We start from the raw sequence: 55,582 nt of genomic DNA, 5'->3' as shown, positions 1-55,582 counted from the left end.
GGATAATACCGGTGATGTTCATAGTGAACACCATGAAGAACATCGTGGTCAGAATCGGCAGGAATCGCTTCCCGTCAACCTTGCCGAGGAGGTCCTCGGCCATGTTGACCCGAACGAAGTCGAGAGCCATCTCGATGAGGTTCTGGAACTTGCCGGGAACGACCTTCATGTTCCGGGTCCCGAGCCAGAAGACGACCACCAGCGCGATAACGGCAAGAAAACGGATCAGCATGATCCGGTTGATGTCGAATCCGGTGCCCTCGAAGAGGATCACATCGGGGAAGAATTCAAGAATCGACGGACCGTGGAACGACGTGTCGTCGGTTGAGGTCTGAACCATGAGGTTCACAGCGTTAGCTAACAGCGCGCTCTCCTGTTTCGGGCGGAGCAAAGCTCTCGCGACGACGAACAATGGGGGATGCAGAACAGCCACGGACAGCGTGGGATGCCCAAGCGGGAATACCTTCTAACACTATCAAACGATAAGCACCCGGACGAACTGTGGGCCAAGATAGGCCACTTTAGTTGTTCCCTTTTTCCTCGCCGGGAAGGATCACGTCGCTGGCATACAGCATGCGCGACCGGGAAACAATAACAACGTCGATCACCAGGGTGACGAGAACACCGGCGATGATGCTGAGGAACAACACAACAGGGTTGATCCATGGCTGGTCTTTGAGCAGCACGGCGAGGACAAGGAAGAGGACAAACTTAAGAATCCATCCGCCAAGCACCACAGCGAAGAAGATGGGGACGTAGAGGTCACTGCCGAAGAATCGGTTCACGTAGAGAATGCTGCCGGCCGTGATGCTGAGGAAGACCAGCGCAAGTGCCGTGCCGATCAGTGCACTACCCAAACCGATTGTGCCGTCGACAAGATAGCCGATGCCGCCGCCTACCACCGCGATAACGAGAGAGGCAATGGCGCCCCACTTGAGGCTCTGCCGGAAAATGGGAGTCGATTTCATCAGGAGTCTTTCTTGGATTCGGAGTCAGTGTCTACTGCGAGTGCTTTGTTCGCCACCGCGTCGGAGATGGGCTCGTCTCGGTGGCGTTCTTCAGCGGCTTCATCGAGTGGGTCATAGCTCGCCAGGTCCTCGGCGACGGCTGATCCTTCTTCGGCCGTCTGCGCCGTGATTTCAACGGCCTTCCGCTTGCCCAGAGGAGCGAGCGTGAAGACCGTGCAGACAATGACGCCGACAACGAGGAAGACGAGGGCGAACCAGTAGGGCTGGAAGACGAAGAACATCAGGCAGGACAGGGCAATGACAGCGGTCCAGGCGTAGAACAACAGGACCGCGTGCAGGTGGGAATGCCCCATGTCGAGCAGTCGATGGTGGAGGTGCAGCCGGTCAGCACTGAACGGCGACTTCCCCGCTCGCAGCCGCCGCACGACGGCAAGTGCAAAGTCAAGAAGGGGCACGATGAGAATCGCGAACGGCAGGATGATCGGGATGAACGCGCCGAGGAGCTGGCTCCGACCCACAACGCCGGCGTCCGCCGGGTTGGCGCTGAGAGCGGACGGGTCGATCTGGCCGGTAATTGCAACTGCCGACGTTGCCATGAGGAGGCCAACGAGCAGTGCGCCGGCATCCCCCATAAACATTTTCGCCGGGTGCCAATTGAGCGGAAGGAAGCCAGCGCACGCACCGACGAGAACCGCGGAGATCAGCAGCGAGAGGTTGAAGTAGCTGGACTGGCCCATCTCCCGAACAAGAAGGTAGCCATACACCAGGAAGACACCGTTCGCGATGAGGCCGACGCCCGCAACGAGGCCGTCGAGACCGTCAATGAAGTTCACGGCATTCATGACGAGCACTATTGCGAAGACCGTGAGCGCGGCGCTCATCCACGACGACCCGACGGTGAGTCCCCCAATGGGAAGGGAGTAGATCTGGACACCCAGCCAGGCGATGAGCCCTGCGGCCAGGAACTGCCCGGCCAGCTTGATCATCCAGTCCAAGTCCCAGATGTCATCCGCGACACCGATGAGCACGATGAGCAGCGCGGCGCCAAGGATAGCGAGGATAGGTCCGGGAGTGGAGAAAGTGTCCTTGAAAAACGGGTTTTGCGAGGCGATCCCGAAGGTCGCCACGACGCCGACAAACATCGCCACTCCCCCGAGCCGCGGCGTCGGACGCGTGTGCACGTCGCGATCCCGGATCGACGGGTAGAGCTTGAACCGTAACGCGACCTTATATACGACGATCGACATGAGGAATGTGATCAGCGCCGTGACCGCCGCGATGATCGCGTAGAGGGTCATGCGCCCGGAGCGCCGTTCGCCGGGGGCTCGTCCTCGAGGAGGTCGCCGAGTATCTCGCGAAGCTGTTCGCGCGTGATTGCACCCTCCCGAAGAATGCTGATCCTGCCGCCAGGGGCGATGAGACGCGTGGCGTCAACGATTGTGGACGACACGGACGTCGACTCTCCGCCGTCAAGGTAAACCTCTACCGAGTCGCCGAGCATCTCCTGAGCGGCCGTCGCCGTGGTTGCGGCTGGTTGCCCGGTGAGGTTGGCGCTCGACACAGCGAGCGGACCGGTCTCGGACAACAATTCAAGGGCGATCCGATTGTCTGGCATGCGCACAGCGACGGTTCCGTCGGTGTCGCCCAGGTCCCACGCGAGAGACGGTTGAGCGGGCAGGACGATGGTCAGCCCACCGGGCCAGAACGCATCAACGAGCTGTCGTACGGCGTCAGGGATGACGGCCGCGAGTGCCTCCAGGGTGGCAACGCTCGGCACGAGGACGGGCGGCGGGGACTGCCGGGTACGACCCTTCGCGTCGAGGAGGCGCTGGACAGCTGCGGGCGAGAAGGCATCCGCCGCGATTCCGTACACCGTGTCCGTGGGGATGACAACGAGCTCGCCGCGACGAAGTGCCGCTCGAGCCAGCCGCATTCCTGTGAGGAGGTCGGATTCCACGGAGGAGTCAAAGAGACGGGACATTCCGCCGATTCTATCGGAGCCTCGGTGGGAAGAACGTGGGAAGCCGGCGTGCCATGAGCAACGTCGGGTTGCAAGGTTCCGCTCAGGCGCGAAGCGCCGTCGTCGTCCGGTCTCGCAGGGTGAGGTCACGGAAGGTAGCGGCCGCCTGCCAGCCGTCTGCCGTGAGGATGTTGCGAATTGCCTCGCCCTGTAGTTCGCCGTGCTCCAGGATGAGGGTTCCTCCCGATCGCAGCAGTCGGGCGGCAGTTTTCGAGAGCTGGCGCACCACGTCGAGTCCGTCCTCTCCCCCGTACAGTGCAGCCGGCGGGTCATACAGCCGCACCTCGGGGTCCCTGGGGATCGCGGCGTCAGGAACGTACGGCGGGTTGGAGATGACAACGGATGCCTGTCCGTCCAGTTCGGCAAGCGCCTCGGCCAGATCGGTGAAAACGAGTGTCGCGTTCGGTGCACCGATTCGCGCAAAATTCTCGTGGGCCCAAATGAAGGCATCGACGGAGTTTTCCACCGCGAAGATCCGGGCGTGCGGCACCTCGATGGCCATGGCGAGGGCGATTGCCCCTGACCCGGTGCCGAGGTCGATGCCGATCGGTTCAGGATCAGGAACCGCGCCGAGGGCGTCAATCGCGAACTGTGCGACATGTTCGGTTTCAGGCCGGGGCACGAAAACACCGGGTCCGACGGCCAGCTCCAGGGTGCGGAACGGTGCGACGCCCAGGATGTGTTGCAGCGGTTCCCGTGTTGCCCGGCGCTCGGTGAGCTCGACGATCTTGGCCACCTGCTCGCCGGGAATCTCGCGGCCCATGACAATCACGGCCTGCAGTTCACCTCGGCCGAGTTGCAGCACATGACCGATCAACAGCTCGGCGTCCACATCGGCCGATGGCACGCCAGCCTTCTCGAGAGCGGCAATGGTGAGGTTCCTGACCTCGCCGACGGACGTCGTTCGAATGGAAGTCATGCGCTCTTTCCGAAATCCCCCTGCGACCGGGCCGCCGCAGGCAGGTCGAGCTTACCCGCCTCGCCGGTTGCGAGGGAATGTGACCCGTCGTCACCCGGTTGCACCCAGCAATAAGCTGTATTCCGAACGCGCATCGTCGCGCACCCATTACCCAAGGAGCATATTCGTGGCCGGAAAGATCTACGCCAACATCACCGAGGCGTTTGGCAACACCCCGCTTGTGCAGCTGAACCGCGTGACCGACAACGCGGGCGCCACCGTGCTTGCGAAGCTCGAGTATTACAACCCGGGTTCGAGCGTGAAGGACCGCCTCGGCGTCGCCATCGTCGATGCTGCCGAAGCGTCAGGGGCGCTGAAGCCCGGCGGAACGATCGTCGAGGGAACCAGCGGAAACACCGGTATCGCACTCGCTTTGGTCGGTGCCGCCCGTGGTTACAAGGTCATCCTCACCATGCCCGCCTCGATGAGCACCGAGCGTCGTGTGCTGCTGCGTGCGTTCGGCGCTGAGCTGGTTCTGACTGAGCCCGCTCTCGGCATGAAGGGCGCTGTCGCGAAAGCCGAGGAGATTGTCGCATCGACTGAGGGCGCGATCCTCGCCAAGCAGTTCGCGAACGCCGCCAACGTGGAGATTCACAAGAAGACCACGGCCGAGGAGATCTGGCGCGACACCGACGGCGACATCGACATCTTCATCGCTGGCGTCGGTACTGGCGGAACCATCACGGGCGTTGGACAGGTGCTCAAGCAGCGCAAGCCCGACATCCAGGTCGTCGCGGTTGAGCCGATCGACTCTCCCATCCTCAACGGCGGTGCACCGGGCCCGCACAAGATCCAGGGCATCGGCGCGAACTTCGTTCCGGAGATCCTCGACACCACCATTTACGACGAGGTCATCGACGTGAGCTTCGAAGACTCCGTCCGGGTGTCGAAGCGACTCGCCGCCGAGGAGGGCATCCTGGCCGGTATCTCGTCGGGTGCGATCATCTGGGCGGCGACCCAGTTGGCCCAGCGTCCCGAGAACGCCGGCAAGCGAATCGTTGCGATCGTCTGCGACACCGGCGAGCGTTACATCTCGACCCCGCTCTGGTCAGACCTTCTCGACTAGTTGTTCATGAGCATTATCACCCGCATCCGGGAAGACATCACCGCCGCCCGCGTTCACGACCCTGCCGCGCGAGGCAGCGTCGAGATTATCCTGACCTACTCGGGACTGCATGCGGTGTGGGCGTACCGGTTGTCGACCCGGATGTGGGCGCGCGGAGCGAAAATGCCCGCGCGCATCGTGTCGCAGCTGGCGAGGTTCTTCACGGGGATCGAGATCCACCCCGGTGCGGTGATCGGTCGACGTTTCTTCATCGACCATGGCATGGGCGTCGTCATCGGTGAGACCGCCGAGGTCGGCGATGACGTGATGCTCTACCACGGCGTGACTCTCGGCGGGAAGAGCAGGGGACGTGAGAAGCGGCACCCGACGCTCGAGGACGGAGTCCATGTCGGGGCCGGAGCGAAGATCATCGGTCCGATCACGGTCGGCACCGGCAGCATCATCGGTGCGAACGCCGTCGTGACCAAGGACGCTCCCCCGCACTCACTGCTCGTCGGGGTGCCCGCGAAAGCCCGCCCCCGTGAACCGGGTCGCACCTACGGACTGACTGAAGAGCCGGAATACCACATATAGGTTTACCGAACCGACACTACTGAGATGAACGGATGCCATGGCATCCGCTCATAACACAGGCCGGCCATGTCACAATGGCCGGCCTGTGTGCTGTCGAAGCGGGTTAGCTCTGGTCGCCGATGTCGGCGAGGCGCGCTTCTTCGTCGGCCTGGATGGCCGATTCAATGAGTGGGTCGAGCGCACCGTTGATGACGGCGTCAAGGTTGTATGCCTTGTAGCCGGTGCGGTGGTCGGCGATGCGGTTCTCAGGGAAGTTGTAGGTGCGGATGCGCTCGGAGCGGTCCATGGTGCGAATCTGCGTCTTGCGCTTGGCGCTGTCGAGCTCGGCCTGTTCCTCCTGCTGACGCGCGAGGATGCGGGCGCGGAGGACGCGCATTCCGGCCTCACGGTTCTGCAACTGGCTCTTCTCGTTCTGCATGGCAACAACGATCCCGGTCGGGAGGTGCGTGATGCGCACTGCGGAGTCGGTGGTGTTGACCGACTGGCCGCCGGGGCCGCTGGAGCGGTAAACGTCGATCTTGAGGTCGTTCTGGCTGATCTCGACCTCTTCGGGCGCGTCGACCTCGGGGAAGACGAGCACACCGGTGGTCGAGGTGTGGATACGCCCCTGCGACTCGGTCGCCGGCACGCGCTGGACGCGGTGCACACCACCCTCGTATTTGAGGTGAGCCCAGACGCCCTGCGACGGGTCGGTCGCGTTCGACTTGATGGCGACCTGGACGTCCTTGTAGCCGCCGAGGTCACTCTCGGTGCGCTCGAGGAGCTCGGTCTTCCAGCCCTTCGACTCGGCATAGTGCAAGTACATGCGGAGCAGGTCAGCGGCGAAGAGCGCGCTCTCCGCGCCACCTTCTCCACCCTTGATCTCCATGATCACGTCACGACCGTCGTCAGGGTCGCGCGGAATGAGCAGTCGGCGAAGTTTCTCCTGCGCCGTCGCGAGCCCTTCTTCGAGCCCGGGAATCTCGGCCGCGAACGCGTCGTCTTCCTTCGCGAGGTCGCGGGCCGCCGCCAGGTCGTCCTGGGCCTCGAGCCACGCGGTGTGTGCCGCGATGATCTTAGAGAGCTCGGCGTACCGCCGGTTGATCTTCTTCGAGCGAGCCGGATCAGCGTGCACAGCGGGGTCACCGAGCTGTTCCTGCAGATTCTTGTGCTCGTCGATCAGAACCTGTACTGATTCAAACATGAGTTGTTCCGTTCCTTGCGTTTCATCCTGCCACCTGAGTTACGAGAAAACCCGCCTGCCCCGGGCAGCGACCCCTGAGGGGTGCCGCCCGGAAGGCAAACGGGTTCGGAATCTCAGCTAGCGGTGGTCGCGGTCGTGTCCCGATCCGGACACCGGCTGCGGCATGGTCTTCTGCATCTGAACGAGGAATTCGACGTTCGACGAAGTTTCCTTGAGCTTGCCGAGGACAACCTCGAGTGCCTGCTGCTGGTCGAGGCCGGCGAGGGCACGACGCAGCTTCCAGGTGACCTTGACTTCGTCAGCGCCGAGCAGCATTTCTTCACGACGGGTCGACGACGCGTTGACGTCGACCGCGGGGAAGATGCGCTTGTCGGCGAGCTGGCGCGACAGGCGGAGCTCGGAGTTACCGGTTCCCTTGAACTCTTCGAAGATGACCTCGTCCATCTTGGACCCGGTCTCGACGAGCGCGGTGGCGAGGATGGTGAGCGAGCCACCATTCTCGATGTTGCGCGCTGCACCGAAGAACCGCTTGGGCGGGTAGAGCGCAGACGCGTCGACTCCACCGGAGAGGATCCGGCCCGAGGTCGGCGCAGCAAGGTTGTATGCACGTCCGAGGCGGGTGATCGAGTCGAGGAGCACAACAACGTCGTGTCCGAGCTCGACGAGGCGCTTGGCGCGCTCGATGGCCAGTTCGGCGACCGTGGTGTGGTCTTCAGCGGGGCGGTCGAAGGTCGAGGCGATGACCTCACCCTTCACCGTGCGCTGCATGTCGGTGACCTCTTCAGGCCGCTCGTCGACGAGAACAACCATGAGGTGAACCTCGGGGTTGTTGATCGAGATGGCGTTCGCGATCTGCTGCAGCACGATCGTCTTACCGGCCTTGGGCGGCGCGACGATGAGTCCACGCTGTCCCTTGCCGATCGGGGCGATCAGGTCGATGATGCGCTGCGTGAGCTTGCCCTGCTCGGTCTCGAGGCGCAGGCGCTCCTGCGGGTAGAGCGGAGTGAGCTTGCCGAATTCAACACGGTTCGCTGCCTCGTCGACGCTCTGGCCGTTGACCGACTCCACCTTGACGATGGCGTTGTACTTCTGTCGAGCGTTGTTATCGTTGTCACGCGGCTGGCGGATCGCGCCGACGACGGCATCACCCTTGCGCAGGTTGTACTTCTTGACCTGGCCGAGTGATACGTAGACGTCGTTCGAGCCGGGCAGGTAGCCCGTCGTGCGCACGAAGGCGTAGTTATCGAGCACGTCGAGGATTCCGGCGACGGGCAGCAGCACGTCGTCGTCGGCGATCTCGGGTTCGAAGTCAGCCGAGTCGGTTCCGCCGCGACGCTTGCGGTCACGGTAACGGTTGCGGCCGTTACGGCCACCCTCGTCATCACGGTCAGCGTTGCGGTTGTCACGGTCAGCGTTACGGTTATCGCGGTCAGCGTTACGGTTATCGCGGTCGCCCTGCGCCTTGTCGGCGTTGCGGTCGTTTCCGTTGCGGTCGTTTCCGTTGCGGTCGTTTCCGTTGCGCTCGTCGTCGCGGCCCGCGTTGTCGGCGTTCCGGTTGCGGTTACGGTTGCGGTTGCGCCCTGAACGCTCGTTCTGCGAGGAGTCCTGTGCAGCGTCGGTCGATTCGCTCTCGGAGCCGGTTGACGATTCGTCAGCGGATGCTCCGGCAGCGTCGTTCTGCTCGGTCGCGTTGTCGGAACGGTCGGCTTTGCTGCCGCGCCCACGACGGTTGTTCTTGCGGCCCGAACGCTGTGAACCGTTCTCCCGGTTCTCCGACTGTTCCGACTGCTCAGTCGGAGCGTCGGTCGACGCGACTGTGGTGTCGTCGGCGACTGCGGTGTCGGGGGCTGCGGTGTCGGGTGCCGTCGGCGCTTCGGTCGCGACCGGTGCTGCTGCCGCCACGTCGGTTGCGCCTGCGACCGGCGAAGCGGCATCCGTTATCGGATTTTCAGGAATGAGGGGCGCACCGTCGGAATTGACGTGACCGGCGGCCTGTACACGCTCGCCCGCCTTGGCGGTCTGCGTGCTGGCACGACGCGGTGCGCGCTTCTTGACGACCGGTGCGACGAGCTCATCGGCAGGAGCGTCAGCAGCCGGCACCGTAGCCTGCAGCGGAGCGTCCTGGACGACGGCAGCGTCTGGGGCCGAAACGGCGGTGTCAGCGCTGGGCTCGGCGGCGACGGCGGGAGCCTCGACGGATTCCTCGGGAGCGGCAGCGGCCTGAGCCTCGGCAATTTTCTCCACGAGTTCCCCCTTGCGAAGTTTTGATGCGCCCTGAACGCCCCACTGGCTGGCAAGCAGCTGAAGGTCAGAGACCTTGAGGGACGACAGGTTTGCGCCTGATTCCGTGTTCAAACGGATATTGACGTTAGTCACTAAAAGTGGGTTCCTTCCCCCTGATCCACGGAACGTGTCAGGAGAGCTCATCTGCGGCTGTGGCGCGAGTCAGATTGACTGGCACCCTGCCCGCACTTCACGATCAAGAGCGCGGCACACTGCCGTTGGCGATGGCGTTGGGTTTGCAGAAATCACCCGAAGGCCAGATTTGCCTTATCGGCTTGCCTGTCGGGATAAATCTCACTCTAGCACCTGGCTCTGAGAGTGAGTCACTCCCCCACTTGGGGCTTCAGGCGAGTGTCGCGCCCTTGACGTCGACGGCCAGGTAGAGCGCATCCCACTCGGTGTCAGACTCACGGGCCACAAGCTCAGCTGCTTCCAGCCGCTCGCCTGGACCGTCTGCGAGGACGAGGATCGAGGGACCTGCTCCGGACACCACCGCAGCGAAGCCGTGTGCGCGGAGGGCAAGGACCAGACGATGGGTTTCCGGCATGGCCGACGCGCGGTAGTCCTGGTGCAGCTTGTCCTCGGTGCCCGCGAAGAGCAGTTCGGGGCTCTGGGTCAGGGCAGCGATGAGCAAGGCCGAGCGCGACACATTGAAGACGGCGTCGGAGTGCGGGACGTTTTCCGGCTGCAGGCTCCGCGCGAGCTTGGTCGACAACGTGTGCTGCGGAACAAAGACGAGCGGAGCGACGCCGCGGTGAACGAGAAGCTTTTTGTGCTGGGGACCCGCCGCCTCGACCCAGGCGATCGTCAGCCCGCCGAAGAGCGCGGGTGCCACGTTGTCGGGGTGACCCTCAAGTTCGGTGGCGATACGCAGCAGGGTGGCGTTGTCGACGTCAACGATGCCCTCAAGCAGCCCCTTCGCGGCGACGATACCCGCAACGACGGCCGCGCCTGAGGATCCGAGTCCACGGCCGTGCGGGATGACGTTGCGCGCGACGAGGTGAACCCCGGGCATCTCCTGGCCGAGTGCGCGAAAGGCGTAGGCCATCGACGACACGACGAGGTTGGTTTCGTCGGTCGGCACTTCGCCATCGCCGACGCCGATGACCTCGACGCTCGCGCCGGGCTCGTCCCGGACGGTGACGGTGACGTCGTCGTAGAGACTCAGCGCAAGGCCGAGGGTATCGAAACCGGGACCGAGGTTGGCACTGGTCGCGGGGACCCGGACGGTGACCGACCGGCCGGCCAGGCTCACGCCGAGGCCTTGGCCAGCCCGAGAACGCTCGCCACCTCGGTGACGTCGACCGGAACGATCGTCGGAGCGATCTCGCCACCATCAGCATTGCGTAGCGCCCACTGAGGGTCCTTGAGTCCGTGACCGGTGACGGTCAGAACAACTGTGGAGTCGGCGGGAACCTGCCCGGCCTCTGCGCGCTCGAGCAGGCCGGCAACGCTGATCGCCGATGCGGGCTCGACGAAGATGCCGACTTCCTGCGAGAGGATGCGCTGGGCCTCGAGGATCTGGGCGTCCTCGATCGCTCCGAAGTAACCGTCGGTCGCTTCGCGCGCGGCAAGAGCGAGCTCCCACGATGCCGGGTTCCCGATGCGGATTGCGCTGGCGACCGTCTCCGGGTGCTTGACGATCTGTCCGGTGACGAGCGGCGCGCTGCCCGCGGCCTGGAAGCCGAACATCCGCGGGAGCTTGGTGGAGATACCGCGCTCCAGCTCTTCGGTGTAGCCACGGGTGTACGCGGTGTAGTTTCCGGCGTTGCCGACCGGGATGAAGTGGAAGTCCGGAGCATCCTCGAGCACCTCGACGATCTCGAACGCTGCCGTCTTCTGGCCTTCGATCCGGTCGTTGTTGACCGAGTTGACGAGGTGAACCGGGTAGTTGGCCGCGAGCTCGCGAGCCATGTCGAGGCAGTCGTCGAAGTTACCCTGCACCTGGATGAGCTGCGCATTGTGCGCGATGGCCTGGGCGAGCTTACCCATGGCGATCTTGCCCTCGGGAACCAGCACGGCGGCCGTGATCCCCGCGTGCGTTGCGTATGCGGCAGCGGACGCCGAGGTGTTACCGGTCGACGCGCAAATGACGGCCTTCGCTCCGGCCTCAACGGCCTTGGAGACGGCCATGGTCATTCCGCGGTCCTTGAACGACCCGGTCGGGTTCATTCCCTCGTACTTGACCCAGACCTTGGCCCCCGTGCGAGCCGACAGCGCCGACGCGAAGATGAGCGGCGTGCCACCCTCACCGAGGCTGATGATGGGGGTTTTGGCCGTTACGTCCAGGCGGTCTGCATACTCGTGCAAAACTCCGCGCCACTGCTTCGCCATCTCTAGGCTCCTTCAACTCGTAGAACACTGACAACTGAATCGACCACGCCGGACGCCTGCAGCGTCTCGACCGTGGACTGAAGTGCTTTTTCCCTCGTGGCGTGCGTACCGATGACGAGGAACGCCGTGGGGATGCTGCCGTGAGGATCGACGGTCTGCTCGACGGTCTCCACAGAGACGCCGCCGTCGGCGAGGATCGTGGCCACCTCGGCGAGCACGCCCTGGCGGTCGCTCACACGCAACGTGATTTGGTACTTGGTGACAATCTCGCCGATCGGCAACAGCGGCAGGTCGGCGTGGGTGGATTCTCCGAGCCCAGGTCCGCCGGCGATGTGACGGCGAGCCGCCGAAACCAGGTCTCCGAGCACCGCAGACGCTGTCTGCACTCCGCCGGCGCCTGCGCCGTAAAACATGAGAGGTCCGGCCGCCTCTGCTTCGACGAAGACCGCGTTGTTTCCACCGTGAACAGCGGCGAGCGGATGCTCACGGCCCACCAGGGCGGGATACACGCGTGCGGACACACCCTCTGTTCCATCCTCTGCCGTAATGCGCTCGGTGATGGCGAGCAGCTTGATCACATAACCGGCCTTGCGCGCGGAGTCGATCTGCTCGGCCGTGATGGTGTCGATACCCTCACGGTAAACGCCGTCCGGATCGATGCTGCTGTGGAACGCGAGGCTCGCGAGCAGGGTCGCCTTCTGCGCAGCGTCGTACCCGCCCACGTCGAGCGTCGGGTCAGCCTCGAGGAAACCCAGTTCGAACGCCGTCTTCTGGGCAGCTTCCATGCTGTCGCCGAAACGGTCCATCCGGTCGAGGATGAAGTTGGTTGACCCGTTGACGATGGCCAGGATCCGGCGAATGTTGTCACCGGCCAGACTGTCGCGCAGCGGGCGAATGATCGGGATGGCGGCCGCGACCGCTGCCTCGTAGTAAATTTCGGCACCTACCTGCTCGGCCTGTGCGAAGAGCTCGGGACCGTGCGCCGCGAGGAGTGCCTTGTTGCCGGTGATCACGTCTGCGCCCGAGTTGAGCGCGGAGAGAATGTGCGTGCGTGCCGGCTCAATGCCGCCCATCAGCTCGATGACAATGTCGGCACCGACGATGAGTGATTCAGCGTCGGTGGTCAGCCGTTCACGGGGCAGCTCGACGTCACGCTCGGCGTCGACGTTTCGAACGGCAATACCGGCGAGCTCGAGCTTCGCTCCCACCCGGGCGGCCAGCTCATCGCCGTTGGCCAGCAGAAGCCGGGCCACCTGCGATCCAACGGAACCCGCGCCCAACAGCGCTACTCGAACTGTGCGGTAGTCGATCATCGTGCATCCAATCCGGCGTCGCGCGCCAGTAGGTCAGCCTCGGTTTCACCGCGGACGATCACTCGAGCAACGCCGTCCCGGACGGCGACGACCGGTGGTCGTCCCAGGTAGTTGTAGTTGCTGGCCAGTGACCAGCAGTATGCGCCGGTTGCCGGAACGCCGACGAGATCGCCCGGGGCGACGTCGGCGGGCAGGTAATCATCGTTCACGACGATGTCGCCCGATTCGCAGTGCTTCCCGGCGAGCCGGATGAGCACCGGCTCCGCGTCGCTCGTTCGGTTGGCGATGCGCACCGAATAGTCAGCGCCGTACAGTGCGGTGCGAGCGTTGTCGCTCATGCCGCCGTCCACGCTGACGTATCGCCGGAACGCGGTGCCCTCATCAGTGTTGAGCTCAACGTCCTTCGTTGTTCCGACCTCGTACAGGGTGAAACCGGCCGGGCCGATGATGACGCGGCCCGGTTCAAACGCCACGTTCGGCACCGGGATGTCGAGTCGCGCACACTCGCTCGCCACAATGTTCGCGATCGCCGCGGCGAGGTCGTCGATCGATTCCGGGTCGTCAACCGTCGTGTATGCGATGCCGAAGCCGCCGCCGAGGTTGAGCTCGGGCACCGGTCCGTCGGCGAGAAGCTCGCGGTGCACGGTCAGCAGGCGAGCGGCAGATTCCGCGAACCCATCCGCGCCGAAGATCTGCGATCCGATGTGGCAGTGCAGGCCCAGGAAGGTCAGAGAATCATGAGAACGGATGTCGGCGACCGCTTCGGCCGCGCGCTCGAGCGGCAGGCCGAACTTCTGGTCTTCGTGCGCCGTAGCGAGGAAATCATGCGTATGCGCGTGCACGCCGCTGTTCACCCGCAGGCGAACACCCTGTCGGCGGCCGTGCCGCGTTGCGGCCTCGGCGACGCGAGCAATTTCCTGCGGGCTGTCGATCACGATGGTGCCCATGCCGGCCTTGACCGACCTGTCAATTTCGGCGATCGACTTGTTGTTGCCGTGGTGGCCGAGGCGTGAGGCGTCAACGCCGGCCGCGAGGGCGACGGCCAGTTCACCGGGTGAACACACGTCGATGTTGAGTCCGGCCTCGGTGACCCATCGGGCAACCTCGGTGGAGAGAAACGCCTTACCGGCGTAATACACCTTCGCTTCGGCGCCGATGGCGGCGAACTCACGCGAAAAAGCCGCGAGGACGTGCGCGGCGCGCGCACGAACATCCGCTTCGTCTAAGACATAAACGGGTGTGCCGAACGTTTCGGCGATCTCAGTTGCCGAAACTCCCCCGACGGTGAGCACTCCGGTGTCGTCGCGGGAGACGTTGCTGCTCCAGACCGAGGGGGCCAGCTCGTTTGCGTCGTCGGGAATCGCCAGCCACGCGGGGGCAAGTGGGTGAGAAGCCACAGCAGAAACCAATCGTGCGGAAGGTGGGATACCGCTGAACAGGCGCGGTGGAGTTCACAGAATCTTACCGAGAACTCGCTGGTGCCCGGGAATCGGCGATGTCAGGAATTCTGTCAGAGGGCGTATGCGGCGCTCGGCATCCGAGGCGAAATGTGACGGTCAGCCGATTTCGGGGCAGCTCCCACGTTTGCCGAGCGATTCTCCGTTGAGCGTGAAGTCGCGGGCGGTGAGGGCGAGTGTTGCGGTTTCCAGGGTGACGTCGATGCCTGCGATCGTGACCCCGACGGGCAGCCGGTCTGCCACGCAAATGCGCACCGGCTGGGCGCCGAGGATCCGGTCGATGACGCCGGACACGTCGAGCGAACCGACGTCGCTCGTGACGTTTGCGGCAACGGGCGTTGCGAGCACATCGGTGCCGTCGGGAGACAGCGTCGCGTTGACGAGGTAGCCGAGGGTGAAGCCCAGGACGGTGGCGGAGTCTGCATAGCTGACCACGTTGTCACCGAGGGCCACTTCGGGGTCGTTGCCGGGGAGCGTGAGCAATCCGTTAATCGCGCCGGGACCGAGGCTCACGGTGGCGTCGATGTTACCCACCGGCTGCTTGAGGTCGAGTGGCACCTGGCTGGCGACGAGCGTGAACTGTGCCGGGCTGCCGTCAACCATGGCGTCGTCGCTCGAGAGGGTGACCTGGTCGAGTTTTCCGGTGAAGATCTGGAAGAGAACCCAGTCGCCTGCGATATCGACGTCCACCGAGGCATCGACCGATGCGGGCAGGCTTGATTTCACGGCGACCGCGATCGCGTCGGTTGCGATGCCCTTGGTGACGTTCTCAGCGAGGAAGAGCCCGCCGATCACGAGAGCGACGGCCGCCACCAGAATAATCAACCCGACGATCCAGCCGCGCACCCGCCGGCGTTTACGCGGCGGCTCGGAGCTTTCGACGAGCGCTGCCTGGCGGCGAAGCGCCTCCCAACCGTCGGTGTCCGCGAGTGTCATGTCACATCCTGTCTGGCGCTGTCACTCCAACCAGGTCGAGGCCGTTTCGGAGAACCTGCCCCGTTGCGTCGTTGAGCCACAGTCGTGATCGGTGCACGTCGCCGACCGGTTCGTCGCCGAGTGGGATCACCCGGCAGTTGTCGTACCAACGGTGGTAGAGGCCCGCGACTTCTTCAAGATAGCGTGCGACGCGGTGCGGTTCACGAAGTTCGGCGGCCTGGGCAACAATTCGCGGGAACTCCTGCAGAGCGCCGAGCAGGGCTGACTCGGTTTCGTGGTCGAGCAATTCGGGAGTGAACGCACTGCGGTCCACTTCAGCCGCTTCGGCGTTGCGGGCGACCGAGCGGGTACGCGCGTGGGCGTACTGCACGTAGAAGACGGGGTTGTCGTTGCTGCGCTTCCTCAGCTGCTCCGGGTCGAGCGTGAGGGGCGAGTCGGCCGGGTAGCGGGCGAGCGAGTAGCGCAGGGCGTCGGTGCCGATCCACGCCTGGAGGTCGTCAAGTTCGATGATGTTGCCTGCGCGCTTGGACAGCTTGGCGCCGTTGACGCTGACGAGCTGCCCGATGAGAATTTCGATGTCGGTGTCAGGGTTGTCGCCGGCCGCACCGGCGAGGGCGCGGAGCCGGTGCACGTAGCCGTGGTGGTCGGCACCGAGCAGGTAAATTTTGTGCTCAAAACCGCGGTCCGACTTGGAGAGGTAATACGCGGCGTCCGCGGCGAAGTATGTATAGATGCTGTTTCCGCGACGGATCACGCGGTCTTTGTCATCACCGAAGTCCGTCGTTCGCACCCAGACGGCGTCGTCTTCGTCGAACACGTGCCCCTGCTGCCGCAGTCGTTCGACCGCATTGTCGATGGCACTTGTCCCCGTTTGCGCGTCCTTTGCGTGCAGTTCACGTTCAGAGAACCAGACATCGAAATGCACGTTGAAGCTGGCCAGTGACTTCTCGATCTCCGCCAGCTGAAGCTGGTAGGCACGCTCGCGGGCGATCGCCAGGGCTTCGTCGTCTGGCAGCTCGGTGAGGTTCGGTTCGAGTTCGAGAACCTGGCGACCGAGTTCCGCGATGTACGCCCCCGGGTAGCCGCCCTCGGGAGTCGGCTTGCCCTGAATGGCCGCCAGGACGGATGCGCCGAAGGTGTCCATCTGGCTGCCAGCGTCGTTGATGTAGTACTCACTGGCGACAGTGGCGCCGGAAGCCTTGAGGACCCGGGCGATGGAGTCGCCGAGCGCGGCCCATCGGGTGTGGCCGATGTGCAGCGGACCAGTGGGGTTGGCCGACACGAACTCAAGATTGATGGCGCGACCGGCCTGCGACTCGTTGCGACCGTATTCGACACCGGCCTCAACGATGACCTTGGCGAGGGCGCCGGCCGCTGCCGCGTCGAGCCGTACATTGATGAAGCCGGGACCGGCAACCTCGGCGGTCGCGACTCCGGGTACATCACCCAACGCTGCGGCGAGTTCCGTCGCGAACTCACGCGGGTTGGCGCCGAGTTTCTTGCCAAGCTTCAGGGCGATATTCGAAGCCCAGTCGCCGTGATCGCGGTTGCGCGGACGCTCAAGGACAACGTCCTCCCGTCGCAGCTCAGTGCTTGACCCTTCGCGGTGACGCTCGGCGAGCGGAAGAAGAAGGTCGAAGAGGGCAGCGGAGAGGTCGTCAGGAGTCACGGACTCAATTCTATCGCCAGCGCTCTCCGCCGATTCGCGCGGGCAGCCGGGCATGGCCTCCGCAGCATGCCGAGCTTGATATCTTTCTTCTATCCCTCAGAGAGAGACGTACATGGCTTCCTTGCTTTCCTTCCCACGCTCATCACGTTCCATCGCAGTGATTGTCGCGGCGTCCCTCGGCACCGTGCTTTTCGCGGGGTGCACACCGGAACCGTCTTCGACCGGCTCGGCAAGCCCAACACCGAAGCCCAGTTCCAGTGCGACGAGTGAGCCAAGCACGACTCCCAGCGCCGACCCTACGGAGACCCCCGTCGTTAGCCAGCCCGTCGGAACCACCTGCGATGAGCTGATCACCGCGGACGACATGTACAACTTCAACCCCAACTTCAGCCTGGTCGAAGACGGTGCTCCGAAGGCAGACACCAAAGCTGGCCAGATCGCCGGCATGGGTGGTCTGACCTGCCAGTGGGTTAATAACACGAGCAAGGAAACGATCGACGTTGCTGTCGCCAAGCTCGGCGATGATGAGCTGACCGCTCTGAAGAACCTCGCGATCACCGAGAGCACCCCGGTGCCCACCTACGGCGCTCCCCCTCTCGAGGGCTACTTCACCGTCATCGGCTCGGAAGGTGAAGCCCAAATCTTCACGGGCTCCTACTGGATCGCCGCGCGCTCCGTCGCTTTCTTCGAGCCCGGAGACGCCGAGCAGCTGGCGACGGCCGCTATCGGGCACCTGCCCGCCTAACCTGTCTAGGACCACCATGTCGCACGTCGTCGATTTCACGACTGTTTCACTCGACGGAGTGGAAACTTCTCCCGTCGCGGCGGCTTTGGCCGGATTGCGCGCCAACGAGGCCCGCTACTTCAAAAATAAGTACGATCACGTCTTCACAGTGACCTCGGCGGAGGACGCGGTCGAGGCAGTCGAACGAGTGCACCGCATCCTTCGTGAGGAACGGGACATTGTCATCGGCTCTCGGCCCCTCGAAGCGACAGACTTTATCGTGGACGGCCTGCGGATGACCTACGTCTTCTACGAATCGGGGCTGTCGATCAACGTGATGTACAGCATCGAAGACGGCGGTAAGCGTGCCGTGGGGTTCAAGCTCGCTGAGGGTATGGAGGTGCCTGACGAGCTGGCCTCACGGTTTAAGTTTGCCAGACAGAAGTCGAAGTTGGCCGGAACCATCCGCGGCTCCTTCTTCGTCATCAGAGGCGAATACTGACCGTCAGCTTTCAACAGGCGCCGCCCACGCCGGGCGTGGGATGAGACAGAACGGGTGACCTGCCGGGTCAGCGAAGACGCTGTTCCCGCCGAGCGTCGTTGCTCCCAGTGCGAGCACTGTTGATGTGGCATCGGCGATGTCGTCAACCATGATGTCGAGGTGCATCTGCTGCGGGATGGACGGGTCCGGCCATGTCGGTGGGCGAAGATCGGGAGCGCGCTGGAAGGCCAGCCCCGAAGTGGTTTCGTTCTCCGCCACCACGACGAAGTCCTCGCTGTCAAAGGTGACCGGCAGGCCGAGCAGGTCGGAATAGAACCGGGCCAGGGTCTGCGGGTCGGGGCAGTCGATGATGAGGTGGTGCAGCCGTCCGATCATGCCTCATGCTCCCGCATGCGACGGGCGTGCACCAGAGCTAGGCGAGAAGAACGGGCAGCTCGTGGTCGTCGCGCGGTAGAACGTCAACGACCGCTCCGACGTCGACCCGTGTGAGAGTGAGTCCCCCACAACGATTGGAGAGAAACGCAACGTCGGCGGCGTCCCGACCGGTGGCGATTCGCACCAGTGACGGGCGTGGTGCCAGTCGCGTGGCGTCGATCACCTGCCAGGCACCATCGACCCAGGCCTCTGCCAGTGCGTGGAAGTCCATCGGTTTGAGACCGGGGGCGTAAGCGGATGCCATGCGAGCCGGCACGTCGCACGCCCGAAGCAGCGCAATGACCAGGTGCGCGTAGTCTCGGCACACTCCGCGTGTGGACTCGAGCGTCGTGACAGCACTGTCCGTCGGCCCGCTGGAGCCGGGAACGTACGACAGCGTTTCGAAGACGAACGAGCTGACGGCGTTCACCAGCGCCTGGCCCGCCAGAGAACCGAACAGCCGCCTCGCAGTGGGGCGCAACTGATCGCTCTCGGCATAGCGACTGGGCCGCAGGTAGTGCAGCAGCTCGAGCGTCTCGACCGGGTCAATCGGTCGGATGCCCGCCACGACCGCGTGATAGTGCACCTCGACTCGTCCAGGCTCGCCGGTGAAGCGGTGCAGCCTGGCCCCGTGGCGATCGACCAGTTCCACCGGGGTATAGCCACGACCCGCTGACTGCAGCAACAGCGTCTCGGAGAGGATCGGGGTTCCGGCCGCAACGGCAAGCGCCAGAAGCACGTCGGAGGTGCCGGTCAGATCAAACTCGAGATGGGCTGACACGGTGCGTTGCATGGCCCCATCCTGTCACGAGGGCCCGCAGCGGCTCCGCGGGTTGCGCACGGTCGCTCGTTCAGAAAAGGGGGAATTGGCACCGTTAACTTCTGGTAACTTTGATCTATCCGCCTTCGTAGCTCAGGGGATAGAGCGTCGGTTTCCGGTACCGCAGGTCGGGGGTTCGAATCCCTCCGAGGGCACATTGTGAGAAGGACCCGGTCAGTTTGACTTTCAAGCTGACCGGGTCTTTTCATTGCGGGGCAGGGACGTGCGAACCGTCAGACGCGGAACGCTGAGACGAAGGAGTGCCCGTGCAGCTGTCGGAATATTCCGCGCTCGACGCGACGGGCCTCCGCGAGCTCCTCGCCGCCGGAGCTGTCAGCCCGACCGAGGTTGAGGAGGCTGCCCGAACGGCGATCGGTCGGGTCAATCCCGATCTCAACGCGCTCACTCGCGAGCTGTTCGACCCGGCCCTCGACGCACACCCCGCGGGTGTGCTCGCGGGTGTTCCGTTCCTGATTAAGGACAGCGGCCCGTTCGCGAGGAACGTCGCGTTCACGCTGGGTAGTCGCAGCATTCACGGCGCGGTCGCCCCATTCGACCACGACCTCATGACACGTTTTCGCGCAGCCGGACTCGTGGCCCTCGGCCAGACCACGGCACCAGAGCTCGGGCTGAACTTCGCGACCGAGACCGTGCGATACGGCATCACCCGCAACCCATGGGCACTCGACCGAGGCGTCGGCGGCTCAAGCGGAGGCAGTGCAGCACTTGTCGCGGCCGGGGCCGTCCCGATCGCTCACGCCAACGACGCCGGTGGCTCGATCCGGATCCCGGCGTCCAGCTGCGGCCTGGTTGGGCTCAAGCCCACCCGCGGACGGACCCCGTCTGGCCCGCTCGCCGGTGAGGTGGCTTTCGGTTTGACGGCGGAATTTGCGCTCACGCGCACCGTACGTGACACCGCCCTTCTCCTCGACGCGGTGTCGGCGCCCCTCGTGGGTGAGAAATTTTCGTTGCCGGCCCCGCGGCATCCGTTTATGGAGGATATTCAACGCGATCCCGGGCGGCTGCGGATCGCGTTGCAAACCGATGCCTGGTCGGATGCGCCCACCGACCCGCAGGTGCGTCTGGCCACGACGCGGGTGGCTGAAAGTCTCGAGTGGATTGGTCACACAGTGACAATCGCGTCGCCTGCACTCGACCCAGACGATCTGATCGAGAGTGAAATGCTCGGGGTGTACGCGACAGGTGCCGCGATGTTGCAGGCACCGAGACGCCCGGACCCGATGCTCCTGGAGGGAGTCTCTCGCCGTGTGCTTGAGGAAACCGCTCGGGCCACCGCGCTCGACGTGATGTCGTCAATCGAGGCGCAGCACCGGGTGACGCGTGAGATCGGCCAGTTTTTCGAAGGGTTCGACCTGCTGGTCACTCCGACGCTCGGGCAGCTCCCCGCGCCGCACGGAACCCTCGACTACACCAACGACAGCTACACCGCACGGCAGTGGCTCGCCCGAATTTCAGAGCATGGACCGTTCACGGCGGCGTTCAACATCTCGGGCAACCCGGCGATCAGCCTGCCCCTCGGCGAAAGCCGCGAGTCGCTACCGATCGGTGTGCAACTCGTCGCGGCACAGGGGCGGGAAGATTTGCTTCTCGCCGTGGCGGCCCAGCTCGAACAGGCGATGCCGTGGAGAGACCGGCAGCCTCCCATCTTCGCGGACTGACGTCAGGCGGTGGTCCGGCCCTTCACACGCCAGAGCAGCCAGATTCCGATGACGACGGAGGCCAGCGGCAGCACGAGAACCATCGAGTGCCACGACACCAGCGGCGTGGAAACAAGCGGGTTCAGCGTTTCTGAGCCGTCAGCGGATTCCGACCCCGTGAACCCGAAGATCAGGCTCAGCAGAAACGACACCCCGAGGATGGATGGCACGGCCAGCGTCGCGACCCACTTCTCCCACCGGCGCCAGGCTTCCGACATCCACATCAGGACAATTCCAACGACCCAACCGACCAGCGGCACAATAAATCCGCCGATCGCGATGAGGAGCGCGGCCGTGATGACGAAACCACGCGACGATGTGAGCGACGGCCGGGCGGTGTCGACGATGGCGGGCGCAGCCTGAGCACCTCCGGCAGCCCGCGCCTCCGCCGCAATGAAAGCCGGATCACCGAGCTCTTCGATGCGCGCGGACGCCGTGACGGCGTCGAGACCCATCAGCTCTTCTGCAATTCCCGAACGGATGTCTCGTGCCACGTCACGAGGAACCCCGGCAAGCGACGTGTCCAATTGGGCAAGATAGGAGCGTACGACCTGCGGTGTCTGCTCAGTCATGTGCGGGGTCCCCTTCGATGAGTTCTCGGACGGTGCGCTGGAACGGCGTCCACTGCGTGCGGAATGCGTCCAGGTGATCGGTGCCCGCCGGAGTGAGGCGGTAGTACTTGCGAACAGGGCCCGCAGCCGAAGCCTCGTCATACGACACGACAAAGCCCTTCTCGCGAAGCCGACCCAGGACGGGATACAGCGTGCCGATGCTCGCGATCACGCCGTGCGACGTCAGTGTTTCGGCGAGTTGCCAGCCGTACATCGGCTCGCGCGACAAGAGGCCAAGCACGCAGTACTCGACCACGCCCTTGCGCAATTGCGCTCCAACATCCGCTGTCATGCGTAACAAGTTACCTTGCGACGCAGGTGAGCGCCAGAGCTGTGGGCCAGCGACGCCTGCAGAGGGCCGATTAGAGTGCTCGCATGAAGTATGGCGTCCACCTCCCCAACTTCGGTGCCTTCGGGAATGCCCGCGTTCTGGCTGAGCTCGCGAGCGACGCTGAAAACGCCGGTTGGGACGGTTTCTTTCTATGGGATCATCTCCTCTTCTGTGAGTTTGATCGCAACGACCACGTCGATCCCTGGGTCGCTTTGACCGCCGTCGCCGCCGCGACCGACCGAATTCTGCTTGGCCCGCTCGTCACTCCCCTGCCCCGGCGCCTGCCGTGGGAACTGGCACGGCAGGCGGTGTCGCTTCAGAACTTTTCGGGCGGACGCCTCATCCTGGGTGTGGGCCTCGGCGAACCGACCGAGTGGGACTTCCGCTATTTCGGAACGGAAACCGACCCGGCGACCCGCGCCGCGAAGCTCGACGAGGGGCTCGCCATACTCACCGGCCTGTGGACGGGCGACACGTTCGGTTTCAGCGGTGCGCACTACTCGCTCGAGCCCATGACCTTCCTCCCGGCACCGTCGTCTCCCATCCCCATCTGGGTGGGCGGAGCATGGCCCAACCGTCGGCCGTTTCGGCGGGCATCACGGTACGACGGCGTGGTGCCGCTGTTCCACACGACGCTGAGCACCGAAGTGCTTCGGCCCGTCGTGAACTATGTTGCGGAACACCGCGGACCTTCTACCGTCGATTTCGACGTTGTGGTGAGCGGTGCGTCAGAACCGGATGGCACCGGTATTCCGCCGGGCATCGAGTCGCTCGCCTCCTGGTGGATCGAGGACATCAGCCCTCTTCGGTTCGGGTGGGATTGGCCCGACCTCGCCGGCGAGTGGGACCGTGAGGCACTTCGAGCCCGCATCGTTGCCGGTCCGCCCCGGTAGTCCGCCATCCGTCCTCCCGCGTCACGTGCACAGCATGCACTCGTCGCCGATAGGATCGGCGAAACCGGGTAGAAACCCGCATCCCCAACGACGAGGGTCCCACATGCGTGAACTCGAAATCACCGCGCCGGTCTCGCTGACTGGCCCAGACGGACGGCTCAACCCCGCTGCCGTCGGATGGAGCAGAACTCCGATGCACCGCACGGACGGCATCGGGAAGATGGGCACCGGCTGGGGCAGGAACAAGCGGTGGGAGTATTGGGCGGTCACGACACCCGCCCACATCGTTTCGGTGACGGTGTCGAGCCTCGACTACGCGGCGGTGCACGATCTCTGGGTGTTCGATCGCGCGACCGAGAACATCGTGCACACCGGCGTGATCCGGCCGCTGAGCCGAAGCGTTCGGCTCCCGGGCACACTCGGCGAAGCACCGGCACAGGTGCGAACCCGGCCACTGCGGGTCGACATCGCCGAGGAAGCCGGCGGCACCCGGCTGCGGGCGCGCACCGATCGGGTGAGCATCGACATCCTGGCGGCTCGGCCCGACGGCCATGAGGCGCTGGCCGTCGTCGTGCCGTGGTCGACAACTCGATTCCAGTACACCGTGAAAGACGTCGCTCGACCCGCGACCGGCTCGATCACCATCGACGGCACACGCATCGAGATTCCGGCCGGCGAGTCCTGGGCAACACTCGACCACGGGCGGGGCCGATGGCCATACTCGATGCACTGGAACTGGGCTGCCGGCTCCGGGATGTCGGATGGTCGCGTGGTCGGTGTGCAGCTGGGAAGCAAATGGACCGACGGCACCGGCTCAACCGAGAATGCACTCGTTGTGGACGGCCGGTTGAGCAAGATCAGTGAAGAGCTGACGTGGCACTATGACACCACCAACTGGCTGGCCCCGTGGCACATTTCCGGGGACACTGCTGACCTCGAATTCACCCCGTTCTACGACAAGACCTCGGCGACCGACCTCAAGGTCTTCTCCTCATTCGGGCACCAGTGCTTCGGTGAATTCTCCGGCTGGATGCAAGATGAGTCGGGTCGGCGAGTGTCGTTCGCGGGTATCACCGGGTGGGCAGAGGATGTCAGGAACCGCTGGTAGCCGAGCTGAGCGTCAGAGGATGGAAATGTGATGCTCTCCGGAAACGACCTAGCGCGCGCGTACTACGGTGACGTGGTTGGGCCACTTCTTGCCGAGCAGTGGCCACACCTCTCACACGCCGCCGCGCGATTGGGCAGCGGTTCGGATGTGCTTGGCCTCGATGACGACATGTCACGAGACCACGATTGGGGCCTTCGCCTTACCCTTCTCGTGGAAGCGGATGCCGTCACAGCGGTGCGAGATTACCTGGCGGCTGCCCTGCCGAGCGAGTATCGAGGTTTGCCGACCCGCTTCGGCACCACGTGGCATCCGGATACCGCTCATCAGGTTGAGGTGGCGTCAGTCGCCGACTTCGCGTTCTCCCGTCTCGGGGTGGACGCCACGCGCACCCTGTCGAGAATCGAGTGGCTGTCACTGACCGGCCAGGCGGTACTCGAAGTGACGGCCGGACCCGTTTTTGTCGACACTACCGGTGAGCTGACGCTCCTGCGGGAGCGGCTGTCCTGGTATCCCGACGACCTCTGGCGTTACCTGCTCGCGACCGACTGGGCGCGGATCGGACAAGAGCTTCCGTTCGTCGGCCGAACGGGGTCGCGCGGTGATGACGTCGGTTCACGGCTCATCGCTGGCCGCATCGCGCATGCCGCCATGCACCTCGCATTCTTGCTTGAGCGGCGCTGGCCGCCATACTCCAAGTGGCTGGGCTCGCTGTTCACCGCTTTGCCTCAAGCCGGGGCCGCCGCACCGGCGTTGAATCGCGCCCTCACCGCCGAAACCTGGCAGGAACGCGAGGCCGCACTCTCCGAGGCGCTCAGCGTGTTGCATGATCTGCAGCGCTCGATCGGTTTGCCCGGGGTCGACCGTGTCGTCGCACCGTTCTACGATCGCCCTTTTCTCGGCCTCGGCCAGGTCCCGGAGGCCGTGCTCGACTCCATCACGGACCCGGCCGTGCGCGCCCTTCCTGCTGGCGTTGGCTCGATCGAGCAGGTGTCAGACAACGTCGACGTGCTCACCTCACCAGAGCGACGACTCGCGATGATCACGGCGCTGATCTTTCGCGCGGACTGAACAGTGGCTACGAAACCGGCGCCGTCACAAAGTCGATGAGTTCCTCCACCCGGCCGAGGAAGGCCGGTTCGAGGTCGGAGTAGTTGCGCACACGGCCGAGAATGGCCTGCCAGGCCCGGGCAATGTCGGTCTGCGTCTCGTTCGGCAGCCCGAGCGCGGCGCAAATGCCCTTCTTCCACTCAATCGACCGCGGAATGTTCGGCCATTCCTTGAGCCCGACCCGCGCCGGTTTCACCGACTGCCAGACATCGACGTAGGGGTGACCGACAACGAGAACGTTCCCGCCGTGTGTGCCGCGCATGACGGCATCCGCAATTCGGCTTTCCTTCGATCCGGGCACGAGGTGGTCGACGAGAACACCGACTTTGCGGGTCGGAGTCGGCGCGAAGTCGGCGATGATGGCCGCGAGGTCGTCGATGCCGCCGAGGTATTCGACGACGACGCCTTCAACGCGCAGGTCGTCGCCCCAGACCTTCTCAACGAGTTCGGCGTCGTGGCGACCCTCGACGTAGATGCGTGACGGCAGGGCGACCCGCGCGCGGGCCTCTGCGACCGCAAAGGATCCGGACGCGGTTCGGGTCGGACCGGCCGCCTTCTTCCGCGGCGCGATCAAAATTACGGGTTTACCCTCGAGCAAAAATCCGGGACCGAGCGGAAAGACCCGACGCTTGCCGTGGCGATCTTCGAGCTGCACCGTCTTGCCCTCGATACCGGTGACGGCACCACACCAGCCGCTCATCATCTCTTCGACGACAAGGTCGATAATCGCTTCCTGCTCTGCGGGCGGCGGGGTCTTGCTTGTGCGCCAACCGGTGGCCAGAACATCGCTTCCATACCGGTCGTCACTCACCCTCTTACGTTATCCGGGACAACTGACAGCGAGCGGATGCCACGCCTGTCGGCGGGCAGGTCGGCGAGCGGCACCTTCACGTCCGCACACCGCATCGATGGCGGGAGCACCGGGCCTCGACCTGGTCAGCGGCCCGGCCAGCCACGAAGGGCCACTCAAGAGGGGCCCTCCGTGAATCACAACGGCTTAGCGGTGACCGGCGACGGCCTCGGCGGCCTCTTCGAGCACCGTGTCGACGTCGTGGTGCTGAGCTTCACGCACGGCGATGAGAACGGTGGCGGCGATGACCGCACAGAAAGCCGCGGCAACCCACAGACCGGCGTGCATTCCATCGAGGAATGCGGCGTTGACGCCGGGGAACCCATCGAACACGACTCCGGCTGCTGCGCCTTCGACGGCGTCGGCGGGAAGGCTGGTCGCTGCAACAGCAGGAAGAACCTTCGCGACAATGAGCTGAAAGTCGGAAAATTCCCTGGGCTCAACATTTGTTTCAGGCTTCCGCACACGTGACTACGCTGAAACCATGGAGAGCCGCATTCGCGGGGTTCGCATCACGTACACGGAGCATGGCGCCGGCGTGCCGCTCGTCGCGCTTCATGGTGCCGGAGTCGATCACCGCGAGATTGAGGCTGCACTCGAAGCGGTCCTCCCCCCATCGGGCTACCGGCGCATCTATCCCGACTTGCCCGGCATGGGACGAAGCACCGCAGACGGCCTCACCAGCAACAACGATGTCGTTCACGTTCTCAGTGACTTTGTGGATGAGGTCAGCGCTGACCCGGTCCTGATCATCGGGCATTCCTATGGTGCTTACCTGGCCCGTGGACTCGCGGCGATGCGATCAGAGAAGATACGCGGGCTCGCGCTCATCTGCCCGGTCGGCGCGAGCACAACTGCTCCCCCGCCACATCGGGTGGCTCGCGAGGACGACAATGCCTTCGACGAACTCGACGTCGAGCAGAGGGCGGGATTTGCCGATTACTTCATCGTGCACACCCACGCCACCGCACGCCGGTATCGCGACGCGGTGGCGCCGGGCACAACACTCGTGGACGAGCCCGCCCTCGAGCGCATTTCCTCCGCGTGGGATGTTGACGTCGATGGGGTCCGGTTCCGGGGTGCGACGGTGATTGTCGCCGGTCGCGGTGACTCCACCGCCGGTTATGCCGATGCTGCCCGGCTCATGGACGCCTATCCGAACGCCACATTCGCTGCCATCCATGGCGCCGGTCATGCTCTCATGCACGAGGCACCTGACCTTCTCGGGGCACTTCTTCACGAGTGGTTAGCTCGCGCCTGAATGACGCCGTGCCCCTCTGGGATGACCGAGCCCGGCGGCTCTCTGGACTCCCTCAGCGTCGCGACAATAGACTCGCACCGTACCTCGAACCTCAACAGAAGGTGGGCCGATGCGGGCACGCTCGATCTGGGGCGCGGTGGCTCTCACCGCCGCCGTTGTCCTGGGATTCCCATCCGCTGCGCTTGCCGCTGAGCCCGTCACCCTCGAGAGCTCGCGGGTTCTCGATGAGTCAGGTGTGCTCGATTCGAGCGGCGTCTCCTCGATTGAGGATGCCGTTGACGAGCTTCGTTCGGAGACCGGCGCGGACCTGTGGGTGGTCTACGTCGACACCTTTGAGAACCCGAGCGACGCGGCCGAGTGGGCCAACACCACGGCGCAGAACAACGGTCTCGGACCCAATCAGTACCTGCTGGCTGTGGCCACCGAGGCCCGCACCTATTACCTCTCGGGCGACTCAGGCGGTCCGGTCACCGACGACCAGCTCGGCGACATCGAGCAGCGCGTCATCCTTCCCCAGCTTTCCGACGGCGACTGGGCCGGCGCGGGCGTCGCCGCCGCGCAGGGACTGATCAACGCCATCTCTGGCGACGATGTGACGGATGCTCCGGGCCGGTCGGACGGCGCCTCAAGCGGCACCGTCTGGATTGTTCTCCTCGTTCTCGCCGCAGCGGCTCTCGTTCTCATTGTTGTCCTCGTGCGACGCCGGAGGAAGACTTCCGCCGTTGACCCGCGTGCTGGCGAACCGGCGGAGCTCGCCGCCATTTCCACCGAGGATCTCGGCCGCCAGGCGGGCAGCGCCCTCATCGAGACCGACGACTCTGTGCGCACGAGCGAGCAGGAACTTGGCTTCGCCATCGCCCAGTACGGCGAAGAGTCGGCTGTCGCGTTCCGCGAGGCCATCACCACGGCGAAAAGCACTCTGTCGCAAGCGTTCACCCTTCAGCAAAAGCTCGACGATGCCGAGCCAGACACCGAACAGCAGGTCCGTGCCTGGAACGCCGAGATCATCCAGCTCTGCACCGACGCCAACGCCGCACTCGACACGGAAGCGGCGGCATTCGACCAACTGCGCCAAATTGAGAAAAATGCACCGGATGCCGTCGTCCGGCTTCGCACCGAACTCGGCCGCGTCTCCTCTCGAACGCCCGCCGCCGAGGCAACGCTTGCCCAACTGGCGAGCAGATACAGCCCGGCCGCGCTCGGTGCCGTTGCTGACAACATTGAGGAGGCTGAGGAGCGACTCCGCTTCGCGAGCACCGGGCTGGCTGCCGCCGAGCAGGACGTTCGAGAGGGTGACCTGTCGACCGCAGCGGTCGGCATCCGCGCCACCGAAGAATCGCTGAAACAAGCCGGGATTCTCCTCGACGCCATCGACCACGCCGCATCGGATCTACAGACCGCCGAGCAGTCCATTCGGACGCTCAGCACCGAATTGCAGACCGATCTGCAGCTTGCTCGGTCTCAGCCCGATCCCGAGGGAGCACTCGCTAATGTCATCGGCGCGACCGAGGGAATTCTCGCCGAGATCGACGCCGACCGCGCCCAGGGGGTGTACTCCCCTGTCGAGATGGTTCAACGTCTCGAAGCCGCCAACCGTGCCATCGACGGAGTGCTCCAACAAGTGCGCGACGCCGAGTCGCAGAAACGACACGCGCAAACGATGCTCGCGCAGTCTCTGTCGAGCGCTCAGGCTCAGGTGGCCGCAGCCGAGGAGTACGTCACAACACGACGAGGAGCCGTTGGTGCTGAAGCCCGCACCCGCCTGGCCGAAGCCGGACGCAACCTGACCTTGGCCACGCAGCTGCAGGCATCCGATTCGGTGTCAGCTTTGGCCTACGCGCAGCGCGCTAACGACCTCGCGCAACAGGCAATGCAGTACGCACAAAACGACGTCGGCGGGTTCTCAAACTCGTATGGCGGCTCCGGCCTCGATGGCCTGATGGGCGGCGGACGACGCTCGGGCGACGGCTCAATGGGCGCCATCCTCGGCGGAATCCTCATCGGCCAAGTGCTCGGTGGCGGAGGCGGCATGTTCGGTGGCGGAGGAGGTCGCTCGAGCGCAGGCTTCGGTGGCGGATTTGGCGGTGGCGGCCGCTCAAGCGGACGCAGCGCAGGAAGTTTCGGCGGGAGCGGATCACGCTCCAGGCGAGGTGGCGGCCGCTTCTAGGGCCGTCGTAATACATCAACCGATCGGAAGGAAGAACTATGACCAAGCAGTCGATCTTCGGGCGTATTGCCCAGCTGGCGAAAGCGAACATCAACGCGCTCATCGACCAGGCAGAAGACCCCCAGCTCATGCTCGACCAGATGGTGCGCGACTACACCAACAGCATCGCGGACGCCGAGAGCGCCATCGCCGAGACGATCGGAAACCTGCGCCTGCTCGAGGAAGACCACGCCGAAGACGTGCGTGCCGCAAGCGACTGGGGCAACAAGGCGCTCGCTGCGAGCCGCAAGGCCGACGAGTACCGCTCGGCCGGCAACGCGGGCGACGCTGACAAGTTCGATAACCTCGCGAAGGTCGCGTTGCAGCGCCAGATCACCTCGGAGAACGAGGCACGCATGGCTGAGCCGCAGATCGCCTCGCAGACCCAGGTTGTTGACCAGCTGAAGAACGGCCTCAACGGCATGAAGCAGAAGCTCGAGCAGCTCAAGTCGAAGCGCAGCGAGCTCCTCGCCCGCGCCAAGACGGCTGAGGCTCAGCGGAAGGTCGCGGACGCCGTCAAGAGCATCGACATCATGGACCCGACCAGCGAGGTCAGCCGGTTCGAAGACAAGATTCGTCGCGAGGAGGCGAAGGTGCGCGGGCAGCAGGAGCTCGCCGCGTCGAGCCTCGACGCGCAGTTCGAGTCGCTCGAAGACATCGGAGAGCTCACGGAGGTCGAGGCGCGGCTCGCCGCGCTCAAGTCGGGCGGTTCTCCCGCCGTGTCGGCGACGCCGAGCACGCCCGGTATCACCTCGGGCGCTCCGTACACGCCCGGCGAGTAGCGGCTTCCGGTACCGCCGGATTTTCCGGACATCGCACGTTGTCAGGCAGATTTCTTCCACTTCTGTCCTGATCATCGTGCGATGTCCTGTTGTGCGGTGCCGGAGCATCCGCTGGCTGCGCCAGAAAAGGAAATCGCGCCCGTAGAAGGATCGCGGTTCGAAAATTGTCCTTCTCTCGGTGCGATGTCCGTGCGTCAGCGTGGTGCACGGGAGAGCAGCAGGCGAGCGGATGCTTCGGCGCACGCAGCAACGTCAGGAACGCTGCAGCACAGCCCGGGTGTCTGCGGCCAGCGCGTCGAGCAGCACGCGTAGCTGCCCGGTCGGGGCGAGGAGCGCCTCCGGGTGCCACTGCACACCGGTGATCGGCAGCGACTCGTGCTCGATCGCTTCGATGTGCCCGTCGTGGGCCCAGCCGACCGCGGTGAGACCCGAGCCGAGTCGGTCGACAACCTGGTGGTGAGCGCTCTGCACGAGGATGTGTCCACGACCGAAGCGCTCGGCCAGCCGCGACCCGCGCTCGAGCTGAACGGGGTGCTCGATCAGGGCGTACTCCACGGGCAGGTCGATGACCCGATGACCGGGTGCTTCGACGTGCTGCAGCAGAGTGCCGCCGAGCGCGACGTTGATGATCTGGTGGCCGCGGCAAATGCCGAGCACGGGGAGCCGCCGCTCGGCAGCCCGGCGGACAAGCTCGATCTGCGCGGCATCCGCGATCTCGAAGTGCGACCCCTCACCCTCGTATCCGCGCTGGCCATCGTAGAACTGAGGGTCGATGTCTTCGCCGCCCATCACCACGATGGCATCGGCGTCATCGGCGGCATGCAGCAGCCCGTCGACCCCGAGGTCAGCCGCAGAGAGCTGGGTGACGTCCCACCCGGTGGCGCGTGCTTCAGCGGCCGCGCGATCGATCATGGTGCGGACGTACGCGTCATACTCTGGGGCGTTCTCCCGCCGGGTGGTCACTTCGACCACGACGAGGCGCGCAGCGGTGTCAAGCATGGCGGGCCTCCTTCGGGTTTCGAGATTCCATTGTGCCTTGTCCCGGTGGGAAACACGCCCTTCTGCCGAAACAGCGCGCAACACTCGCACGCCACCGAGTCCCACAAGTGACGCCCACTGCCGGATACTAAGGGGATGGCGACATTCATGGTTGTGCCCGCGTGGCAGGGTTCCGGTTCTTCTCGAGCGATGCGGCTGATCGACGGGGCCGAGGCGATTCGAGGCGACTTGCCCTCCGCAGCCACGGTACTCGTCGATGTTCCGGTCGAAGCCGGTGAGTCGCTCGAGACCGGAGTGAACCGGTTGGCGTCGATCGCCACCATCCGCGAGCGCCAGTTAGCCGCGCTGCGGGTCGCCACGGCACCCGTGATCACGATCGGCGGAGGCTGCGCTGTTGAACTGGCCGCGGTCGAGCATGCGGCAGCGAACGGCGACGTCTGCCTGCTCTGGATCGACGCCCACCCCGACCTCAACGCGGCCGACGGTTCACCCTCGGGCGCGTTCGACGGCATGGTGCTGCGATCCCTCCTCGGCCAGGGCATCCCCCAGCTCGCGTCGACCGCTCCCCTGCGCCCCGATCACGTCGTCGTTCTCGGTGCCCGCGCGATCGACGATGCGGAGCAACCGGTGATTGACGATCTTTCGATACGGATGCTGTCGGTTGACGATTGGACGCCAGCCAAACTTATTGGGGCACTACAGGCATCCGGTGCATCGAAGATATACATTCACGTTGACCTCGACGTGCTCGACCCCGCAGACATTGCGGGAACGTCGTGGGCTGAACCGTTCGGCCTGCCGGCCGCGCACCTCGTGGAGCTGATCGGCGCCGTTCGCGCCGAGTTTGAGCTCGCCGGCGCAGGAATCTGCGGCTTCGCCCCCTCAAGCCCCGAGCGCGCGTCCGACGACATGGGCACGATCCTGCGAATCATCGGAGCGCTCGCGCGCTGACTCTCGTCAGTACCGGTGGTGACCGGTAGCCTCGGGTCATGACTGACGTGCAGTATGACCTCATCGTGCTCGGTGCAGGGCCGGTTGGGGAGAATGTCGCCGACTACGCCACTCAGGCCAGCCTGAAATGTGTGATCGTTGAGAGCGAGCTCGTTGGCGGTGACTGCTCGTTCTGGGCCTGTATTCCGTCGAAGGCGCTGCTGCGCCCGCCGTCGGCTCGCGATGCCGCTCGTCGGGTCGCCGGCGCGCGCGAAGCGGTCACCGGCCCCCTCGATGTTGCGGCTGTGCTGGCCCGCCGCGACGAGTTTGTGAGCAACTGGGATGACGCCGGCTCACTGCCCTGGCTCGAGGGTGCCGGCATCGACCTGGTTCGCGGCCACGGCCGCCTGGCCGGCGAACGCCGGGTTGAGGTCACCACGGCCGACGGAGACACGGTCGTGCTCACCGCGAGGCACGCGGTCGCCGTGTGCACCGGATCGGCCGCGCTCATTCCGAACATCCCCGGGCTCGCTGACGCCAACCCGTGGACTAGCCGAGACGCCACCAGCGTGAAAGACGTACCCGCCTCGCTCGCGATCATCGGCGGCGGAGTGGTCGCCGCCGAGATGGCGACGGCGTTTGTCGCGCTCGGTTCCGAGGTGACCGTCATCGCGAGGAGCGGGCTGCTCGCCGGCCTTGAAGACATCGCGGGCGACGCCGTCACGAAGCGCCTCCGCGCCGACGGTGCCACGGTGCTGCACGGCTCTCCGGTCGGCGTGAGCCGCGGCGGTGCTGGCGACGTGACCATCGAGCTCGACTCGGGCGAGACCGTCACGGCGACCGAGGTGCTCGTTGCAACCGGTCGCACGCCGCGCTCGGCCGACATCGGACTGGAGCGCATCGGCCTCACCCCCGGCGAGTGGTTGACGGTCGACGATTCGCTCCGCGTCGATGGCGTCGACGGGGGCTGGCTGTACGCGGCCGGCGACGTCAACCACCGCGCGCTGCTGACCCACCAGGGCAAATACCAGGGCCGGGCAGCGGGCATGGCGATCGCCGCCCGCGTGACGGCCCCGACAACCGAGGCCGACCCCTGGAGCGACCTCGCGGCATCCGCTGATCATGAACGAGTGCCGTCTGTCGTGTTCAGCGAACCGCAGGTGGCAAGCATCGGGCTGACTGCCGACGCGGCCGCGAAGGCGGGCTACCGCACGCGCGTGGTCGACTACGACCTGGGTGCCGTTTCCGGTTCGGGCCTCCACGCCGATGGATACGAGGGCGCCGCCCGCATGGTTGTCGACGAGGATCGAGGCGTTGCCCTCGGTGTGACTTTTGTGGGAGCGGATGTCGCGGAGCTGTTGCACGCCGCGACCATTGCCGTTGTCGGGGAAGTTCCGCTCTCCCGACTGTGGCATGCGGTGCCGGCCTTTCCGACAATGAGCGAGATCTGGCTCCGGCTGCTCGAGACCTACCGGGCCGGGGAGTGACCGGGGTGCTGATCGACTCTGCGCTGAGCCGCGCCGGTTACCTATATGCAACCGCCGTGGGCTTCGTCTGGGGTTCACTGTGGTCGACCGGGAAGATCCGGCGGCGAAACGGCTTGTTCGTGTTCACCGGGATGCCTAACTGGACGTTCGGGCGGGGCGGCTCGTGCGTCGGCTCGTGTTACCTGACCAACCGCAACGTGTCGGCCGATGTGCTCGAGCATGAGGCCGTGCACAAGCGGCAGTGGCAGCGGTACGGGATGCTGTTTCCGATCCTGTACTTCTTCGCCGGGCGGAACCCGCTCACGAACCGGTTCGAGATTGAGGCGGGGCTCGAGAAGGGCGGATACCTGCGCGCCTCCCGCCCCCGCACGCGCTGAGTGAGCGCCGGGAATTATTCGCCGTCAGAAAGTGTATTCATGAGTATGGAATTAGGGGTCTACAGCTTCGGTGACATCGGAACGAACCCGGACACAGGGGCACTCGGCTCGCCCGAACAACAGCTGAGGGAGACTCTCGAGCGGATCCGGCTCGCCGACGAGCTCGGACTCGACTGGTTCGGCATCGGCGAACACCACCGGCCGGAATACTCGATCAGTTCACCGGCCACCGTGCTGGCGTCCGCCGCGTCGATCACGAAGAACATCACCCTGTCGAGCGCCGTTACCGTGCTTTCCACCGAGGACCCGGTGCGCGTATTTCAGCAGTTCGCGACGATCGACCTGCTGAGTTCCGGCCGGGTCGAGATCGCAGCCGGGCGTGGCTCATTCATCGAGTCGTTCCCCCTGTTCGGCGCGAACCTCGCCGACTACGACGCCCTTTACGAGGAGAAACTCGACCTGCTGCTGGCACTCAACGCGCGCGAGCGGGTGACCTGGGAAGGGAAGTTCCGGCCCGCGCTCACCGACGCGCTGATCCTTCCGCGCCCGTCCCGCGGGAAGCTCCCCATTTGGATTGCCACCGGTGGCAATCCCGAGTCGTCGATGCGCGCGGGCTACCTCGGCCTGCCGATCAACTACGCCATCATCGGTGGCTATCCCGAGCAGTTTGCCCCGCTGGCCAAGCTCTACCGCGAGGCGGGAGAGGCGGCCGGCCACGTGGCATCCGACCTCAGGGTTGCGGTCTCAGGACCGGGATTTCTCGCGAAAACGAGCCAAGAGGCGAAGGACACCTTCTACCCGTACTGGAAGACCTCGATGACGAAGATCGCGGCGGAGCGCGGATTCACAGCGCCGAGCCGACTCGGCTTCGACACCCAGGTGGCGCGGCGTGGAGCAATCTTCGCTGGCAGCCCGAACGAAGTGGCCGACAAGATGATCCGACTCCACGAGCACATGGCCTACGACCGGCACGCGCTGCAGATGGACTGGTCGGGCCTCCCGCACGCGCAGGTGATGCGGTCAATCGAGCTGCTGGCCACCGACGTCATGCCGCAGGTCCAGGCGGCGATCGGCTAGGCCACGGCCCGACAACGCCCAAGCCCGGTCCCAGCCTCAGCCGAGGTCGTCGGGATCGCGCCCGGTCCGCTCACCGGTTTCGAGGGTGGCAATCGCCGCCAGGTCAGCGTCATCAAGTTCGAATCCAAACACGTCGATATTCTCGGCGATTCGCGATGGCGTGACGGACTTGGGAATCACGACGGTGCCGAGCTGCACGTGCCAGCGGATGATGACTTGCGCCACACTGACGCCGTGCTTCTCGGCGAGCAGGTCGAGGGTGGGGTTGCCGAGGATTCCTCCGCGCGCGAGCGGCGACCAGGCCTCGGTCACAATGCCGTGTTTCTTGTGAAAAACGCGCGCCTCGGTCTGCGGAAGCCACGGGTGCAACTCAATCTGGTTGACGACCGGAACGATCTCGGTCTCATCGAAGAGTCGCTGCAGGTGGTGCGGGTGAAAGTTGCTGACACCGATCGAGCGCACCCGCCCATCGCCCTGCAACCGCTCGAGCGCGCGCCAGGTGTCGACGTAGCGATCCTGCGTCGGGGCCGGCCAGTGAATCAGGTACAGGTCAAGGTAGTCGAGCCCGAGCAGGTCCATGCTCGTGTCGAACGCACGCAGCGTGCTGTCGAAACCCTGGTCTGAGTTCCATACCTTGGTCGTCACGAAGATGTCCTCACGGGCGATTCCCGACTCGCGCACGCCCTGGCCCACCTGTGCCTCGTTCGCGTACAGCGTCGCGGTGTCGATGTGGCGGTAGCCCGCCTCCAGGGCCGTGCGAACGGCCTCCGCGGTCTGATGCTGCGGCACCTTGTAGACGCCGAAACCGACCTGCGGAATCGTATAACCATCGGAGAGACTGAGGGCCGGAACAGCGCTGGGATCCATGGCTCCATTATGGATCGTCAGAGCGGATGCGACGTGGCGCCCTGCGTGCGCCCGTCGCCTTCCCTTCCCCCCTCCTCTGACCCTGTCCCCAACTTCCCTCTCCTCCTCCCCTCTCCTCCTTCCCTCTCCTCCTCCCCTCTCCTCCTCCCCTTTCGCTCTCTCCTTTCGCTCTCTCCTTTCGCCCTTTCCCTTCGCGTCCCTTCCCTTTCCCTTCGCTTCCCCTCCCTTGCCTCGCCGTCTGCTTCCCCTCGCGCGGCCTGTACCTTCATGCGCCTGCTCCTCCTCGCCGACGCGCTGCCCGACCAGGCCTTCGCTGGGAAGTCCTCCACAGGCACCGATCTGAGACGCTTTCGAACATCGCTTCTAATCTCGGGTGGGGTCTGGGTAAAATGGAGCATGGTCCAGATGTCGGAGCAGATTCGTCAGATCGCGCAGGGTGTGTGCGATCGGATCGCTTCGCTGGAAACCCCGCCACCCCCTCCCTCCTCTCCGCTGGCGCCCACCTTCCCGCCGGTAGCCTCGGCGCAGCTGCCATCTCCGGTTGGACTGTCGTCGTCGCCGGTTGAAGGGTCGGGTGTGCCGTTGTCGGTGTTGATCGATGCGGCCTCTGATGCTGAGCTGCAGCAGTTGTTGTGTGAAGCGTCGCAGTTGCGCTCCGAGGCTGATGCTGTGGTGGCCGCGACAGCAGGGGTGGTCGCGAAACGTTCGCTACGTGAGCTGGGCTATTCCGGGTTAGCGAAACGGCAGGGGGATCACAACGCGGTGGACATGGTGCAACGACTGACCGGCTCCACCCGGGTCGAAGCGGCCCGGCAGGTCAAGCTTGGCGAAGCGATGGGCTCGGCCGATGCCGCCACCTACCCCCGCAGCACCGACGCGGACGCTCCCGGCTCTGGCACTCCCGACGCCGACGCGCCCGACCCCGACACTGGTGCGACTGGTGGTGCTGCTGACCGGCCGGTGCTGGATGTGCCGTGGCATGAACCGTTGACCCGGGCTGTTCGCACCCGGGTGCTGAGGCCGGAAGCGGTGACAGTGATCATGCGTGGCCTCGGTGACCCGAACGACCGGGTCAGCACCGATGACCTCCGAGCCTGTGCTGAGCAACTCGTCGCCGACGCAGCAGGAACCAACGCTGACGAACTCGGCCGCCGGGCACGGCTACTCCGTGACCAGATCGACCCGGTCGGGGTTCAACTGCGGTGGGACCAACACTTCGACAACCGTAAATGGCGTTTCGGCCGCACCCCCGACGGGGTCCGCACCGCCTGGATCGAGTTCGACGACGAATCCGGTGCCTACATCGACCAACTCGTCGGCACCGCGATGCGACCCCGCCGCGGTGGACCCCGCATGATCGACCCGGTCCAAGCGGAACAGGCCCAACAACTCCGCGACGACCCACGCAGCAACGACCAACTCGTTTTCGACCTGCTGATGGCAACCCTGAAAGCCGGCGCTGAAGGCGACCCCCGCAGCACCTCCAGCACCCGTCAACCCGGCGTCCGAATCGTGATCACCCAAGAACAACTCGACACCAGGGACGAGAACGGACACCTCACCGGCACCGGGTTCAACGAAGACACCGGAGAAGCGATCCCCGGCCCCATCATCGAACGCCACATCTGCAGCAACGGCACCCGCACCATCACCGTCGATGGAAACAACAACCCGCTCGACGTCGGCCGGGACGAACGCACCTTCACCACCAAACAACGCATCGGCCTCGCGATCAGGGACGGCGGCTGCGTCTTCGAGGACTGCACCCAACCACCCTCAATGACCGAAGCACACCACATCAACGAATGGGCCAGCCAAAACGGACTCACCGACATCGCCGACGGCATCCTGCTCTGCCGAGACGACCACATGCTCATCCACAACAACGGATGGAAAATCATCCGCGAAGGCACCAAGTACTACTCCATACCGCCCAAAAGCGTCGACCCCGACCAAAAACCCCGCCCCCTCCGCAGCCGCTCCACCCTCAAACAACCCCCACCCCAAGCACACACACAACAACAAACGACCGAAGCACAGCCAGTGACTGCGGACGATGCGACGGCGCGCCATGCAGAGCCGGATGACGCTGAGGCGGGTTCGCCACCGTCACCGACATCAGAGCCTGCGACGACGCCACGACCCTCGTCAGCAGCGCCCGCCGAACAGGCGCCGCCCTCGACCCCGCCGCTGCAACAGACCCCGGATTCACCGCCAGGCACGGCGGCTCCGGCGGGCTCATCGGAGCCACCAAGCCGTGACGAACCGACCGACTCGTCGGTGCGACACCGCGGACCGAATTATCGCGTCATGGAGACTTGGTACGTGCCGCCAGAGAATCCAACTGCCGAAGCATCCTGACGGCCAAGCCGCTGCTGCTGCGCTTCAGAACTAGCGCTTGACGCCTAAGCGGTACGCCGGCGGAGTCTGGACAACGTCAGCTGACACACCCAGGGAAGTCGTGAGGTACTCGTGAGCTTCAGCGACACCGCGATAGTGACCGCCGAGCCATACATGCGCTTCTTCGGGGTCATCGCAGAGCATCTCGCCCGCCCATGCGCGAACCGCGCGAGAGAACGCTTCGCCCTGAACACAGCGCGACCCTGAACCCGGCGCTCCGGACCGACGCGAGCGGGGAAGCCAGGTCACCGTCATCCGCGGCGGAACGTCGAGCGTACCGATCTGGTCCTCTGATTCGACCTCGACAAAGACCCGGCCCGTCGCACAGAGCGGGAGTGTCGACAGAACAGCCTCAAGCTCAGGAAGAGCCGATTCGTCGCCACCAATGAGAAATTGAACTCGGTGCTTGTGGTTCGCTTCATTCGCCGAGTGACCGAAGTGGTCGGAGCGGGGCTGTCCTGTCATATCCATTTCAGTATAGGCAAGCCTTACCTTCACCACTAGACGGAGTCAGATTCGTCCAGCCTGCTCCCAGACCGGACTGGACGCGGCTGCCAGACGACGAGCTACTGCTCGGCCGTCACCGGGTCCACCAGGTACCGACTGGTCACCGCAATACGGTTGAAGGCATTGATCGACACAATCACCCAGGAGATGGCCGCAAACTCGGCTTCCGAGAAAACGGCGAGCGCCGCCTCGTAGACATCGTCAGGCACGTGCCCGTCGGTGACCAGCGTCATCGCCTCACACAACGCCAGCGCCGCCCGTTCCCGCTTCGAGTAGAGCCCAGCCTCCCGCCACGACGGCAAAACGGTCATCCGCTCCGTCGTTTCACCGAGCGACAGCGCTTTCTTCGTGTGCACTCGCAAGCAGTACGCGCAGCCGTTGATCTGCGACGCACGCATCTGCACCAGTTCGGACAACAGCGGCTCGATCCCGTTATCACGGGCGATCTGCCCCACCTCCGTGGACAGCGCAGCGAGCTTCTTGTACGCGGACGGGAAAGTCTTGGAGAGGTGCACGCGGGCAGCGGTGGTCATCTGTCCATCATGCGACAGGAAGTGGTCAGTGTCACTCGCCCGAGCCGCTGGCGCCGTTAGCGACTCGCAAGAGCCGGACTGCGGTGCTGCCAGCGAATCCGGCGCTCGAGCTGCGCCCCCACCGAGAGCAACGTCGACTCGCCACCCGGCCGACCGATCAACTGCACCCCCATCGGCAGCGCATCCGCCGTCTCTGAAACCGGAAGCGTGAGCGCAGGCAAACCCGCCACGTTGACGAACGAGGTAAACGGCGAATAGTCGACCTGCTGCCAGAAGTTGGTATCTGGATCCTCAAGGTCATACGAGCCCACCGGTTGAGGCACCTGCCCCAGTGCCGGCGAAATCACCACGTCGAACCGCGAGAACTGGGCGATAACGCTGCGCTCAAATCCATTGAGGATGCCCAAGGTTTCCGTCACATCCCACGCCCCGAGCGCGCGACCGGCGCGAACCAGCTCAGCCGTCACCGGCTCAAGCAGCCCCAGGTTGGCATCATCAACCGGAATCCCCGCGGCCGAGATCTGCCACAGTTTCCGGAACGCGTCCGGGTACACCCCACCATGAGCCAGCACCACATCTTCCATGCCGTGACCCATTCTCGAGAGCTGCCCGAGCGCGATATCGAGAGCAGCGGATGCCTCTGGCGCGATCTTGATATCCCTCGCGTCATCGAATGGACTGTTGCGAAGCACGCCGATGTTGAAGCGCCCTTCACCCCGAACCGCCGCACCGAGCAGGTCGCCATCGTTCTCGTCGGGGGCGCGGAGGGCAAAGTGGTGATCAATCCGCCCATTGCGGCGCGCGATCATCGCGTCGAGCAGAAGCGCGGCGTCGGTCACGCTCCTCGCGATGGGACCCTTCACGGCCAGTCCGCCGATCGAATCAATGCCGGATCCGGACGGCACCAGTCCACGGGACGGCTTGATTCCGACCAGTCCGCAGGCCGCTGCCGGTATCCGAATGGACCCTCCCCCGTCACTGCCCGGGGCGAACGGGAGGAGCCGGGCGGCGACCGCGGCTGCTGCCCCGCCGCTGGAACCGCCTGCCCCGAGCTCGAGGTTCCAGGGGTTACGCGCTGGCGGTGCCACGCTGGACTCGGTGAAGCCATACATGCCGAACTCGGGGGTATTGGTCTTGCCCAGGCTCACCGCCCCCGCGCCGTCGAGAACCTCGACGATCTCGTCCGACCGTGCAGCGATGGTTCCCGTGAATGCTCGTGATCCATACCCGGTCTGCACTCCCCGACGCGACGTCAGATCCTTCTCCGCGATCGGCAGCCCCCACAATGGGCTCGTGCGCGAGACCACAGCTTCAAGATTCCTCGCCCGCCGCCTCGCGGCATCCGCTGTCACGGTGACGAAAGCACCGAGCTCAGGGTTTAGCCGTTCGATGCGCTGGAGATAGTGCCCGGTGAGCTCAAGCGGCGAGAACTCTCCGCGCTGAAGGGCCAACCATTGGTCAAGAGCGCTCATTTCGTGAAGTTCGGTCACTCCTCGAGCCTAAACCGATCTCCCTCGCAAACTTTTGCTTGACAAATACCCGCAAAGGATGTTGGTTAGTTACTGAAGTAACTAACCGAGCAACCGGAGGCGCCGTGATCGACGAAGCCAGACCCATTTTCGTCCAGATCGCGGAACAGATCGAGGACGACATCATCGCCGGCTCCCTCGCCGAGGAGAGCCAGGTGCCGTCGACCAACGAATTCGCCGCGTTCTATCGCATCAACCCCGCAACCGCCGGCAAGGGCGTCAACCGCCTCGTGGACGACGGAATCCTCTACAAGAAGAGAGGCATCGGCATGTTTGTCGCCGAGGGCGCCCGCGCCCGACTCATTCAGGCACGCAAAGACCGTTTTCGCGATGAGTTCGTTCGACCGCTCATCGCGGAAGCCGCAAAACTCGGGATCGACCCCGACCAGCTCAGCGACATGATCTCAACGGAAGGCGTCACAGCATGACTTACAACCCAGCACACCACCCCGACGCGGTCGTCCGTGTTCGGGATCTCACCAAGCGTTTCGGTAAGGTCACGGCCGTCGACGGCGTGACCTTCGACATTCGAGCGAACACCATCACCGGTCTCCTCGGGCGCAACGGAGCAGGCAAAACCACCGTCATGCAGGTGCTCACCGGGCAAGAGTTCGCCACCTCCGGAGACGCGCAGGTCTTCGGTGAGAGCCCCGCGGAGAACGCTCGGGTGCTGAGCCAGATCTCCTTCATCAAGGAGAGCCAGCGCTACCCGGATGACTTTCAGCCCAAACACGTTTTCGAGAGCGCACCATGGTTCTTCGAGAACTGGGACTCGGACTTCGCCGCTCGACTTGTCAGCGAGTTCCGGCTCCCGGTGAACCGACGGATTAAGAAGCTCTCTCGTGGCCAGCTCTCGGCTGTCGGCGTCATCGTTGGACTGGCATCACGTGCTCCGCTCACCTTCTTCGATGAACCGTACCTCGGCCTCGACGCCGTCTCGCGGCAGTTGTTCTACGACCGCCTCCTCGAGGACTACGCCGAACACCCTCGTACCATCGTTCTCTCCACCCACCTCATCGACGAGGTCTCGCAACTCCTCGAACACGTCCTGGTCATTGACGACGGCAAGATCATCATCGACGAGGAAGCCGAAACGCTACGCGGGTCGGCGACCACCGTGGTCGGAATGCGATCCGCGGTCGAGTCATTCGTCGCGGGGCGGAGCATCCTGTCCCGCGAAGGGATCGGTGGCCTCGCCTCGGTTACGGTCGGTGCGCTCAGCGCTGACGATCGGGCCCAGGCAGCCCGGGCGGGTCTCGAGCTCTCCCCGGTCTCTCTCCAGCAACTCATCGTTCGACGTACTCACGTCACCGAGAAGGAATTCGAGAATCAGTCATGACGACAGCAACGCCGACGTCCGCAACCGTCTCGTCCGATATCCGACCGCCGCAGGCAGGGAACGCGCACCCCATGAATCGAATCTGGAACGCCGCGAGGCTCAACCTCGTGAACCGCTGGACCGTCTACTGGATCCCGCTGATGATCTTGGGTTTCATCTGGCTGGTGAACCTCGCCATCTGGTGGATCATCAACGCCAGCGTGGGCGGCGCAGACCGCACCGACGCGATGGACGGCACCCAGTGGAGCGGAGCATCGTTCTACATCTTTGTGTACATGCTCGTCATCGCCGTGCAGTCCATGAATATGACGTTCGCTTACGCGCTCGGACTCAGCCTGACGCGACGTGAGTTCTACCTCGGCTCGTCGATCGCCTTCGTACTGCTCGCGTTCTCCTATGGAGTGATCCTCACCGCCCTGTCCTACCTCGAGGAATGGACGAACGGCTGGGGCCTCGGCGGACACATGTTCACCTCGGTGTACTTCGGGTCGGGCCCGGCCTGGCAGCGCCTCTTCATCTTCGGCGCGGCCATGCTCTTCTTCGCCTTCATCGGTGCGTTGAGCGGAACCATCTTCATGAGGTGGCGGACGAACGGCCTGCTCATTGCGGCTGCACTCACCACCCTGCTCATCGTCGGCGCCGTCGCGCTCATCACCATGACGCAGAGCTGGGGGCTCGTCGGCGAGTGGTTCGTCACATCGGGCCCACAGGGAGTGATCGCCTGGACCCTGCTTCCCACGGTCCTCTCCGGCTTCGCGGGCTATTTCATCCTCAGCAGGGCGACGCCCCGGGGTTAAGGTCACACGCACGGCGCACGGGCCGGTGGAGCATGAGCTTCACCGGCCCGTGTTCAGTGTTCGAGGTCGTGAGCCAGCGCGGTCAGCAGCCGGCCAAAGGCAACGGGCGAATCGGCGAGCACTCGCCGAGCCGCGAGAGGCGCAGCCCAGTGGGCCTTCGCACCGACATTGAGCACCTCATGCTCAATTCGGGAGCCTGTGTCGGCGGGCAGCACTCGGTACTCCGCGCGATACCACCAGTTTCCCTGCACCACCAGGAACCGATCGGACGGATCCACAGCAATGCCTGCGTCCGCCGATGCCGCGCGCACAGCCGACTCCAGAGCCGCAAACACGAGCTGTGGTTCAGCGCGAATCTCCCCGGCGTATGCGCGAAGAGCGGTGCTCCGAGCCGGCCGCTCGATCGAGACAGATCCCGCCATCCCGGTCACTTACTTGAGCGATTTCTGCAGGAGAACAGTGCCGAGCCAACGCTCGAACTTGAAGCCGACCCGTCCCATCCGCCCGATCTCCACGAATCCATACGACTCGTGCAGCACGATCGACCCTTCGGCGCCTTTGTCGCTGATCACCGCGAGGATCTCCTTGAGACCTGCCTGCTTCGACCGATCGATCAGTTCGCCGAGGAGCACCCGCCCCAGCCCCTTGCCGGTTGAGGCCGGGCCCAGGTAGATCGAGTTCTCGACGGTGTAGCGGTACGCCCGCTTGTCCTTCCAGGGCGACACCAGCGCGTAACCGAGAATGTCACCGTTCGGCGACTCCGCGACGATGAACGGAAGTTTCAGCTTGGTCAAATGCGCAAACTTGGCCTTCCACTTCGCGAGCGACATCTTGTCTTCATCGAACGTCACCACGCTGTTCACCACGTAGTAGTTGTAGATCTCCCGCACGTACGGCAGATCCTCGGGCCGCGCTTCACGAATCGTGTAGCTAAACGGCGCCTCAGGCTCGGGCTTCTTCCGCAGGTGCGGTGGCAATTGACGGCGGGGCTGGTATTCCTCTTCAAGCACGAATCAAGAGTAAGTGACGGATGTGGCGATCATGTTTCGTTGTCGCGCTCGCGGCCCCGGATGCATCGCCTCGATCACCAGAGCGTTGGTGACTCCAGTCGCCAATCGATCGGTTCTGCACCCTGCTCCTCGAGCAGTTCGTTTGCACGGGAAAATGGCCGTGAACCGAAGAAACCGCGCGACGCAGACAGCGGGCTCGGGTGCACGCTCTCGATCCGCGGGGTCGGCCCGAGCAGCGGCGCGAGCATCTGCGCGTCACGACCCCAGAGGATCGACACGAGTGGCGCCTCCCGTTCGGCGAGCGCCGTGATGGCGCAGTCCGTCACGGTCTCCCAGCCCTTTCGTCGGTGGGATCCGGCCGCTCCGGGCGCGACGGTGAGCACCCGGTTGAGCAAAAGGACACCCCGCTGGGTCCAGGGGCTGAGGTCACCGGACTCGGCGGGCGGAATACCGAGGTCGTCGTTGAGCTCGCGGTAGATGTTGACGAGACTCCGCGGAAGCGGCCGCACATGCGGATCGGCGGCGAATGACAGTCCGATTGGGTGTCCCGGTGTCGGGTACGGATCCTGCCCGAGGATCAGGACGCGCACGCTGTCGAGCGGCGTCCGGAATGCCCGCAACACATTCTCGGCGGCGGGAAGGAACCCCCGCCCGTTGTCGGTTTCGGCGTCGAGGAACTCGGCCAGAGCGAACAGCTCGGGTTGAACCGGGGCGAGCGCATCGGCCCACCCCGGGTCAATCTCGCCGCGGGCCGTCAGGTCGCTGAGGTCGAAGGTCATCCGGCCGCGAGTGACGAAACGCGAACGCCACCGTCGGTGGACAGCACCTGCCACACGCTTCCGGCACCGACAACGCGAAGCGCGCCTTCACCCACCACGAAAGCGGTGTTCTCGTCGATGGCGACGCCGCCGTCGACAAGGCCCGCTTCGGTCGCAGCGATCAGCCGGGAGAGGCTGCCCCACTGGACGGCGTGCACGTCGACCGAGATGTCGAGGAGGCCAATGCCGTTCTTCACGGTGACCTCGTCGAGGTCCTCCGATCCGGCCTTCGGGCTGACCTCGACGCCCCCGATGCGCCAACCGCCGACGATGGCGCGTTCTGCGGCGATCGAGGACCCTGCCGAGAAGCCGAGGTACGGCGTCCCGGAGGCAACGAGCCGCCGGATCTCACCGAACACGGGCGAAAGACTTTCGAGGTATGCCGGCGTCAGGCCCCCACCGATGAGGATGCCGTGCACTTCGGCGAGCGCTGCCGTCGTCGCAACGTCTCCGTGGGTCAGGCCGGTGATGACCGGTTCGAATGCGCCGGCGCCCGACGCCGCCTCGATCAGCTTCGCGGCGTGGTCTGCGGCGTCGCCGTCGCGCACGACGATCACGGCGATGCGGGGCTCCCCCTCAAACGACTCGGCTGCAGCGCGGGCGGCCGCCTCGGCAATGAACAGTTCGTAAACGGCGGGGTTCAGGGACTCGGACCAACCGCCGCCAACCAGGTGCACACTCATACGTCGAGCCTACGGCGCGTCGACGGTGACGGGCGGCAGCGCCGACCACGGGAAGGTGATCCACTTGTCGGTTCGACGCCAGACGTAGTCGGGTTCGAGCACCGTCCGCGGCTTTGAGTACAGGGTGACGGTGCGAACCGTTGCACCGTGTTCCTCGAGCAGGCCAACCACGAGGGCGAGCGTGCGCCCCGAGTCAGACACGTCGTCGACGAGCAGCACGTTTCTACCGCCGAGGGCGGGAGCGTCGAGCAGTGGCGCCAGTAAGACGGGTTCAGGGAGCCGTTCATCCACGCCGGTGTAGAACTCGACGTTGATGCTGCCGCAGTTCTTCGTGCCGAGCGCGTAGGAAATGGAGCCGGCGAGCAGGAGTCCGCCCCGGGCAATTGCCACCACAATGTCGGCGTCGAAGCCGGAGGCGAGAACGGTGTGCGCCAGCTCCCGTGAGGCGGTGCCGAAGTCGCCCCAGCTCAGGACCTCGCGATCGGGAACGGGTACTGGGATGTCGGTCTGAACCGGAGGTGTCATGAAATTACGGTACCTGACTCCTCTCGCCCGTCGCTCCGGCCCGGCCGCCGGTCAGGACCCTTCGCTACGGTGGATGAGTGAGCACTCTCAACGACGACTACGACATCCGCACATTTCCCGCGACATCGACGGCCAACGGTGCCTCTGGCGAAACCGCCGGCTGGGTGCAGGCCGAGACCCAGGGCTTTCACGGGGCTCGACTGACCGACGATTTCGCCAATCGCATGGCAACGCGCCTGGCAACGGACGACCAGCTCCTCACCGGCGCCTATCCTCCCGTCCGCCGCGAGCCGTCGCTGCCCGCCGAATATCCGGTCGCCACCTTCGCCTCATTCGAGAAGACGATCAACGTCGGTGCTGGCCGCCTCGTGCCATCCCACCTCATCTCCTCAGTCACGGTCCGGCCGACTCATCGCCGCAAGGGGCTCCTCCGGACGATGATGACCGACAGCCTTACGCGCGCCCATCAGGCGGGCCTTCCGATTGCCGCACTGACGGCATCCGAGGCCACGATCTATCGTCGGTTCGGATTCGGACCGGCGACCTGGGCCCACGGCATCACGGTGGCAACCGACGCGCGTTTCCGTCTTTTGACCACCCCAACCGGATCCGCCGAGTGGATTGACGCACGCGAGCTGGTCACACTCGGCCCCGCCATCTTTGCGGCGTTCCACGCCCGCCAAACCGGCTCGGTCGAACGCCACGTTGGCATCTGGGAGCGCATCTCGGGGCTCACCGACTACACCGGCGCCGAAGACCCCGCCATTCGGGCGGCAGTGCACTTCGACACCGCAGGCGACATCGACGGCTTCGTCTCCTATAAGACCAACTGGGAGGGACAGAACCGCTCCATCGAGGTCGTCGACCTGGTCGCAGTCGACGACAACGCCTACCTGGGCCTGTGGCAGTACCTCGCCTCAATCGACCTCATCGACACGGTCAGCTGGCGCGCCGGCCGGATCGACAATCCACTGGCGTGGGCTCTCGCCGACCCTCGACTCGTGACGGTGACCGGTGCCGAAGACTGGGTGTGGCTGCGCATCCTCGACCCGATCGCCGCCCTTCAGGCGCGACCGTACCTCAGCGACGGCGAGATTGTGCTGCGCGTCATCGACGAACTCGGATTCGCCGCTGGCACGTTCAGAATTTCCATTGCGGATGCCGCGGCGCACGTCGAGCGAGCAGACGGCGCGAATCCCGACCTTGAGTGCGACGCCTGGGTGCTGGGTTCGCTCTACCTCGGTGGCGCCGATCCCGTTGTCCTCCGGGCCGCGGGTCAGCTGGTCGAACACCGCCCGGGTGCGGCCGGCCGGCTTCGCACGCTGCTCGCCTCAGACGGACCGGTCTACGGCATCACTCACTTTTGAGCAGGGACGACAAAAACTCTGCGTCCCGCTCGTAGACGACGGCCTCGGCGCGCAACTGGGGCCTGAACAGTTCTTCCGCTTTGTCGAGGGACATCTCGGCGAGGTCCCACAGCCGCGTGGCGGCGACCCGCAGGATGTCGCGCCACGTGGCATCCGTTCCATAAGACTTCAACATCAGTTCGACGCGACGCTGGGCGTCGTCCATCCCCGGGGCGCCCTCCGGCGGGTCCTGCGTGAGCGGACACGCGCGGGTGGCGAAGTAGGCGAGGTCCCACAACCGCGGACCCGGCGAGCACATGTCAAAGTCGATGGCGCCCATGATGGACCCGTCCGGCGCAAAGGCGAGGTTGTGTGGGGCAAAGTCGTTGTGGCAGATCACTTCGGACGGCACCTTCGTCGGTGACTGCCACAACGCGCCGTCGAGGCCGAAACCGATCGACGCGTCGTGCAACTGGCGCAACCGCTTCGCTCCATCGATGAGCACGTCGTCGTCCCAGATCCAACTGGGCAGCGGGTACAACGGAACGTTCCCGTCAATGAAGCTCAGCACCTCGACGTCATCGTCGGCCCGGATCGGCCGGGGCGCCCAGTCGATCCCGTTCCGCTCGAGATAGCGCAGGTAGCGGTGCACGGTGGGCGTCCACGGCCCCGCGACTCGCTGCACCGTGTCACCGATGCGCACCACCCGGTTCATGTTGCCGCCGTCAAGCTCGATTCCGCTGGTCGCCATGCCGGAACGCTAGCAGGTGCCCGGCTCAGGCCTGTTTCATCCGGAGTTCACCCTTGATCACCTTGTGCGGCGCAGCCTGGGCAACCGGCTTGACGGTGATCGAGTCGATGTTCACGCGCGCCGGCAGCTCAACGGCGTGCACGATCGCCTCGGCGATATCCTCGGCCACGAGCGGGTCGGGAACGTTGTCGTACACCGCGTCGGCCCGTTCCTGGTCGCCGCCGAAACGCACGAGCGAGAACTCTTCGGTGTGCACCATTCCCGGGGCGACCTCGATCACCCGAATCGGTTCGCCGGCGAGCTCCAGCCGAAGCACCGAGAACAGCGCGCGTTCGGCAAACTTGGCCGCGTTGTATCCCCCGCCTCCCTCGTAGGCGACGTGACCGGCGATCGATGTGACGCCGACGATGGACGCCGCATCCGGAGCCGTCACGCTCGAGCGCAGCACCGGCAACAGCGCCGAAATGACCCGCTTCGTCCCGAGCACGTTGACGTCGAACATCTTCGCCCAGTCCTCGGCCGAGCTCGCTTCAACACTGTCCATCCCAAACGCACCACCCGCATTGCAGATCAGAACGTCTGCCCCACCGGATGCCGCCACCTCGTCGCGGAGACGATCCACATCTGCCTGCACGGTCACGTCAGCAACCACCACCTGGGCACCGGTCTCAGCGGCGAGCGCGTTCAACCGATCGGCGCGACGGGCAACCCCGACCACGTCCCACCCTCGGCTCCGGAACAGCCGAACGGTGGCCTCTCCGATCCCTGAACTTGCCCCGGTCACCACTGCGCGTTGTGTCGTCATGAAATCCAGCCTAGAGCGCAATGGTTACGCCATATTTCACGGACATTGTGTCGAGATGACGCGGTGCCTAGTCTCGAAGAACGACGGCATCCGCACCCGTTCCCCTACCCGAAATGAGCTTCTCATGGCCGATTCCGCTTCTTGGCAGTTTGAAACCAAGCAGATTCACTCCGGTGCAGCGCCGGACCCCACGACGAAGGCGCGCGCAACACCGATCTACCAGACCACAAGTTACGTGTTCGACAGCGCCGACCACGCGAAGAACCTCTTCGCGCTCGCCGAGTTCGGCAACATCTACACCCGCATCCAGAACCCGACCCAGGCTGTTGTTGAAGAGCGCCTCGCCGCGCTCGAGGGGGGCACCGGCGCCCTTCTCCTCGCCTCCGGCCAGGCCGCGTCCACCGCGTCCATCCTCAACATCGCCCAAGCGGGCGACCACATTGTGTCGTCGTCGTCGATTTACGGCGGAACATACAACCTGTTCAAGTACACGCTGGCCAAGCTCGGCATCGAGACGACCTTCGTCGAGGACCAGGATGACGCAGACGAGTGGCACCGGGCGATCCGCCCGAACACCAAGGCATTCTTCGCGGAGACCATTGGCAACCCGAGGATCAACATCCTCGACATTTCGCTGGTCTCGAGCATCGCGCACGAGGCAGGCATCCCGCTCATCGTCGACAATACGATCGCAACGCCGTACCTGATCCGCCCGTTCGAGCACGGCGCAGACATTATCGTGCACTCCGCCACGAAGTTCCTCGGCGGTCACGGCACCGTCATCGGTGGTGCCATCGTCGACGGCGGAACCTTCGAGTGGTCGAAGAACGTGGAGAAGTTCCCGGGACTCACCGAACCCGACCCGTCGTACCACGGCGCGAGCTACACCACGGCGGTTGGCGACGGCCTCGCCTACATCATCAAGGCACGGGTCCAGTTGCTCCGCGACCTCGGAGCGGCTATCGCCCCGGCGAGCGCCTGGCAGCTCATCCAGGGCATCGAAACACTGTCGCTCCGCATCGAGCGCCACGTGCAGAACGCCCAGGAGATCGCCGAGTGGCTCGATGGCCACCCCGACATCGCGAGCGTCAACTACTCGGGCCTGCCGTCGAGTCCGTGGTACGCCGCAGCCAACAAGTACGCGCCCAAGGGTGTCGGTGCGGTGCTCAGCTTTGAGCTCAAGGGTGGCGTCGACGCCGGCCGTGAACTTGTCAACACGCTGAGCCTGTTCTCCCACCTCGCCAACATCGGTGACGTGCGCTCGCTGGTGATCCACCCCGCGTCAACCACGCACTCCCAGCTCACCCCCGAGCAGCAGCTCACCACCGGAGTGACCCCGGGACTTGTGCGGCTGTCGGTCGGGCTCGAGAACGTGGCCGACCTCAAGGCCGACCTCGAAAACGGGCTTGCAGCCGCGCGCAAGGTCGTCGACGCCGCTCGCGCCTGACACTGCGATCCGCCGAACAACGACACAGCGCCCCGGCCCCTCCGGCTCGGGCGCTGTGTCGTTGGCAGGCGGCGCGCTCCCAGCAGCACGGGTTAGTCTCGCCCGATGACGAGGCTAACCGACGTATGGCGATCGCACCTGTTGAGCACGCTCTCGGGAAACAGCGAGGGTCGTCCGGCCTGGGTCGACCGGCTCGAGGAGGGCACTGACGCCGGGTTCTTCGGACCCGGCTCTGCGTCGTGGATCGTTCACGGTGAACTGCCGACCCTGGTGGCCGGTATCCGTTCCCTGCTGATGCAGGCTCTCCACCCCGGAGCCCTGGCCGGCGTCCACGACTGGTCCCGTTACCGCGATGATCCGCTGGGCCGGCTGACCGGCACCATCCAGTGGCTGATGACGGTGACGTTCGCGGACACCGCCACGGCGGAACGGGAATCGGAGCGGGTCCGTCGCTTCCACACCCGGGTGACTGGAACCTACGTCGACGCTGCCGGCCGCACACGGGAGTACTCCGCCGGTGATCCCGAACTGCTGTCCTGGGTACACAACGTCTTCACCGACTCCTTCCTCAGCTGCCAGGAACTCTGGGGCTCGCGCATCCCCGGTGGTGCCGACACCTACGTTCACGAGTGGACTCGGGCCGGGACGCTCATCGGGGTGGGAGCCCCTCCGCGCTCGGCCGCAGAACTGCGCGCACAACTGCACGCGGTGCTCGCCGCCGGCACGCTGAAGAGCGACGACCGGGTCCGCGAAATCGTCAGCTTCATCCGCACCCCGCCACTCTCTCCTGCCGTCATGCCGGCGTACCGGCTCCTGTTCGCTGGCGCCGTCGCCTCGATTCCCCGCGAGTACCGGGAGCTTCTCGGACTCCGTCGGCCACTGTTCCCGGCGGTCACCACCACTCGCATCGTCCTGGGTCTCGTTCGACGCATTCTGGGCCGATCGTCGACATCCGAAGAAGCAGCGCTCCGACGAATCGCACGGATCCGGGCCTCCGTGTAGCCGAAGCCGGTGGGCGTCGTAACACGAGCGCCCCCGACAATTCGGTTCGGCACAATGGACTCATGGACTGGCAGACACCCGAAGACACAGTCCCGTCGCGTTTTGTCACCGAGGCCGACACCAGGCACGTGTTGGGCAAACCACCGGCTACCGGAGCCTGGCGCGACGGCGACCCTCGCGGCGCCCGCCTGTTTGCTGAGCTCGGCCCGTTCGAGTTCGAGCGCGGCGGCTCAGTTCCGCACGTGCGACTGGCCTACGAAACCCACGGCACCCTGGCCGCCGACCGGTCCAATGCCATCCTCGTCGCCCACGCACTCACGGGCGACAGCCACATCATCGGCGACGCGGGACCCGGCCAGCCCACGGCCGGCTGGTGGCAGGAAATCGTCGGCCCCGGACTGGCTCTCGACACCGACCGGTGGTTCATCGTTGTTCCCAACATGCTCGGTGGCTGCCAGGGCTCCACCGGGCCGGCGTCGTTCGCGCCCGACGGTGTGGAATGGGGGGCCCGGTTCCCGTTCACCACGGTTCGCGACCAGGTTCGCGCGCAGGTGCTCCTCGCCGATGCGCTCGGCATCGAGCGCTGGGCCGGGGTCATCGGTGGCTCAATGGGCGGCATGCACGCCCTCGAGTGGGCGGTCGGCTTCCCGGACCGTGTGGGGCGACTCGCCGTTCTCGCCGCTCCCCCGCTGACAACCGCCGACCAGATTGCGCTCAACTCAGTGCAGCTCGAAGCGATCCGAATGGACCCGTTGTTTGCCGGCGGGGCGTACTACGACGCCCGTGACGGTGACGGGCCGCACCGCGGTCTTGCCCTCGCCCGACGGATGGCGCTGCTCAACTACCGCAGCCCCACCGAGCTCAACGAACGGTTCGAACGCAGCTGGCAGTCCTCCATCAGCCCGCTCGGCGCCGGCGGCCGCTTCGCCGTCGAGTCGTACATTGACTTCCACGGCAACAAGTTCACCCGCCGGTTCGACGCCAACAGTTACATCACCCTCGTCGAGGCGATGAACTCCCACGACATCGGCCGCGATCGGGGTGGAGTCGATGCTGCTCTTGCCCGGGTCACCGCTCAGGCACTCGTGCTCGGAATCGACTCTGACCGGCTGTTTCCCGTTGAGGGGCAACAGCGGATCGCTGCAGGCATCCGAACCGGAATTGATGGAAGGGAACCCGCTGTGCTGCATTCGCCGTTCGGTCACGACGGTTTCCTCATCGAGCACGATGCTGTGAGCGCCCACCTGCGGCGGCTGTTGGATGCCCCGGCGGCCTAAAAACCGGCGACCTCACGCCGCCGCGTCATATCCTCAGCGAGCGGCACGGGCAATAGACTTCCCTTCATGGCCGGCACCATCGAGGAAGCACACACACGCGTCAGCCGACGACCGTGCTCGACGCCGGGCGCCTCGTGAGCCCTAAACGGCTGAGTCCTGAAGAGCGCGACCGCTTCAGCTGGCAACTCGCCCGACTGCTCTACCGCACCACCCGACTTTTTGGCCTCACCGGCGTTGTGACAGCGATTGTCTGCCTGTCACTTCCGGGCGCCACCGACCTTCCCGCGTACATCGCGTGTGTCGGCCTGCTCGTTGCCCTGGCCGCGACTCTCATCCTCGCAACCCACCGACCGCATCCGTTGTGGATGATCCTCAGTTACTGCATCGGGCTCTGCACCATCTGCGCGATCTACATTCCCGCGAACGGCCAGCTCAACGTCGCGACGGGAAGCGCCATCTCCGCGGTCGGCGCGTGGGGCATCGGGTCGCTCGCCACCATCCTCGTCTCCACCCGGGGCCAGCTTTTCGTACTTGCGCTCGGTTTCTTCGGAACGGTGGGGACAATCCTGGCACTCAGCACCGGGGTGAACCCGCGCACGATGCCACTCCTGGTGTTCGTCATTGTCGGGTGGGGCGTTTCGACGATGTTCGGCCTGTGGCTGCGCTCGAGCTTTCCGCGCGTCATGGGCCGCGTCGCGAGCATCGGCCGGGCCCACAATGTCGAACGCCGGGCAACCGAAACCGAAACCCAGCGGCACCGTGACGCACGACTGCTGCATGACACGGTGCTCGCCACCCTCACCCTGCTCGCCCACTCCGGTGTTGGCGTCGCGCCGGAGGCACTGCGGTCGCAAGCCGAATCCGACGGTGCACTGCTCACCCGGCTGCGGCTCGGCGAAACGCCCAAGCCCAAGGCGAGCGGCGAGTACACCCTGACCAACACGGCTGAACTCGCGCTCGGTGGCACACTCGAGGCACTCAAGAAGCGGTTCAGCTCGATGGGGCTCGACATCAACTGGCACGGTTCAGGCCAGCTCGGCTTGCCGAGCACCAAGCTCGAAGCCTTCGTGCTCGCGATCAGCGAATGCCTCGAGAACGTGCGACGGCACTCCGGCCAAAAGGTGGCCCACGTGACTCTCAGCGATGACGGCGCGATCGTTCGAGGCGTTGTGACGGATGCCGGTGCCGGCTTTGACCCCCAGGCCATTGCCGGCGGTCGGCTCGGCTTCGGTGAATCCGTTGTCGCGCGGGTGCAGGACGCAGGCGGGAGCGTTCGCGTCTTCAGCGCGCCGGGCGCCGGCACAACTGTGGTTCTGGAGATTCCCAAATGACACGAACCGCGCAGCGACCCAGTCGCACCGAAACAGCCCGGTCCTCACTCGGCACCAGCCAGCTCGGCACCGGGCTGGCGGTCGCGGGCGCGATGATCATGCTCAGTTGCCTCTGGCGCTTCTCACTGCACGTGCTCGAATACCCGCACCTGCAGATGAACATCGCCGCGTGGCTGCTGTTGATCGGCGTGTCGGTCGCCACGATCATCCTGGTGCGCTGGAACGGCTTCATCCTCGGTGACATTGCGTTCACCGGGCTCACCACCCTCCTCGCCCTCGTTGTCGCCATCGACCTGGTATCGGTGTGGGGGCTCAGCTCCGTCGGCCTCTACCCGACTGCGGCCATCGGTGTCGGCGGCGTGCTGCTCGCCATCGTGAGCCTCCGCCCGGTGCGCGACGTCATAGCCATCACCGTCGTTTTGGCGATGATCCTCATCACCAGCTTCATTCTCAACGCGAGCCCCAATAACCTCGCGGTCGCCTCCGATATCCTGCTCTGCGTCCTCGCCATCGTGCCCCCACTCATCGGAGCGGCGATCGTCGGCTCCTACCGCCGCATGGTGATGATGGCGCTCGACCGGGTGCTCATCCAGTCCACCGTTGACGCGCCTGCCTATGGTGTAAGCATGCTGGAGTCGGCAGAGCTCGCGGCGATCGACCTCGAGATCGAGCGGCTCTTCGCCGACATCTCCAGCGGCCGTGAGCCCTTGCCCCTCGGCGATGAACGCGCCGAACGCGCCGGCGCGCTCGCCACCGAACTGCGCAGGCACCTCATTGCCGGGCGCAGCCACACCTGGTTGCACCACGCCATCAGCGAGTCAGATTTCCTCTCCGTATCGGTCGATTTGCGTGACCCGGACTCGCTCGCCGGCCTGTTGAACCAGCGCCAGCGCGACGGGCTGCTGTCTGCGCTCTGGTTGCTGATGTATGGGGAAACGCGCACGAGCAGGGAGGCGATCGTGACCCTCGGTCCTGCCGTGCAGGAGACATCCGCTCACCGCGGTGGAATTCGGTTCCCGATTCAGATCGAGGCTCAGGGGATGCGACGGGTTGACGTGGAACCGGCAACATGGCAGCACCTGAGCCGTGCGGGACGGTATGTTGATAGCACAACGCCACGTGCCCTGATGGTTGTCATCGAGTGCACGGTGGATAACCCGATCGACCGTTGAGGCCGACGGACGCCAAAAGGGGGAAGTACATGAGCAGTCCAGAGTCGCCCATTCGGCTTGCGATCGTTGATGATCACAAGATGCTCCTCGGGGCACTCACCGAGTGGATCCGTGGAGCCGCCGACGACATCACCATGGTCGCAGCGGTCGCCACCTGGCCTGAACTTCTCACCCACAGCGAGTTCCCCGTCGACGTCGTTTTACTCGACCTCGACCTCAAGGACAACATTCCGGTCTCGCTCAAGTTGTCGACGCTGAAGACGACCGGGGTGAAGACGGTGCTCATGAGCACATACTCCGACCCTGCGGTCGTTCGTGAGGCCCTGGCCTCCGGCGCACTGGGATACCTCGTGAAGACGGAAGACCCGTCGATGATCGTCGAGGCCATCCGCTCGGCCATGATCGGCGAGTCGTTCATTTCGCACGAACTCGACATCGCGCTCAACGCGAACCAGAGCGGATCGCCGAAGCTCAGCGCTCAGGAAC

The 55,582-nt window shown here is 64.9% G+C and carries 59 protein-coding genes and 1 tRNA gene (2 of these 60 cut by a window edge); 27 read left to right on the top strand and 33 right to left on the bottom strand.

The genetic code is table 11. The features are described 5' to 3' along the window. The 5 genes from atpB to prmC form a co-directional block, all read right to left on the bottom strand. Positions 1–340, bottom strand: the beginning of a protein-coding gene (gene atpB / locus L1277_RS09445; RefSeq protein ID WP_253376128.1) for a F0F1 ATP synthase subunit A. Its footprint begins 449 nt before the window's first position; the window shows 340 of its 789 coding nt (coding positions 1–340); it begins with the start codon at positions 338–340; its stop codon lies beyond the left edge, outside the window. A 181-nt stretch (positions 341–521) separates the two neighbouring features. Beyond that, positions 522–968, bottom strand: coding sequence for a hypothetical protein (locus L1277_RS09440; RefSeq protein ID WP_253376127.1), 447 nt, complete (start codon positions 966–968; stop codon positions 522–524). Further along, entirely contained in the window at positions 968–2,266 is a 1,299-nt protein-coding gene (locus tag L1277_RS09435) for an MraY family glycosyltransferase (protein ID WP_253376126.1), read from the bottom strand. The genes L1277_RS09440 and L1277_RS09435 overlap by 1 nt, the downstream gene beginning before the upstream one ends. Further along, positions 2,263–2,949, bottom strand: coding sequence for an L-threonylcarbamoyladenylate synthase (locus L1277_RS09430; RefSeq protein ID WP_253376125.1), 687 nt, complete (start codon positions 2,947–2,949; stop codon positions 2,263–2,265). The genes L1277_RS09435 and L1277_RS09430 overlap by 4 nt, the downstream gene beginning before the upstream one ends. An 82-nt stretch (positions 2,950–3,031) precedes the next feature. Further along, a complete protein-coding gene (gene prmC / locus L1277_RS09425; RefSeq protein ID WP_253376124.1) occupies positions 3,032–3,907 on the bottom strand; it encodes a peptide chain release factor N(5)-glutamine methyltransferase in 876 nt (291 codons plus the stop codon). A gap of 166 nt (positions 3,908–4,073) precedes the next feature. On the opposite strand from prmC, the gene cysK reads away from it, so the two are divergent. Continuing rightward, complete coding sequence (gene cysK / locus L1277_RS09420) at positions 4,074–5,012, top strand: cysteine synthase A (RefSeq protein WP_253376123.1); 939 nt, start codon at positions 4,074–4,076, stop codon at positions 5,010–5,012. Between the two features lie 6 nt (positions 5,013–5,018). Next, positions 5,019–5,585: a serine O-acetyltransferase EpsC gene (gene epsC, locus L1277_RS09415; RefSeq protein WP_253376122.1), complete on the top strand. Its 567-nt coding sequence runs from the start codon at positions 5,019–5,021 to the stop codon at positions 5,583–5,585. A gap of 103 nt (positions 5,586–5,688) precedes the next feature. Here epsC and prfA read toward each other — a convergent pair whose 3' ends face one another. The 9 genes from prfA to L1277_RS09370 form a co-directional block, all read right to left on the bottom strand. Continuing rightward, complete coding sequence (gene prfA, locus L1277_RS09410) at positions 5,689–6,768, bottom strand: peptide chain release factor 1 (protein ID WP_253376121.1); 1,080 nt, start codon at positions 6,766–6,768, stop codon at positions 5,689–5,691. A 117-nt stretch (positions 6,769–6,885) separates the two neighbouring features. Beyond that, positions 6,886–9,144 carry a transcription termination factor Rho gene (gene rho / locus L1277_RS09405; RefSeq protein WP_253376120.1) on the bottom strand — a complete coding sequence of 753 codons (2,259 nt, stop codon included), beginning with the start codon at positions 9,142–9,144 and terminating at the stop codon, positions 6,886–6,888. A 250-nt stretch (positions 9,145–9,394) separates the two neighbouring features. Further along, positions 9,395–10,306, bottom strand: a complete 912-nt coding sequence (gene thrB, locus L1277_RS09400; RefSeq protein WP_253376119.1) for a homoserine kinase — start codon at positions 10,304–10,306, stop codon at positions 9,395–9,397. Beyond that, positions 10,303–11,385, bottom strand: a complete 1,083-nt coding sequence (gene thrC / locus L1277_RS09395; RefSeq protein ID WP_253376118.1) for a threonine synthase — start codon at positions 11,383–11,385, stop codon at positions 10,303–10,305. Before thrC ends, thrB begins: the two co-directional genes overlap by 4 nt. 2 nt (positions 11,386–11,387) lie before the next feature. After that, a complete protein-coding gene (locus L1277_RS09390) occupies positions 11,388–12,698 on the bottom strand; it encodes a homoserine dehydrogenase (protein ID WP_253376117.1) in 1,311 nt (436 codons plus the stop codon). Then, positions 12,695–14,095, bottom strand: coding sequence for a diaminopimelate decarboxylase (gene lysA / locus L1277_RS09385; protein WP_253376116.1), 1,401 nt, complete (start codon positions 14,093–14,095; stop codon positions 12,695–12,697). The genes L1277_RS09390 and lysA overlap by 4 nt, the downstream gene beginning before the upstream one ends. A 159-nt stretch (positions 14,096–14,254) precedes the next feature. After that, positions 14,255–15,091, bottom strand: a complete 837-nt coding sequence (locus tag L1277_RS09380; protein WP_253376115.1) for an LmeA family phospholipid-binding protein — start codon at positions 15,089–15,091, stop codon at positions 14,255–14,257. 1 nt (position 15,092) lies between these two features. Continuing rightward, positions 15,093–16,760, bottom strand: a complete 1,668-nt coding sequence (locus L1277_RS09375) for an arginine--tRNA ligase (protein ID WP_253376114.1) — start codon at positions 16,758–16,760, stop codon at positions 15,093–15,095. A 96-nt stretch (positions 16,761–16,856) separates the two neighbouring features. Further along, the gene (locus L1277_RS09370) at positions 16,857–17,126 is read right to left on the bottom strand and encodes a hypothetical protein (RefSeq protein ID WP_253376113.1); all 270 of its coding nucleotides are present in this window, start codon (positions 17,124–17,126) and stop codon (positions 16,857–16,859) included. On the opposite strand from L1277_RS09370, the gene L1277_RS09365 reads away from it, so the two are divergent. Together L1277_RS09365 and L1277_RS09360 are read left to right on the top strand one after the other, a co-directional pair. Continuing rightward, entirely contained in the window at positions 17,125–17,505 is a 381-nt protein-coding gene (locus L1277_RS09365; protein ID WP_253376112.1) for a hypothetical protein, read from the top strand. The genes L1277_RS09370 and L1277_RS09365 overlap by 2 nt on opposite strands. Positions 17,506–17,521: 16 nt before the next feature. Further along, entirely contained in the window at positions 17,522–17,986 is a 465-nt protein-coding gene (locus L1277_RS09360; protein ID WP_253376111.1) for a phage tail protein, read from the top strand. A 3-nt stretch (positions 17,987–17,989) separates the two neighbouring features. Here the strand turns inward: L1277_RS09360 and L1277_RS09355 are convergent, their stop codons facing one another. Together L1277_RS09355 and L1277_RS09350 are read right to left on the bottom strand one after the other, a co-directional pair. Further along, positions 17,990–18,361, bottom strand: a complete 372-nt coding sequence (locus L1277_RS09355) for a VOC family protein (RefSeq protein ID WP_253376110.1) — start codon at positions 18,359–18,361, stop codon at positions 17,990–17,992. Positions 18,362–18,398: 37 nt separating this feature from the next. Continuing rightward, complete coding sequence (locus L1277_RS09350; RefSeq protein WP_253376109.1) at positions 18,399–19,193, bottom strand: transglutaminase family protein; 795 nt, start codon at positions 19,191–19,193, stop codon at positions 18,399–18,401. Positions 19,194–19,302: 109 nt separating this feature from the next. On the opposite strand from L1277_RS09350, the gene L1277_RS09345 reads away from it, so the two are divergent. After that, positions 19,303–19,375, top strand: a tRNA-Arg gene (locus L1277_RS09345). Between the two features lie 111 nt (positions 19,376–19,486). Continuing rightward, positions 19,487–20,899, top strand: coding sequence for an amidase (locus L1277_RS09340; RefSeq protein WP_253376108.1), 1,413 nt, complete (start codon positions 19,487–19,489; stop codon positions 20,897–20,899). Positions 20,900–20,901: 2 nt separating this feature from the next. Here L1277_RS09340 and L1277_RS09335 read toward each other — a convergent pair whose 3' ends face one another. Continuing rightward, positions 20,902–21,510 (bottom strand): hypothetical protein, encoded by a 609-nt coding sequence (locus tag L1277_RS09335; RefSeq protein WP_253376107.1) that lies wholly within the window; start codon positions 21,508–21,510, stop codon positions 20,902–20,904. Continuing rightward, the gene (locus tag L1277_RS09330; protein WP_253376106.1) at positions 21,503–21,841 is read right to left on the bottom strand and encodes a PadR family transcriptional regulator; all 339 of its coding nucleotides are present in this window, start codon (positions 21,839–21,841) and stop codon (positions 21,503–21,505) included. The genes L1277_RS09335 and L1277_RS09330 overlap by 8 nt, the downstream gene beginning before the upstream one ends. 83 nt (positions 21,842–21,924) lie before the next feature. Here L1277_RS09330 and L1277_RS09325 point away from each other — a divergent pair, with 83 nt between their 5' ends. The 3 genes from L1277_RS09325 to L1277_RS09315 all read left to right on the top strand — a co-directional run bounded on the left by L1277_RS09325 (position 21,925) and on the right by L1277_RS09315 (position 24,949). Continuing rightward, the gene (locus L1277_RS09325; protein ID WP_253376105.1) at positions 21,925–22,773 is read left to right on the top strand and encodes an LLM class flavin-dependent oxidoreductase; all 849 of its coding nucleotides are present in this window, start codon (positions 21,925–21,927) and stop codon (positions 22,771–22,773) included. A 103-nt stretch (positions 22,774–22,876) separates the two neighbouring features. Next, positions 22,877–23,881 (top strand): DUF2804 domain-containing protein, encoded by a 1,005-nt coding sequence (locus L1277_RS09320; protein WP_253376104.1) that lies wholly within the window; start codon positions 22,877–22,879, stop codon positions 23,879–23,881. Positions 23,882–23,911: 30 nt separating this feature from the next. Continuing rightward, entirely contained in the window at positions 23,912–24,949 is a 1,038-nt protein-coding gene (locus tag L1277_RS09315; RefSeq protein WP_253376300.1) for a DUF4037 domain-containing protein, read from the top strand. Positions 24,950–24,956: 7 nt separating this feature from the next. Here the strand turns inward: L1277_RS09315 and L1277_RS09310 are convergent, their stop codons facing one another. Continuing rightward, positions 24,957–25,799: a DUF3097 domain-containing protein gene (locus tag L1277_RS09310; RefSeq protein WP_253376103.1), complete on the bottom strand. Its 843-nt coding sequence runs from the start codon at positions 25,797–25,799 to the stop codon at positions 24,957–24,959. A 186-nt stretch (positions 25,800–25,985) separates the two neighbouring features. Next, positions 25,986–26,303 (bottom strand): hypothetical protein, encoded by a 318-nt coding sequence (locus tag L1277_RS09305; protein WP_253376102.1) that lies wholly within the window; start codon positions 26,301–26,303, stop codon positions 25,986–25,988. Positions 26,304–26,322: 19 nt separating this feature from the next. Between L1277_RS09305 and L1277_RS09300 the strand changes: the two genes are divergently transcribed. The 3 genes from L1277_RS09300 (at position 26,323) to L1277_RS09290 (ending at position 30,087) form a co-directional block, all read left to right on the top strand. Further along, entirely contained in the window at positions 26,323–27,099 is a 777-nt protein-coding gene (locus L1277_RS09300) for an alpha/beta fold hydrolase (protein ID WP_253376101.1), read from the top strand. A gap of 109 nt (positions 27,100–27,208) precedes the next feature. Beyond that, positions 27,209–29,266, top strand: coding sequence for a TPM domain-containing protein (locus L1277_RS09295; RefSeq protein ID WP_253376100.1), 2,058 nt, complete (start codon positions 27,209–27,211; stop codon positions 29,264–29,266). Positions 29,267–29,304: 38 nt separating this feature from the next. Then, positions 29,305–30,087 (top strand): PspA/IM30 family protein, encoded by a 783-nt coding sequence (locus L1277_RS09290; protein WP_253376099.1) that lies wholly within the window; start codon positions 29,305–29,307, stop codon positions 30,085–30,087. Positions 30,088–30,339: 252 nt separating this feature from the next. Here L1277_RS09290 and L1277_RS09285 read toward each other — a convergent pair whose 3' ends face one another. Further along, positions 30,340–31,086 carry a gamma-glutamyl-gamma-aminobutyrate hydrolase family protein gene (locus tag L1277_RS09285; protein ID WP_253376098.1) on the bottom strand — a complete coding sequence of 249 codons (747 nt, stop codon included), beginning with the start codon at positions 31,084–31,086 and terminating at the stop codon, positions 30,340–30,342. A gap of 135 nt (positions 31,087–31,221) precedes the next feature. On the opposite strand from L1277_RS09285, the gene L1277_RS09280 reads away from it, so the two are divergent. Genes L1277_RS09280 through L1277_RS09265 form a run of 4 tightly spaced genes read left to right on the top strand, consistent with a single transcriptional unit; the run spans position 31,222 to position 34,957 of the window. Further along, the gene (locus L1277_RS09280) at positions 31,222–32,037 is read left to right on the top strand and encodes an arginase family protein (RefSeq protein ID WP_253376097.1); all 816 of its coding nucleotides are present in this window, start codon (positions 31,222–31,224) and stop codon (positions 32,035–32,037) included. 38 nt (positions 32,038–32,075) lie between these two features. Beyond that, a complete protein-coding gene (locus L1277_RS09275; RefSeq protein WP_253376096.1) occupies positions 32,076–33,503 on the top strand; it encodes an NAD(P)/FAD-dependent oxidoreductase in 1,428 nt (475 codons plus the stop codon). Then, positions 33,500–33,880, top strand: coding sequence for a Fe-S oxidoreductase (locus L1277_RS09270; RefSeq protein WP_253376095.1), 381 nt, complete (start codon positions 33,500–33,502; stop codon positions 33,878–33,880). Before L1277_RS09275 ends, L1277_RS09270 begins: the two co-directional genes overlap by 4 nt. A gap of 39 nt (positions 33,881–33,919) precedes the next feature. Beyond that, positions 33,920–34,957 carry an LLM class flavin-dependent oxidoreductase gene (locus tag L1277_RS09265; protein ID WP_253376094.1) on the top strand — a complete coding sequence of 346 codons (1,038 nt, stop codon included), beginning with the start codon at positions 33,920–33,922 and terminating at the stop codon, positions 34,955–34,957. Positions 34,958–34,993: 36 nt separating this feature from the next. On the opposite strand, the gene L1277_RS09260 is transcribed toward L1277_RS09265, so the two are convergent. Beyond that, positions 34,994–35,824 carry an aldo/keto reductase gene (locus L1277_RS09260; RefSeq protein ID WP_253376093.1) on the bottom strand — a complete coding sequence of 277 codons (831 nt, stop codon included), beginning with the start codon at positions 35,822–35,824 and terminating at the stop codon, positions 34,994–34,996. A 17-nt stretch (positions 35,825–35,841) separates the two neighbouring features. Beyond that, the gene (locus L1277_RS09255; RefSeq protein WP_253376092.1) at positions 35,842–36,093 is read right to left on the bottom strand and encodes a hypothetical protein; all 252 of its coding nucleotides are present in this window, start codon (positions 36,091–36,093) and stop codon (positions 35,842–35,844) included. Between the two features lie 136 nt (positions 36,094–36,229). Between L1277_RS09255 and L1277_RS09250 the strand changes: the two genes are divergently transcribed. Continuing rightward, positions 36,230–38,185, top strand: a complete 1,956-nt coding sequence (locus L1277_RS09250; RefSeq protein ID WP_253376091.1) for a DUF222 domain-containing protein — start codon at positions 36,230–36,232, stop codon at positions 38,183–38,185. A gap of 30 nt (positions 38,186–38,215) precedes the next feature. Here L1277_RS09250 and L1277_RS09245 read toward each other — a convergent pair whose 3' ends face one another. The 3 genes from L1277_RS09245 to L1277_RS09235 form a co-directional block, all read right to left on the bottom strand. Further along, positions 38,216–38,689 carry an SIP domain-containing protein gene (locus L1277_RS09245; RefSeq protein ID WP_253376090.1) on the bottom strand — a complete coding sequence of 158 codons (474 nt, stop codon included), beginning with the start codon at positions 38,687–38,689 and terminating at the stop codon, positions 38,216–38,218. Positions 38,690–38,790: 101 nt separating this feature from the next. Next, entirely contained in the window at positions 38,791–39,264 is a 474-nt protein-coding gene (locus L1277_RS09240; protein ID WP_253376089.1) for a carboxymuconolactone decarboxylase family protein, read from the bottom strand. A 56-nt stretch (positions 39,265–39,320) separates the two neighbouring features. After that, positions 39,321–40,754: an amidase gene (locus L1277_RS09235; protein WP_253376088.1), complete on the bottom strand. Its 1,434-nt coding sequence runs from the start codon at positions 40,752–40,754 to the stop codon at positions 39,321–39,323. A 104-nt stretch (positions 40,755–40,858) separates the two neighbouring features. On the opposite strand from L1277_RS09235, the gene L1277_RS09230 reads away from it, so the two are divergent. Genes L1277_RS09230 through L1277_RS09220 form a run of 3 tightly spaced genes read left to right on the top strand, consistent with a single transcriptional unit; the run spans position 40,859 to position 42,929 of the window. Next, positions 40,859–41,221 (top strand): GntR family transcriptional regulator, encoded by a 363-nt coding sequence (locus tag L1277_RS09230; RefSeq protein WP_253376087.1) that lies wholly within the window; start codon positions 40,859–40,861, stop codon positions 41,219–41,221. Continuing rightward, the gene (locus tag L1277_RS09225) at positions 41,218–42,132 is read left to right on the top strand and encodes an ABC transporter ATP-binding protein (protein WP_253376086.1); all 915 of its coding nucleotides are present in this window, start codon (positions 41,218–41,220) and stop codon (positions 42,130–42,132) included. Before L1277_RS09230 ends, L1277_RS09225 begins: the two co-directional genes overlap by 4 nt. Beyond that, positions 42,129–42,929 carry a hypothetical protein gene (locus L1277_RS09220; RefSeq protein ID WP_253376085.1) on the top strand — a complete coding sequence of 267 codons (801 nt, stop codon included), beginning with the start codon at positions 42,129–42,131 and terminating at the stop codon, positions 42,927–42,929. Before L1277_RS09225 ends, L1277_RS09220 begins: the two co-directional genes overlap by 4 nt. A gap of 53 nt (positions 42,930–42,982) precedes the next feature. On the opposite strand, the gene L1277_RS09215 is transcribed toward L1277_RS09220, so the two are convergent. The 5 genes from L1277_RS09215 to L1277_RS09195 all read right to left on the bottom strand — a co-directional run bounded on the left by L1277_RS09215 (position 42,983) and on the right by L1277_RS09195 (position 45,965). After that, complete coding sequence (locus tag L1277_RS09215; RefSeq protein WP_253376084.1) at positions 42,983–43,351, bottom strand: hypothetical protein; 369 nt, start codon at positions 43,349–43,351, stop codon at positions 42,983–42,985. A 9-nt stretch (positions 43,352–43,360) separates the two neighbouring features. Then, a complete protein-coding gene (locus L1277_RS09210; protein ID WP_253376083.1) occupies positions 43,361–43,939 on the bottom strand; it encodes a GNAT family N-acetyltransferase in 579 nt (192 codons plus the stop codon). 74 nt (positions 43,940–44,013) lie between these two features. Then, positions 44,014–44,718 carry a uracil-DNA glycosylase gene (locus tag L1277_RS09205; RefSeq protein ID WP_253376082.1) on the bottom strand — a complete coding sequence of 235 codons (705 nt, stop codon included), beginning with the start codon at positions 44,716–44,718 and terminating at the stop codon, positions 44,014–44,016. After that, positions 44,715–45,440, bottom strand: coding sequence for a Type 1 glutamine amidotransferase-like domain-containing protein (locus L1277_RS09200; RefSeq protein WP_253376081.1), 726 nt, complete (start codon positions 45,438–45,440; stop codon positions 44,715–44,717). The genes L1277_RS09205 and L1277_RS09200 overlap by 4 nt, the downstream gene beginning before the upstream one ends. A 9-nt stretch (positions 45,441–45,449) precedes the next feature. Next, positions 45,450–45,965, bottom strand: coding sequence for a phosphoribosyltransferase (locus L1277_RS09195; protein WP_253376080.1), 516 nt, complete (start codon positions 45,963–45,965; stop codon positions 45,450–45,452). Positions 45,966–46,042: 77 nt separating this feature from the next. On the opposite strand from L1277_RS09195, the gene L1277_RS09190 reads away from it, so the two are divergent. After that, positions 46,043–47,332, top strand: a complete 1,290-nt coding sequence (locus L1277_RS09190; RefSeq protein ID WP_253376079.1) for a GNAT family N-acetyltransferase — start codon at positions 46,043–46,045, stop codon at positions 47,330–47,332. Here the strand turns inward: L1277_RS09190 and L1277_RS09185 are convergent. Then, positions 47,319–48,062, bottom strand: coding sequence for a phosphotransferase (locus L1277_RS09185; RefSeq protein WP_253376078.1), 744 nt, complete (start codon positions 48,060–48,062; stop codon positions 47,319–47,321). The two genes, L1277_RS09190 and L1277_RS09185, sit on opposite strands and share 14 nt — an antisense overlap. 25 nt (positions 48,063–48,087) lie before the next feature. After that, entirely contained in the window at positions 48,088–48,867 is a 780-nt protein-coding gene (locus L1277_RS09180; protein ID WP_253376077.1) for an SDR family NAD(P)-dependent oxidoreductase, read from the bottom strand. Positions 48,868–48,991: 124 nt separating this feature from the next. Here L1277_RS09180 and L1277_RS09175 point away from each other — a divergent pair, with 124 nt between their 5' ends. The 6 genes from L1277_RS09175 to L1277_RS09150 all read left to right on the top strand — a co-directional run. After that, a complete protein-coding gene (locus L1277_RS09175; protein ID WP_253376076.1) occupies positions 48,992–50,314 on the top strand; it encodes a bifunctional o-acetylhomoserine/o-acetylserine sulfhydrylase in 1,323 nt (440 codons plus the stop codon). A 105-nt stretch (positions 50,315–50,419) separates the two neighbouring features. Then, positions 50,420–51,316: an oxygenase MpaB family protein gene (locus tag L1277_RS09170; RefSeq protein ID WP_253376075.1), complete on the top strand. Its 897-nt coding sequence runs from the start codon at positions 50,420–50,422 to the stop codon at positions 51,314–51,316. A gap of 62 nt (positions 51,317–51,378) precedes the next feature. Beyond that, the gene (locus L1277_RS09165) at positions 51,379–52,593 is read left to right on the top strand and encodes a homoserine O-acetyltransferase (RefSeq protein WP_253376074.1); all 1,215 of its coding nucleotides are present in this window, start codon (positions 51,379–51,381) and stop codon (positions 52,591–52,593) included. Between the two features lie 134 nt (positions 52,594–52,727). Further along, positions 52,728–53,924, top strand: coding sequence for an ATP-binding protein (locus L1277_RS09160; protein WP_253376073.1), 1,197 nt, complete (start codon positions 52,728–52,730; stop codon positions 53,922–53,924). Further along, on the top strand, positions 53,921–55,096 hold the full coding sequence (locus tag L1277_RS09155) for a hypothetical protein (protein ID WP_253376072.1): 1,176 nt from the start codon (positions 53,921–53,923) through the stop codon (positions 55,094–55,096). The genes L1277_RS09160 and L1277_RS09155 overlap by 4 nt, the downstream gene beginning before the upstream one ends. Before the next feature lie 29 nt (positions 55,097–55,125). Then, positions 55,126–55,582, top strand: the 5' portion of a protein-coding gene (locus tag L1277_RS09150) for a response regulator transcription factor (RefSeq protein ID WP_253376071.1). The gene runs 191 nt beyond the window's last position; the window shows 457 of its 648 coding nt (coding positions 1–457); it begins with the start codon at positions 55,126–55,128; its stop codon lies beyond the right edge, outside the window.

This window comes from Okibacterium sp. HSC-33S16, assembly GCF_024171565.1.
In the GTDB taxonomy this organism is placed as follows: domain Bacteria; phylum Actinomycetota; class Actinomycetes; order Actinomycetales; family Microbacteriaceae; genus Mycetocola_A.
The sequence above is the reverse complement of the archived record's forward strand: the minus strand, read 5'-3'. Positions and strand labels throughout refer to the sequence as shown.

Coding starts and splice junctions, on each gene's coding strand:
- L1277_RS09440 (WP_253376127.1), bottom strand. CDS start 968: ATGAAATCGACTCCCATTTTCCGGCAGAGCCTCAAGTGGGGCGCCATT.
- L1277_RS09435 (WP_253376126.1), bottom strand. CDS start 2,266: ATGACCCTCTACGCGATCATCGCGGCGGTCACGGCGCTGATCACATTC.
- L1277_RS09430 (WP_253376125.1), bottom strand. CDS start 2,949: ATGTCCCGTCTCTTTGACTCCTCCGTGGAATCCGACCTCCTCACAGGA.
- prmC (WP_253376124.1), bottom strand. CDS start 3,907: ATGACTTCCATTCGAACGACGTCCGTCGGCGAGGTCAGGAACCTCACC.
- epsC (WP_253376122.1), top strand. CDS start 5,019: ATGAGCATTATCACCCGCATCCGGGAAGACATCACCGCCGCCCGCGTT.
- prfA (WP_253376121.1), bottom strand. CDS start 6,768: ATGTTTGAATCAGTACAGGTTCTGATCGACGAGCACAAGAATCTGCAG.
- thrC (WP_253376118.1), bottom strand. CDS start 11,385: ATGGCGAAGCAGTGGCGCGGAGTTTTGCACGAGTATGCAGACCGCCTG.
- L1277_RS09390 (WP_253376117.1), bottom strand. CDS start 12,698: ATGATCGACTACCGCACAGTTCGAGTAGCGCTGTTGGGCGCGGGTTCC.
- L1277_RS09380 (WP_253376115.1), bottom strand. CDS start 15,091: ATGACACTCGCGGACACCGACGGTTGGGAGGCGCTTCGCCGCCAGGCA.
- L1277_RS09365 (WP_253376112.1), top strand. CDS start 17,125: ATGTACAACTTCAACCCCAACTTCAGCCTGGTCGAAGACGGTGCTCCG.
- L1277_RS09370 (WP_253376113.1), bottom strand. CDS start 17,126: ATGTCGTCCGCGGTGATCAGCTCATCGCAGGTGGTTCCGACGGGCTGG.
- L1277_RS09360 (WP_253376111.1), top strand. CDS start 17,522: ATGTCGCACGTCGTCGATTTCACGACTGTTTCACTCGACGGAGTGGAA.
- L1277_RS09355 (WP_253376110.1), bottom strand. CDS start 18,361: ATGATCGGACGGCTGCACCACCTCATCATCGACTGCCCCGACCCGCAG.
- L1277_RS09350 (WP_253376109.1), bottom strand. CDS start 19,193: ATGCAACGCACCGTGTCAGCCCATCTCGAGTTTGATCTGACCGGCACC.
- L1277_RS09335 (WP_253376107.1), bottom strand. CDS start 21,510: ATGACTGAGCAGACACCGCAGGTCGTACGCTCCTATCTTGCCCAATTG.
- L1277_RS09330 (WP_253376106.1), bottom strand. CDS start 21,841: ATGACAGCGGATGTTGGAGCGCAATTGCGCAAGGGCGTGGTCGAGTAC.
- L1277_RS09325 (WP_253376105.1), top strand. CDS start 21,925: ATGAAGTATGGCGTCCACCTCCCCAACTTCGGTGCCTTCGGGAATGCC.
- L1277_RS09320 (WP_253376104.1), top strand. CDS start 22,877: ATGCGTGAACTCGAAATCACCGCGCCGGTCTCGCTGACTGGCCCAGAC.
- L1277_RS09315 (WP_253376300.1), top strand. CDS start 23,912: ATGCTCTCCGGAAACGACCTAGCGCGCGCGTACTACGGTGACGTGGTT.
- L1277_RS09300 (WP_253376101.1), top strand. CDS start 26,323: ATGGAGAGCCGCATTCGCGGGGTTCGCATCACGTACACGGAGCATGGC.
- L1277_RS09295 (WP_253376100.1), top strand. CDS start 27,209: ATGCGGGCACGCTCGATCTGGGGCGCGGTGGCTCTCACCGCCGCCGTT.
- L1277_RS09290 (WP_253376099.1), top strand. CDS start 29,305: ATGACCAAGCAGTCGATCTTCGGGCGTATTGCCCAGCTGGCGAAAGCG.
- L1277_RS09285 (WP_253376098.1), bottom strand. CDS start 31,086: ATGCTTGACACCGCTGCGCGCCTCGTCGTGGTCGAAGTGACCACCCGG.
- L1277_RS09280 (WP_253376097.1), top strand. CDS start 31,222: ATGGCGACATTCATGGTTGTGCCCGCGTGGCAGGGTTCCGGTTCTTCT.
- L1277_RS09275 (WP_253376096.1), top strand. CDS start 32,076: ATGACTGACGTGCAGTATGACCTCATCGTGCTCGGTGCAGGGCCGGTT.
- L1277_RS09265 (WP_253376094.1), top strand. CDS start 33,920: ATGAGTATGGAATTAGGGGTCTACAGCTTCGGTGACATCGGAACGAAC.
- L1277_RS09260 (WP_253376093.1), bottom strand. CDS start 35,824: ATGGATCCCAGCGCTGTTCCGGCCCTCAGTCTCTCCGATGGTTATACG.
- L1277_RS09255 (WP_253376092.1), bottom strand. CDS start 36,093: ATGAAGGTACAGGCCGCGCGAGGGGAAGCAGACGGCGAGGCAAGGGAG.
- L1277_RS09250 (WP_253376091.1), top strand. CDS start 36,230: ATGTCGGAGCAGATTCGTCAGATCGCGCAGGGTGTGTGCGATCGGATC.
- L1277_RS09245 (WP_253376090.1), bottom strand. CDS start 38,689: ATGACAGGACAGCCCCGCTCCGACCACTTCGGTCACTCGGCGAATGAA.
- L1277_RS09240 (WP_253376089.1), bottom strand. CDS start 39,264: ATGACCACCGCTGCCCGCGTGCACCTCTCCAAGACTTTCCCGTCCGCG.
- L1277_RS09225 (WP_253376086.1), top strand. CDS start 41,218: ATGACTTACAACCCAGCACACCACCCCGACGCGGTCGTCCGTGTTCGG.
- L1277_RS09220 (WP_253376085.1), top strand. CDS start 42,129: ATGACGACAGCAACGCCGACGTCCGCAACCGTCTCGTCCGATATCCGA.
- L1277_RS09215 (WP_253376084.1), bottom strand. CDS start 43,351: ATGGCGGGATCTGTCTCGATCGAGCGGCCGGCTCGGAGCACCGCTCTT.
- L1277_RS09205 (WP_253376082.1), bottom strand. CDS start 44,718: ATGACCTTCGACCTCAGCGACCTGACGGCCCGCGGCGAGATTGACCCG.
- L1277_RS09200 (WP_253376081.1), bottom strand. CDS start 45,440: ATGAGTGTGCACCTGGTTGGCGGCGGTTGGTCCGAGTCCCTGAACCCC.
- L1277_RS09195 (WP_253376080.1), bottom strand. CDS start 45,965: ATGACACCTCCGGTTCAGACCGACATCCCAGTACCCGTTCCCGATCGC.
- L1277_RS09185 (WP_253376078.1), bottom strand. CDS start 48,062: ATGGCGACCAGCGGAATCGAGCTTGACGGCGGCAACATGAACCGGGTG.
- L1277_RS09180 (WP_253376077.1), bottom strand. CDS start 48,867: ATGACGACACAACGCGCAGTGGTGACCGGGGCAAGTTCAGGGATCGGA.
- L1277_RS09175 (WP_253376076.1), top strand. CDS start 48,992: ATGGCCGATTCCGCTTCTTGGCAGTTTGAAACCAAGCAGATTCACTCC.
- L1277_RS09170 (WP_253376075.1), top strand. CDS start 50,420: ATGACGAGGCTAACCGACGTATGGCGATCGCACCTGTTGAGCACGCTC.
- L1277_RS09165 (WP_253376074.1), top strand. CDS start 51,379: ATGGACTGGCAGACACCCGAAGACACAGTCCCGTCGCGTTTTGTCACC.
- L1277_RS09155 (WP_253376072.1), top strand. CDS start 53,921: ATGACACGAACCGCGCAGCGACCCAGTCGCACCGAAACAGCCCGGTCC.